Raw genomic sequence first — 57671 nt, 5'->3', positions numbered from 1 at the left:
ACATTAGGCGTGCAATGCCCTTACCTCTAGCTTCGCTAGAAACCATGTATCCACAATTACATATATGGCTACTTGGCCCCATTGCATTTGGCTTGATGTAGTAAGAGCCCAGTACAACGTCATTTTCTACGAAAGCAAAAGCTTTCAGGGGAGATCCACACCATAAAGCGAAGGCTTGTTCTAGCGTCATATTTGGGTCAAAGGCATAAGTTTCTTGTGCCTGAATTACCGCTGAAAATGTTGGCCAAAACGACTCAAAATCGGCTTTTGTGATTTCCCTAATCATCAATTTCCTCCTAGAACATAACGCCCGCTTAAGTGGTGAGCAACGCAATACCGATGTTTCCGCATACCACCTAAATCACTAAAGTTGCCACAAACCACAAATGCCACGCGTTGCGAATCCGTCTTAAAGCGTTTGTTAGGCTTCCAGCTCACGATATAGCACTAAGCAATTGTATTCTTTGCCGAATTCTATTTCTTGTTCGAAAGCTCGAATTTGCGTAAAACCTTGTCTGTACCAGAACCTAAAAGCAGAAATGTTTTCTGCATAAACATTTAAACCTACGTTTTGTAGATTTGCGTACTCACAGGCTACGGCAATAACACTACTAACTATTTCTGAACCCAAGCCTTTACCTTTAAAACTCGGTAAAATTGTTAACATAGGAAGCCAAAGTGTGCCAGTTGACGGAGCATGAAACTCCATCTGTATATAACCAACCACTTGACCTTTCTTTGTGCTAATTTTTCTTAGGTAAAATGCACCTTGCTCGTCAGATAATTTTGACTTGTTGCTTTCAGCTATTAATTTTTCATACTCGGTGATAGACCATTCCCTAAACGTTGGGTCCATTGCTTTTACATTTAAGTTACTGTCAAAGATTGACTTGGCTAGCTCCGCCTCATCACTTGAAAACTCAGTGAAAACCAAATTTTTGGATTCCCATTGTGGTATCAACACTAACAAATTCCTCCTTGAAGCCTAACGCCCTGTTAAGGTGTGAGCAACGCAATGCCGAACCTACCGCATACCACCTTAAACACTAAACTTACCGCATAGTAAAAATGCCACGCGTTGCGAATCACTCTTAAACAGTTTGTTAGCTTGTTTTTACAGGTATCATTTGAGTTTCAACGCGTTTTATTTTAATTTGAAATTGTGCCTGCTTGCCCTGCAAATTTGAAGCATGGTAATCTTCTGGGAACTTCAACGAAACCTGTACGTCTTCGCCACTATGTCGCTGAAGCAAACCTTCTTCAAAACCTGGAATCATTCGACCTTGTCCAAGTATCAGTGGGAAGTTTTCAGCTTTCCCACCCTCGAATTCCTGACCATCAATTGTACCAACAAAGTCAATTGTGACTTTATCCCCTTTTGAAACTGGCTTATCTGTCTTTACCCATTGAGCTTGATGCCGATTTAAATCATATTTAAACCCTTCTTGTATGAGTCGCTCTTTCTCCATATTTAACAATTGTTCACGTTGATCTAGAGCTTTCTCACGCTCAACGATAGTCTCTAATGTTACAACTTTTTCGAGTTCAGTTCGTTTAGCCCTCTCAAGCTCAAGTACTTTTGATTCAGTTGCGTGTTTCTCTGTTAAAAAACGAGCTTCATCTTCGGCTGCTTGAGTACGACGAACTTGCTCTTTAGTTCTTTTTTCCTCAAGTTCTATTTCTCTTTCCTTTTCTCGGAAAAGCAGCTCTAGGCGTTTATCTTCAATTTCTATTTTTTTATCATACTGAAACATTTGCTCATCGTTTCTATGAGCAGACAACATTGGTTCTATATATTTAAGTTTTATCTTCATTAAAGCTAAGTTAATTAAGGGCAACAAATAAATATATGCAAATACTAACAGTAGTGGAAAGAATAAGTCTGTTTGCCAGTCAAACTTTAAGCCACTGATATATTGTAGCTTTTTATTTGGTCGATCATCACTTAAGAGTATGTAAACCACCGTATAGTTGTTTACTACAACCCACGATAAAACAAAATTCGCTAAAAATGCATTTTTTATACGTTCTGAAATTACATCCGTCATGCTGCTTTCATTAATTATAAACTCCTAAAAGCTAACGCCCAATTAAGGTGTGAGGCACGCAATACGATACTTCCACATACCACCTTAAACACTTAAACCAACGCATAGTAAAAATGCCACGCGTGCCGAATCACTCTTAAATTGTTTGTTAGTTGCCCATCTCAAAGCCTAGTGCTAACATTTGTACACACACCAACAAAGGAATAAATCATGGACACTAGAATTCAATTTCGTGTTGATGAAGAAACAAAACGCCTAGCTCAACAAATGGCTGAGAGCCAAGGTCGCACTCTGAGTGACGCATGCCGTGAACTTACTGAGCAACTCGCTGAACAACAAAGAAAAACATTGTCTCACGATACATGGCTAACTGAACAAGTAAATCTAGCATTTGAGAAGTTTGACTCAGGAAAGTCCGTTTTCGTTGAGCACCAAACTGCTAAATCTCGAATGGAAGAGCGCAAAGCCAGAATCCGTAATCGAGGTAAGCAATGATTTTATGGGAAGAAGAGTCACTTAATGATCGTGAAAAGATCTTCGAGTTTCTCTATGACTTCAACCCTGATGCGGCAGAAAAAACTGACAACCTCATTGAAGCAAAAGTAGAAAACTTGCTTGAACAACCTTTAATGGGTGTACAACGAGATGGTATCCGCGGACGATTACTCATTATTCCTGAGATTTCGATGATTATCTCTTACTGGGTCGAGGGCGATATCATCCGAGTTATGCGTGTACTCCACCAGAAACAAAAATTCCCTGCGGATTAATTGCTTCCTCTGGGGAACTAACGCCCTGTTAAGGTGTGAGCAACGCAATACCGAATCCCCTGCATACCACCTTAAACATTAAAACCAACGCATAGTGAAAATGCCACGCGTTGCGAATCACTCTTAAACAGATTGTTATAACTCTGGTTTTGCCTTTGAGTACAGCTTATGCACGACGTCCGAGTTAGAGAAATCGATACAATAGGCTAACTCTATCACGCTACCATTTTTTGATTTGTAAGCTGTAGTATTTCCGCTTTCCAATAACTCACTTAGATCAAAGAATACCTCCAAAGGCAAATCCGAGAACTCTCGATAACCTTGCATTGCTGTGACCGCATCTTTAGCCACATCAGAGCCCTTGTATTTGGTTGCGATACAAGATGAAAGAGCAAAATTTTTGAACAATCGTTCATCACTTTGAGTGCTTAGAGGGCTTGCGTTGAGTCCCAAACTAAAAACAGCAACCCAAATGGTACCGACTAATATTCTAGTTTTCATAGGTTAGCCCTCTTTGCTTCTGAGAAGTAATGATGAAATGACAAAAGAGTTATAACGCCGCGTTAAGGGGCAGCTACGCGCTGCCACCGAACTTCAATTTACCACTGAAAACACAGATACCAATATTTGAGCAAAAGTCGCCACGCGTTGACTGTCCCTCTTGAACGCTTTGTTATATGCGAATTCAATTGAACCCCATATTTATAATTGCTAAACCAACCACATAATACGGCATCCCAACTCCAAACCAGAGCCAGTAACAAGGTGACTTTATAGCATCTTTTAAACGGACTTTTTTCCCTCCTAAGATCGGGAGCTCAAAGTCCGGAAAATACTTTCTTGTTATCTCCGTACTAACATGGATTAACGCATAGCATACAGCTAAAAATGACAGTAAAAACAATATAAGGATTACAGGTATTTTGTAAATTATTGAGCCAGCTTGTATATCTGGCAATGCTAACTTAATCCCTCCGGCCAGAAAGACAAAGTACGCTAAAGCTTGAAATGAATCTTTTAACAAATCCTTATCTTTAAGAAATTCTCTCATAAGTCCCTCCTAGCATATAACGCCCTGTTAAGGTGTGAGCAACGCAATACCGATGCCGCCGCATACCATCTTAACCACTAAACGCAACGCATAGCAAAAATGCCACGCGTTGCGAATCACTCTTAAACAGTTTGTTATGTTTTTACTTTACACGCCGTACTTTTGCTGATGTGCCAGCTACATGCATAACATTACCACCGCCTGGGTTATAGATAAGAACTTCAGGTCGGTGAGCATATTTATACTGATATTTGTATTGAGATTGTTGCCAGACTTGTCCGTTTTGTAATTGATAAGATGTTTCACCTTCCCAGCCTTTGAAGTCTCCATTTATTCTACTTTTCATGACACCGTCAATTTGACGGATTGGAACAATTTCATCTTGACCATCAACCTGAAGATATAGCCTGCCATTACGTCGAAGAATATGTACTTGAGGACAGTAAGAGTAGTAATACCAGTACTTATATTCATCTTGAACCCAGCATGTTCCATCCATTAATTGGAACAAAACCTCATCATCAAAACCTTCAAATTCCCCATCAATTTGGGAAGAATGTACAATTTCATACCCTTGCATGATATCTCCTTAAAAACATAACGCCCGCTTAAGTGGTGAGCAACGCTACCACGATACTCAATTATTGCACCGTAAACGCAAAAGCCAATTCAAACCAAAACTGCCGAGCGTTGCGAATCCGTCTTAAAGCGTTTGTTATGCGATTTTTCAAAGGTTGCTATTAAGTCTTTGATTAAGCTCCCACAAGGCTATTCTGTTTGAGTCATATTTCAAAAGTTCACTAGCCTCTTGAAAACCACACCAACGAAATTTTGTATGCTCATTTGATAGCTGAGGCTCAGTAGACACCCGAGCCGAAAAAGAATATTCAGGCACAACAAACTGATGATTAGTCCAATTTTCATGGCCAGCATAGTACACTTTTGGGAGCATACACATTGAGTCCAATCGCTGCCAATCACAGCCAATTAAACTAGTTTCTTCTTTAAGTTCACGCTTTGCTGCCTCGAGAATGGATTCACTATCTTCACCACCACCTGAAATAGCTTGCCATACACCATTATCACTTCGTTTTCCGATTAAGTAACGAGGTTGTTCATTGAGTATTTGATACGGAAATACTAATACTTGAAATGGTGCTCTCATTGGTTTTTCCTCAAATCGCATAACGCCCTGTTAAGGTGTGAGCAACGCAATACCGAAGCTCCCGCATACCACCTTAAACACTAAACGCAACGCATAGTAAAAATGCCACGCGTTGCGAATCACTCTTAAACAGTTTGTTAAATTTTTTCTGCTGTAATCTCAGGGAATAAAGTTTCTTGCTCAGGAGAACCAATTCCATGATAGGAAAGATTTATACCATCTCCGGAATCCTTGGCTATCAATTTAACATTAAATAAATAACCGCTTTCTTCACGCTTTACCGCAGCAATTTGACCCCCGACTAAACTCAACTTTTGTTTTGCTGTTGGACGAAAGCATACATTATAGCCACCTTTTTTAGCCACTGATGGATAGCACCAAGCGTCCTGTACATCAGGTGGCAAATCAAAGTAATCTTTGGTGATAGATTCAGAAATACGATATAAGTATTCAGTACCATACCCAACATCACGTACAAATTCATGTTTTAAGAAGTCTTGAATCATTCTTAATTTTAGAATTTCATCTTTAGATAACCCTTCAATATTCGGTGGAAAACCAATGCCTGTTACTTTGATAGGTGTTAGAGCTTCGTAGACGATCAAGGAAAAGTTCTGGTCATCAACCACCTTCAGCTCTTCTATAGCGATATCTGGAGCCATGGGAGCAGTATACAATAATGATTCCCGCTCTCTGTTCAACCGCCCAGCTTTCACAACTTGACTTGGCGGCTCCCAACAATCAGATACTGTAGACATAGATTTCAATGGTAACCTTGTATCTCCTTCAGCTATATTTCTTACGCGATAAAACCTAGTACCAGATGGGTACGAAGCACTAACTGGCGTCAAGTATGAACAACTACCACTTGGTGTCTCAAAAGAAATTACCTTTGCTATTTCGTTTTGAACTTCTTGATAATCGAGCTTTTTAAAGTCTAACTCGCGAAAAGCACAAATTTTGTCATGCAAATCAGATATATCCACATACTTTAAGAATTCTTTAATTTGAATCACACTTACCTTAAGAAAAATTTAACGCCGCATTAAGGGGTGAACAACGCATTCTACCCAAACTAAACCATTGTGCCGTAAACACTAAAGCTAATTCAAACCAAAACTGCCAAGCGTTGTGAATCCCTCTTGAATGCTTTGTTAGTTGCCCATCTCAAAGCCTAGTGCTAACATTTGTACACACACCAACAAAGGAATATATCATGGACACTAGAATTCAATTTCGTGTTGATGAAGAAACAAAACGCCTAGCTCAACAAATGGCTGAGAGCCAAGGTCGAACTCTAAGTGATGCTTGCCGTGAACTTACTGAGCAACTCGCTGAACAACAAAGAAAAACATTATCTCACGATGCATGGCTAACTGAACAAGTAAACCTAGCATTTGAGAAGTTTGACTCAGGAAAATCTGTTTTCGTTGAGCACCAAACTGCTAAGTCTCGAATGGAAGAGCGCAAAGCCAGAATTCGTAATCGAGGTAAGCAATGATTTTATGGGAAGAAGAGTCACTTAATGATCGTGAAAAGATCTTCGAGTTTCTCTATGACTTCAACCCTGATGCGGCAGAAAAAACTGACAACCTCATTGAAGCAAAAGTAGAAAACTTGCTTGAACAACCTTTAATGGGTGTACAACGAGATGGCATCCGCGGACGATTGCTCATTATTCCTGAGATTTCGATGATTGTATCTTACTGGGTTGAGGGCGATATCATCCGAGTTATGCGTGTACTACACCAGAAACAAAAATTCCCTACGGATTGATTGCTTCCTCTGGGGAACTAACGCCGCGTTAAGTGGTGAACAACGCGACCACCTAACCTAAACCATTGTGCCGTAAACACTTAAGCTGAATCAAACTGAAAATGCCAAGCGTTGTGAATCCGTCTTGAACGCTTTGTTATGTGACTAGCACCTTTGATAGGCAGACTGAGCGTTTTACACCTATGTATTTACCATACGCGGTCGATTCTGAGTAAGAGTTACGTTCATAGAAACTGACTGCTCTTGAGTTAACTCTACGTGTCGACAGAACTGCTTTTCGATACCCTTTTTTGACTGCGTAGCGTTCGAGTTGTTCCAGTAAATAAGACCCTGCACCTGATTTGTTGGAATACATTCGCTTTAGTTCACAAACTTCACTTTCATGGTATCGAAACACCCCGCATGCGACTGCGACATTATTTTGAGATACCACTATGCACCCATCTTTCGATGAATCAAAAGTATCAGATGCAAACGAACTTTCACCAGAGTCACTCGTAATTTGAGTAAGCGATGAGTTCAATTCTGTGACTAACGACTGAAAGTCACTGTTACTTGGTTCTACTTTCTTATGTTCGAATTTCATACCTGTCACATAACGCCCTGTTAAGGTGTGAGCAACGCAATACCAATGCTCCCGCATACCACCTTAACCACTAAAACTAACGCATAGTAAAAATGCCACGCGTTGCGAATCACTCTTAAACAGTTTGTTATGTGTTGGCTAAATTGACAGAAAGACTATTCTCACTATGATCAATTTTTAGCTTAACATTCTTCCCGCTTGCCACGCTTAAGAAGACATTGAGAACATTAACCAATTGAATGTAATACAGTTCTTTCTTACTGTCATAGTCAGAAACAAAATAGAACCCCACACAGAAGCTCTCATCAGGCACAAATGGCGAAAAGTGAACGCTATGAACAAATTGGTGGCACATTTTCTTTAGGCTAAACAGCTTAGCAAAGCCCTTGCTGTGATTGTAATTACGAATCCATTTTTCTGATTTAGCTTCTTCGCAAGAAGGATAAGCTGTTAATGTCCAATTCAGGCTGGATACGCGTTGATCCAAATGCCCGCTTTCCTGTAACTTCCGAATAGCGTAAAACCCAACAAATATCGATTTTTCAACCTCATATTCTAGCCGTTCACTCCACTCTCCAGAGCGATAAAGTCCCTCTAGAAAATGTGCTGAGGCGTTAAGTTCATCCAGCCAATATTGCTTTAGACGTGCATCAATCATTATTACCTCGTAAACACATAACGCCGCATTAAGGGGTGAACAACGCCACCACCCTACCTAAACCATTGTGCCGTAACCACTAAAGCTAATTCAAACCAAAACTGCCAAGCGTTGTGAATCCCTCTTGAATGCTTTGTTAGTTGCCAAACCTAAAGCTTTAATTTGAAGTTAATTACCGCTTTGCCAACGCTAGCTTTATGTACTTTGAAAAACTCAAATCAGGCTCAGTTTCAAAGCGCCTGTTACTGAAACCACTTAGAACAAACAACACCGTAGAAAACGGATTAACCACACCAACAAGCGCTTTTTAGCACACAATGTATCAGAACTTACTTTCAGCAAGTAAATCGATTTCTGAAACAGAAAAGTTAACAGCCAAAGAAACCAAAGCGCGATTTTTGCAAACCCAAATGACTCAAAACCGAATTGCTAAACCTAGTCAAAAACACATGGACATTAGCCCTAAACATTCTGTTTTGGATACGTTTTTCCTCGTTGGCAACTAACGCCCTGTTAAGGTGTGAGCAACGCAATACCAATGCCGCCGCATATCACCTTAATCACTTAAACCAACGCATAGTAAAAATGCCACGCGTTGCGAATCACTCTTAAACAGTTTGTTAGGCTTTGCCGCGCCATCGCTTTTTCCAATTCTCAAAATCTATCGTATCAGTGCTTGAAGATAATGTGCAGACTGTTTCTTCGATCATATTCTCCAGATCTTGAATAACACCACCGCCTGCCATCACGTGAACAATGGAGCCTCCAGTACCAGCCCCATCAGGTTCTAGGTTTGATCTGTGAAACGAGAACCGACTTTGTGTGTAATCAGAAATGTAAGCGCGTGGCTCTTTACCGTCAAAGTGTAACGGTGGGAAAAATTCAGCAAGAGAAACCCAGTAATCTTGCAACGAATGGATTAGATCGTAACTACCTTGCCGCATGTTTGCTGTAATTCCACTGTCCCATAACTCTTGTGAGCTTTGCTCTACAGCTTTCTTTAGGTTGGGAAGATTATTGATAAAGTGACATTGATGAGGCTGATCAAGATAGCGCCTAGCATAGGATGTAGTTTGCGGAACCATATCAACTTGTTTGTTGCTCACTTTGCGTCTTGCTACCTCTAACATGGGTAAAAGAAAGCTCAGAAACACAAGAATAGGTTCATAGTTTGCGTCAGGTTGCTTTATCCAGAAAGCGCCAATAATTAGAGCAACGATTAGCAATACTATTTCACTAGCCGTAATAAATACCTTTATCAAAGTTACCTCCATTTTCTAGAAAGAAGCCTAACGCCCTGTTAAGGTGTGAGCAACGCAATACTGAAGCTCCCGCATACCACCTTAAACACCTAAACCAATGCATAGTAAAAATGCCACGCGTTGCGAATCACTCTTAAACAGATTGTTATGTAACTGCTACTTGTATCGATACTGTGCGCTTTTTGCCCGAGATTGAAAAAACTTTATTATTTTGTAAATAACATTAACAACACAATGTTCGTTGCTTTCTTCATAAATCCACAACCTAAATGATTTCTGCTGTTCATCAGACTCACCAACAATGACCTTTAGCATATCAGCGCCCTCTTGGATACTTAGTACACGCCTCTTTCCTGCAACCTTATTGAAAACATGACAAATATACTTGTTGCGAAAGTCCAGCATTTTGGTTTGGTCCACTTTTTTGACAATGTTTTTCATTGCAGCCTTTACGTCGTCATCCATTTCATTAATTTCCCTACCATAAAAGCTATAAGCTTCTTTAAGCTTGCAAAGGTTAAGAATAATAGTGAAATACGTTAGCCTACGTAGAGAACGCCAATTTTCATCATTCAAGGATGAAATGTTTTTCTCAGCTAATTTTTCATAGTTCTTATAGTTATCTACAGAAGTTTTTAAGTCTGTCATTAGATCATTGAAAACCCAAACTGCGTCATAATTTCTGTCTTCGTCTACCACTTCGATGCTTTCCTTTGTTACATAACGCCGCATTAAGGTGTGAGCAACGCTACCACGAAACTCAACCATACCACCGTAAACACTAAACCCAACGATAGAATGAAAAATGCCAAGCGTTGAGAATCACTCTTAAATGCTTTGTTATGTGAAATTACCACTTATTGAGCTGATCGACCCTTTTACGCCAAACCTCTTTGTTAGATTCATCAAACGCTCCGTTATCAATAGCCCAATCGTAAAAACCATCGGGGGCATTTTTCACACCATGGATATTCGAATAAGTAATGACCGTTTCGTTATCCCATTTTATTCCTGATAAATCAGCACCAGTTAAATCTACCGCAAATATAGAGGCTTGTGAAAAGTCTGAACCAAGTAGTTTAGTGTTTGAAAAGTTCGATCTATCTAGCTTAACTCCTTTAAAGTTAGAATAAGTAATTATTGCATCTGATGCATTAGCATCTACCAAAACAGCTTTGCAGAAATCTATTTGATTAACTTGGATTGAGCTTAATAAAGCAGAATCCAAATTTACGCCAAATTTATACATCGCTGCATCATTACTTACACTTCCTGACTCCAAAAAGTTTTCATAGCTAATCTCTGCCATGATAGATTGCTGATATATATACTCAACCATGCTTTCTGATCTTAACCTAGGTGAGTACATTGGGAGTTGATCACTATTTGTTGTATACAATATATTAACTAACTCTGTTTTTCGCTTTAGCCCTTGAGACCAAAATGCTTCTTTAGCTTGCCTTTGAGTTTCTAGTAGCTCTTGCTTTATAAGATTATTTTGTTCAAATAATGCGTTCGTTTGTAATCCAGCAAAATACAATGTTCCAAACGCTACAATTCCGCCAAAGGCGGTTGTTCTAGCTGTACCAAAAATCAATTTATAAAAAAGAGCCTTACGAGATGCTATTTTTCTAGGGTCAGAAGATCCATAGCTATTCGTTTGATATATGTTCATCAACACGTTAAATAGTCGATGTTCTGTTCAATTAGCTTAGATTCTAACTCTACTTTATCTTTCATGTTCAATAACTTACCCATTTCACATAACGCCGCGTTAAGGGGCAGCAACGCGCTACCACCGAACTTTAAATTACCACCGTAAACACAAATGCCAAGACTTGAGCCAAAATCGCCACGCGTTGACTGTCCCTCTTGAACGCCTTGTTAGCCGTTTAGACGCCAACGATTGAAAAATGATGGCTTGCAATATTAAAGCCTTCACGCAAGTAGAACTTATGTGCAGGGAAACGCTGGACACCAGAATCTAGATGGATTTGCTCACAACCCATTTCTAACGCATACGATTTAAGCCAATTGATGAGAAAACTCCCCACCCCTCGCGAGCGAAATTGAGAATTCGTCACCAAGTCTTCGATGTAAATATGCTTGCCCCACGCTAGCTTTTCACCAACACTGAAGCCAGCAACAGCAAGCACACCTTCTGATGATTTAACGTAAACGACTTCAAAGCCATTTAATTGCTGCTTCTCGACTTGGGCAGACAAAGAGTCTAAATCGTAGTTTGGGCGAAGTTGCAATAACACTTCCATTACTAAAGCATAATCAGAGTTTTTCTCTAAGAATTGGACTTCCATGTTTTCTCCATTTTGACGGCTAACGCCGCATTAAGGTGTGAGCAACGCTGCCACCTTACCTAAACCATGCACCTTAAACACGAAACCCAACGCAGAGACGAAAATGACAAGCGTTGGGAATCACTCTTAAGAATTCCCAGACACTAATCACTAGGACTCACCACTTCTCAAAAAGCAACCTAACCATCTGATTTAAAATAACATAACACTCTTTCACAGTCACCTTTTCTCACTACATCTCACAGCTCTAGCACCCCCTTGCGTACCCCAAAATCGATTGATAAGTTGAAGGGGAACAAACAAATAAACAGGAGGATAGCAGCATGGCTATCAATAAATTAACAAATACACAAATCAAGAATGCAGCGAAAAGTGACAAAGAATATTCACTATCAGATGGTGGAAATCTCTACCTAAGAATACGTAAAAACGGCTCTAAAAACTGGTTATTTATCTACACAGACTTTAGCACTAAAAAGCGTAAAAAAATGGGGCTTGGCTCATACCCTAATATGACGCTGGACGAAGTACGCAAGGTCGCTAAAGAGCTTCGTAAGCAAATGACGAACGGTATTGACCCAAAACTGTTTCGTGAAAAGCAGAAGTTAGACCATTTGGTTGAAAGCCAACAGACCTTTAAAGCGGTCGCAGAAAAGATGCTTCTGAAAGAAGAAATTCAAGAGACAACTAACCGAGAAAAGCTGATTGTCGAAGAACGTGAGAGAGCTAGAATTAACGGCACGGTATTCGGGCAAGATGAAATCGACCGCATCACCAACAAAGTACGCTCGTCACATCGCAAGCGTCTTTTCTTAAAACGTAACCTATATCCTAAACTAGGCAACCTCCCTATGGCCTATATCACCGCCGCTGGAGTCATTTCGGTCATCGAACCTATGCAAGCTAAAGGACAATTAGAAAATGTTAAGCGTGCATGCTGCATTGCCAATCAAGTGATGAAATTCGCGGTAAACTCAAACATCATTAAATCTAATTGCTTAGCCTATATTAAAGACAACTTTGCCAAATCGAAAGTCACTCACATGCTCAAAGTACCGCCAAACGAACTTGGTGAAGTGATGGCTATCATGTCAAACAACCAAATGAAACCCGTCACCCGTTGCGCGTTCGAAATGCAAATGCACACGATGACTCGCGCAGATGAACTCGCTGCCATGCGCTGGTGTGATATCAACATTAAGAATAAACTTTGGACAATCCCAGCTTTCTACACTAAAAGCAAACGTGAGCATTTGGTGCCGCTGAATGACTACACGTTAGGGATATTAGAGTTCATTCGACCAATATCAGGAGAGCACGTCCACGTATTTCCATCTGACAAGCCGAATACCAAATTCCCGCACATAAGTCCTTACGCCGTGAATTCATCACTCAACCTCACTAGTTTAAAAGGAAGGCTCGTCAGTCATGGGTTTAGGGGCATTGCTAGCACGTATCTCAATGAACACAAACAGTTCCGTGAAGATGCAATTGAAATGTGTCTTGCTCATTTAGATAAGAACACCACTCGAGCTTCATACAACAGTGCGTTGTATCTCGATGAACGATACGAAATTCTTCAATTCTGGAGCGATTATATTGTGGAATCGACAGGCAACTACTATTCGATTGCAGGACAATGTCAAGCGGAGAATAAACAGAGCGCATAACCAGCGCTTCAGTATGCATTACCACTGAGCCTGAATGGCTTGACACCACTTAACTCACCGTCACTTATGACACCCTCAACCAGTTTAGGGTGCAGCTTTCTGCATCCTAAATTCAGCCAAGAAGGAATCACGCCTATGCCAAATTCGAACTTACATCAAACTCACTTAAGCCAATTTGAGGTAAAACCCATCAGCGAACATCCTCTCTTTAGTGAAATGCAAGCACTGCGCCGCTTACGTCGAAAAGGACGCCTTGCCCTGCCCCGTCAAAACGGAAACATCGGAGTAAAACAACACCGTCAGCTTCGCGCCCATCATATTTCCACCAATCAGCATGGCATTTATCAAGTCAAAATCACACCGCCGATTTCATTAAAAATATCAGGCCATATTAAGCCCCACTATTTTGTAGCACTGAAAACAGACGAACCGAAACATGCAATAAGCAGAGCGAAAGCAGTGCGCTTACAAGCTAAGTTCTTTTTCCAAAACAACCCCCATGCCCTTCCCGACTCTCTGTCATTGAGTCAGCAATTATTAGTGCAAATACACTTAGTGGCTACGCATTTTCCTGTGGTTCGTGCTTACAAACACAAACCGACAAAAGGCGACTTCCCAACCTTGCCCCCTCTAGACTTGAGCTACTCAGAAGAGGAACTTCGTTTTCCATACTTCAACTGGTTAAGTGAATTGATGGCAGAGCGTGAGCATTCAGGAATGTCTCAATTCAGACTCAATCAGATTGCAGACTACCTTCATCATTTTTTACGCTTCGTTGACGACAACCACTCCAGCAGCAATGAAAGATTATACATACAGACACAAGACATTCGTCAATATCGTGAGTCACTCCGCCAATCTAACGTATGCCACAAAGAGCAAAAACAGCGTATTGATGCAGTACACTTTTACTTTCGCTGGCTGACCTATCGAGGCTATTGCACTACCCCAAGACTGACACGTCCCCTTTTCTCTTAATTAGGAGTTTAACCATGATGATGACTAACCCTATACGCCTCAGCGTCATTTCTGCACTCGATGAAGGCCTAGCTTACTCCCATTCAGACTACTTTGCGCCGCTTCTGATGCAAGGTATCAGTGCGGTAGACATCGGTCTCATTGAACTAGTCACCACGATATTACGCACTGAACCATATCTCAATGAAACTGACCTGCTCGATCGTGGAGTGAATCCAAGGCAAATTAAACGTGTGTTGGGTGGTTTTGACAACTTCAAGCAACTGTTGAAGATTGATGATTATTGTTTTAGTGATTTACTACGAGATAACAATTGGGATATTAGCCACGGCATTACGCTCTCGTACTTCCAATACCAGAAATTTTATCAAGATATACGCAGAGACTACATTCAAGGCCATATTGCTGACATGCATCCAAACTTATCGGTATTACTCAATGATGATTACTCAATTCACTCCGTTCCTATCACCCGAAGCCATTATGCCACTGTTCCCGCTACAGACGCCGAAGCAGCAGCGGTGAGTTTTGCTTTACTGTTCAGAGATTACGAATTCATTGAGTATGACGAACCGAAATCGCTCCTGACTTTACAAGCGCATCGCCGAGATAAAGCTGCCGTCATAGAGGTACGTTGCCTCGCTTCGAAATTTTGTCAAAACACGGCAGCAGGGATTTGTGTCGTGGATGACGCTCAAGCCATGACTAAGCTCAGAAATCAGAAGAAGATTCTTGATTTTAAAACCTTGATTGAGAGAAACACGCGTAACACCAGAATACCAACTTAGACACCTTGAACATCTCAAACATGGCATTAGAACTAGAGATACAGCTTTCTTTTAAGAAAGCTGTTTTACTCTCTTTTGGACATTTGTGAGTTGAACGAAGCCGCCCCGCGGCAGAAATGAATAAGCACCAACAATCATACTCTTTAGTAACACCATCATGTCGGTGGTGTGTTACTGGAGAGAAAACACTATGACCCCGTCTGAAAAGGAGCGCTTTGACGCCTTATATCAACAACACCTTACCCAACTCAAGCTTCAAGGTAAGCGAGCAAAAACCATCTCTGCATACTCTCTGGCTGTGCGACGTATCACCGAGAACTTTGATCGGTATCCTGATACCCTGACCATTGAAGGCCTGCAACGATATTTCAGTCAACTGATTGGGCAGGTCTCCTGGAGCACGATTAAACTTGACCGCTGTGGGCTTCAATTCTTATACAAACATACGCTCAACAAACAGTGGGAATGGATCGGCATTTCAAGCCTCCGAAAGTCAAACGTCTTCCGAATATCATTTCTCCTGAGCAAGTCGCTCAGATTATTAACACCACCCGTGAACCCCGTTACCGAGTGTTATTCTTACTTTATACACGATGGGGCTTCGGATTAATGAGGCTCTCAATCTCACATCGCTGATATCGACAATCATAATATGCAAGTCCATATTCGCTATGGAAAAGGCGGCAAAGATCGATTGGTCCCACTCCCTCACAGAACGCTTCATACTTTACGCCGATACTGGTGTTCCCACCGACATCCCCAACTGTTATTCCTAAGCAAAGGTAAGTGTTGCGATGTCGCTTTTAATGATCAAGGAGCACAAAAAGCGCTTAAACAGGTTGTATAGGATGTGGTATTCATAAGCGAATTACACCTCACTCACTTCGACATTGCTTTGCAACCCACCTCTTAGAGCAAGGGCTTGACCTGCGTTCACTGCAAATACTTCTCGGTCAGCGAGTTGAAATACAACGGCTCGTTATACTCAACTCACACAACTCAAGTTACATGATGCTAATCAAGCCCTCAATCAACTGGCTGACCGCCTGCATCTCGACTGGAAGTTGACCGTGTGAGCACTTTTATCGACCTGTTACGCCAACATCGTCACGAGCTTGAACAAGACTATGGGCATCACTTTAACAGCGATATCAAACGATCCATCTCTGCCATGCTACGGTGTAAAACAGAGAAACAAGGACTTTCGCAGTGGTATTGCTCCCACTGCCACCATGACGACCGTCTCACTCTCTCGTGTGGAAATCGTCACAGTCCTCAATGTCAGCATCGTACAACATCCGACTGGCTTGAAAGACAGAAAAGTAAGCCGCTTCCAGTTCATTACTACATGGTAACCTTCACATTACCTTATGAACTGAGAAGCTTAGCTCGATCTGCTCCCCGAGCGCTTTATCAAGCCATGTTCCGTGTGGCTTCATCTACGTTAAAAGACTTTGCTCACAGGCAAAACCAAGGTGAGTTGGGATTTACCATCGTCCTTCATACACACAGCCGAAAGCGAGAGCTACATCCTCACTTAGTACGGCAGAACTCTATGGGCGGTGTTCGTGAGCTTATGAGTAATGTTTTGAGTGAATACCTCTTCTTTCGTCCTAATAACCAATCGAGTTGAGTTTATTCTGAAAGTCCAGCACTTGTTGCAAATCTTGCTGAGTTTGATTTTCTTCTGCTGTAATTTTTGCGATTTCATCATCAAGTGCGCGAATCTGAGCATTGAGGATTTCGGTAATCACCCGCTCAGAAGTATTGCCATACTCACGTTTAACCACTGAACAGATCTCATCAACTGCCTGATATAAACTAACAGCCGCTTGACGCTCTTGAGCGTTTTGCTGATCTTGCGCCTTGCCTTCGCTATACACATCCCATAACGCGGTAAGTAGCTGAACAGCGATTGCACCTTTTCCTGCCCATTTACCCAACGTTTTCTCCCATCGTCCTTTTAAACCCGGGATCTTTAACTTACGACCTTGAAGTAGTAAGCCCTTGATATTGTCAGCGGAGCCCATATTTCCAAGCCCTTTAACCACCTTGTCTAGATACTCAGAATTATTTGAGCTCAAACTTTGTTGTAAGCGGTGAGAAACCTCAACGTTTAGTAGACCCTTAACTTCACCCAAACTATCGTTGATCCACGCTTCTAGCTTGTCTCCAATTGGGTCAATTAAACGCTGCAACTGGCTATCAAGTTGCGCTTGATCTTGTGTACTCTGTATACAGCCACTGATATCAGACTTCATCAACATCAGTTCATGACTGATCATATTTCTTGCTTCTATTACTAACGAGCGTTGGCGACTTACAAGCATTTGCTTATCTTCTCGGCAACGCATCAATATCTCGTTATGTTCTGAGGTGTCTGTCGTGGACAGTTGGTTTACCGCTGGCTGGTACCAAAGTTCATTAACTGCACTCTGAATTGCTGACAGTTGATTGTCTTGGTTGTCTGTTGATTTTAACCAGTCATTAAACACCTCAATGAACTCACTGTAACCAGAGCGTTCAAGCAACTGAGGGTGATTATCTTTTAAACGTCCCGTCAATGCCGTTTTCGCATTCATTGGTAACACTTTAATATGCTGAATGCTTTCATTACTCACGCCATATTCAGAAGCTTTATGACAAAGAATCTGAAGGATCTTCTGATAAGCTGTTGCTTTATCTGAATCGTTCGTAAGCTGATGGTTAAGTACAATGAAAATTTTCTTATTCAGCTTAATCATTTCAAATAATCGATGATAAAGATCCTTTGAATCTTGGTCCCCTTCTCGGATGACAAACAACATCACTTGAGTACGTTTAATCTGCTCAATTGTAGTCTGTTCATGCTCAATGGGAGCGTTGACTCCTGGAGTATCTAACAGTCGATACCCGTTCCAATCATAGTAATCAACCGTGTCGGTGGTCGGAATGTCATTTACGGTTGCTTTCTCTTGACCAATAAGCGCATTGATCAATGTACTTTTGCCTGCGTTATACGCACCATAAAGCATGACTTGCAGAGTGTTATCATCTAGCTTTTCTTTTAACTCGGCATAAACACGTTCAATCTGATTATTCGGATGATAGGCGCCAACTAAACACTTTGATTCATCAAGGTTCTGAGTAATTTCAATAAATGGATTTCTCATAATTTATACCTTCAATGCTTGAGTTTTTGAAGCACAGTTTTCAATCGCAATTACTATGGAATCAGCGTATTGCTGTAAGGGCATGAAAGATGTTTGCACATCACTAAAGACGTGTTCTACCAATGGTGGCAATTGCTGACGTACTGCTGCTGATGTGGTTAGGATGACTTGATCTGGCGAGACCCCAACCGCTTCTTTGTGAGTGGAGATTTCGACAAAGATTCGTTCACCGAGTTTATTGCCGCCAAAAGAGCCAATCGCACCACCAATCAAAGCACCAATAGGTCCACCCACCGCAAACCCAGCAGCTGCCCCGCCTAATCCACCAGCACTCGAAGCGATACTCGACGCTCGCCTACCCGTGACCTGTTTAACGTCAATAGTGATATCATCAAAATCACCTAAACTGCCACTCGACAGGTCGCCTGAAACACGCTGAATATTGTTAACGTAGCCAGATAGCTCCTGCGTCAACGTATTGCTGATTTGCTCTTCAATTAATTGGTTTAGCTCACGACTTATCGCTTCTTTATCGCGGTTGTTCATGTGCTTATCGACGATTAAGGGTACTTCACACAGTACGTTATCAAGAATCTGGCTCGACATCACATTTTGCTTTTGGCGTAAGTTATACGTTGTTTTTGTTAGTAGTTGCTGCAACTCTCGCACTTGCGGTAAAACATTTTCATTCAATGAATGCAGTACTTCACCATCCAAGAAGTTAATCATTTGGCGCTTAGCTTTAACCACCTTATATTGGTTAGCTTCGTTCACTATTACTACCAGGCGTTCAAACAGCGTTTGCAAGCCAGCCTCTTGTAATGCGTTCTCAGAGGTCGCTGTAAGTGTTTTGTACGCATGAACCGATACGGATACCGCTTCTTTCAAATCATCAACACCGCCTAATGCCGTGACTCGGCTATGCACATCTTCTTGCTGCAATTGGCGAACTTGGGCTGATTTATTTTCCACTTTTTGGATAAGGTCTTGCGCCTCATCACACCAATCCTCTACCAATACGTCACTTTTCGTGATGACGGGTTGTAATGGTTTTTTCTTTTCAAGCTCAAGCTTGAGATCTTGCAATTCTTGTACTTGCCCTGGAGAACTTGATGGCGTAAGCCATAAAATAGCGTCTGCGCTGTCGGTATAGAGACGAGTGAGATCACCGTTTTCATCCACTATCGAGTGAAGCCCCGGTGAATCTAATAGCACCAAGTTTGAGCCCAGCTCTACACCTTGGATCTGAGCGGTAGTCTCGGTGACACCTTCGGCAAACGCACCCTCAAAATATTTAACTTTGCCGTCTTTAAAGCAAAAACGCTTAATCTGTTCAGGAGCAAATAGATTCGTTAAGTAATTACAAAACGAGCTTTTACCTGCATTCACTTTGCCAAATACAAGTAAAATAACACGATCAGCAAACTGCTCGCTGAGCGCTCGCATTGGTGACGCCTCTTCTAATTTTGCATCCCAACTTAGCACCCCTTGATAGATGGAAGCCTTTAGTTGTGTCGCCAATTTAAACAATGGATGCTGCTCATTGATCCGCTTGCTACTAAACTGAGCTGCTTGGGTAAGCTCTACAACCAAAGCGGATTTTATTGCAACTAAATCCTGCTCTTTATCCGATATGTATTTGAAGTCTGACTTAAATTTTTCTAACGCAGTAAGAAATGGGTTGCTATTGGTCATTTTTCCATTCTCTTACAAATTGATTAAATCGTTTTCAAGCTGCTTCATTTCTTCTAGCTGCTTACTAATTTGTTCGATTTGTCGTGCCTGTTTAGTCGATTTTTTGCTTTCTTGAAATGCTTGAATTGCCGTAACTTCAAGATTGCTATTTTTTGATGCCGCGACTAATGAATCTGCTGAAATCGACAAGCTATATTTATTAATAAAACGATTGGCGTGCGCTCGATTTTGTTCTGTAATTTTCCGCTCTTTTGCTTCTCGTTCGGCTTGTGCTATTTTTGCTTTTCGTTCAGATTCTGCTCTTTCTCTCTCTCGCTCTAATTCTCGTGAGCCCGAGCTAGCACTCGAACTTGAATCATCATCAGATAATGCGGCACCGACAACACCAACGACACCTACCACTGCAGCGCCAATTAACCAAGGAATAGCCATAATTAACTCCTACTATTTACATTACTGTTCTTGGTTAAACCAAGGCTGCTGATAATTGTTTTACGTCACGCTTTAACATACTAAGTTCACTGCTCTGCTGAGAGCGTAGCCCTTTTAACTCTGCATTCAATGCCTCTTTTTGCGCAGAAAAATCCAGCAATAGTTTAGACTTCAAGCGTTTCATTTCTTTCTTGCGTAATTCATCAATCTCAGACACTAAAGTAGCAGTCAGATCAAAGAGCGCATGGATACCACTCTTTTCGCAGAAAACCGCTTTGTCCTCTTGAAGACCTCTGTTATAACGATGCGCTGACACAGAAATGATTTGTAAATCACGTAAATCAAGACTCCCTAGTAATTGTTGGCGAATTTTCTCCTCAACAATAGCTACTTCATCGGCAGACTTTTGATCGATTTGCGTTAAGACTAAAAACATCTTCTTACTGTAATTCTTGTCCTGACGTGCTAATTGTTGGAAAATTTGCATCTCATATTTATCTAGCTCACCCGCTTGAGCTTGGTGAACTAAAAACAAGTAGTCAGCCATTTCAAACGCACCTTTAATGGCAGCTTTGTCATCTTGTTTATGCACATCGGCATCAAGCCCAGGGGTGTCAATCCAAATAACATGATCTTGTTCAAGCTCTTTGTTCTCAATGGTTTCGCGTTTATCTGCTGCCTTGAAAATCGCTTCGCCTACCATAGCATTTAATAATGTACTTTTACCGTGATTATATTTCCCAAACACTGCTATACGTGGTTTAGTCGCATTACTTTTCAAGTACAGCAAACGGTTTACATTCTGCTCATCCGTTGGTAAAAACTGCAATAGTTTATGTTTGTCCATCTTTTAATTTAACTCTGTAATGACTTGGAAGCTCGGCTTCCAATTGCATGTAATTGCAAACTTCAGCATTTTTAAGATAGTAATCTGTTAATGAAAACTGGTTTTCAAAAAGCTGCTGATACCCTTCATCAATTCGGCACACTAAAGGTCGCTCTTGATATATTGTGCAGCCAACATCAGCATTGAAGTACAAGCAAATACCATCACCGTTGTGAAAGATTTTCAACTCAGGTACATGTTGAATTTGTTGGCAACACAAGCCGCAACGGGTGCACGGGTAACTCATAGGTGGATCAATGCTTCACCTTGGGTGAATAGAGATAAGATATTCTTAGACCACTCACGATAAACAATCGCCAAGTTTGGATTAAGTCCAAAGTGCGTAATCATATCATTCAATAGTTGCTGCTCTTGCTTGGCAACTTCTCCATCCGCATAAATAAGCGCCATTAACTCAAGTAACGCAATTTTCTGATGGCTATCACACTCAAAAGTATTGAGCACTGATGCTAGATCAAACCTTACTGCATCATACTCAATATCGTCCATTTGCATTTCCATGCAGTACTTTGCAATCAAGACTTCTTCTTCCATTGAAAAGTCATTGTCAGAATGCGCAACATGATGAGCAAGAGCAAGAAATGCTTCCTTTTCATCTATTGATAAACGGTTCAAAAACATAATCGTTCCTTTAATAGCTTCGAACACTGCTTGTTCTAATATGGATTCGATTGTTATACAACACCTGACACAATAGCTAAACCTAACACTTTAGCATTAGATTTGAATTTTCCATATCCTTGAAATTCATCACATTTCGCACTGAACCACAGAATAAAAACAGACCAATATGGCACTAGATGTATTCTTCTGGCGTGGCTATTTGATAATTATTCAGTAAGAGGTAATGAGTTAATAAGCTTACGAGGTGGGAAATGAAAGACGCATGACTAGGAAAGTTTTAAAGGTTGAATGTGTGGCGTATCAGTCGACAGACTCTAACTCTAGCGAAGTACGATTTTATGTAACATGCTTTAGTCAAATCGAAATGACTTGTGCAGTTTATCTCTAATTACCTCCTCAATGACCGCATAAACTCTCACCAAAGCCACATAAGACTAGCATTCATCAGATGATTTTTAGGCAAATCCAGCTGCGAACGCGAAATCTTGGTCGAAACTGATAATGGGGCAGAAGTTTGTCGCGGTGACTGGGGGAAGCAACTGAGAAGGATTTCTTCTTAGTTGCCAGTGCGGAATGGGGAAAAATAAGCTGGTCGCACATTCATCGATTTGCTAACCCGATGATGATTGTGAGAGAACAACCTAATTATAAAGCTGGCTTTGTTTTACAGCGTTTTACCAATCATCTGGCTCACGAAGCTTTGCTTCTTGTCGGCTTACAGCTTTATCTTGAATATGTAGCTCTAGGTCGAGAGATGACAGAAGGCGCATCAGACTTTCGATGCTAGAAGAGGCCGGATCGCGTTCAAGCTTTGATACTGTTGTCTGTTTTAACCCAACAATGTCGCCGGCTTTAGTCTGGTTGCGTCCTTGAGTTCTGCGTACATCACGTAGGTATATTCCCAGTTGCATAGGACTTGTTATGAGCATATCTGCCTCCAATGTAAAAGTTATCCTCTATAGGGGATATTATCACTTTATCCCCTATAGGGGTTAGAGGTAATTGTAGTAGCGTTTGTTTTGATGGAGAGATTAATTGAGATGCGTCAAATATTCCTAGGTCCAAAGCGTCATTGGATTTGCTGTCAATTTGTGCTTTTAAACTCTTTCGTCGATGCTTGGACAGCGATGCCAAAAACCGCTCTACGATGCACTTGTTGCTCTCAAACCTCTGCCAAACAACATCACATAGTGTACCGATGGCTTAAAACGTCGCTTCAAATGGCAATAATCCCGCTAACTGATGCGCATAGTTTTCCCAAAACTGACACTGCTCTCTCGTCATAAATTCATGGTGTGGCGCTACCTTAGACTGAATAACTCTCCCATCGCAAATTCGCATCCGACCACAGGCACAACTGAAATGCTCGTCATAAAAACGAACGTCAAACGTTAACCCTGGGTTTTGGTCTGACAAAGCAAAAACTATCTCCTTAGGATACGTATTTAGGGTGGTGAATATGATTGGTTCTAAATGCGGAGTCCCTTCTTCGCATGCATCCTGAAACCGAAGCAAATTAATATAGTCCCCCATATCTGCAGGAAAATCATCTTTCCATGGATTAAAGCATCGATAAGGCACACCGCATTCAAATACACCGCAGGCCCCCCAATGACGCATCATCCACGGCTCTTTTATAAAGTAATCCGTGGCGTTTTGTATCGCCGCTGGCATCGGGACAATGTTGTTGAAGTCAATTTGACCAAAGTGGTCAACAATATTATGGTACAGTGCTTTGCACCTTTCTGAATCGCCACTTATGGTCAATTCGCTGGTAATTCGATAAGTCATATATTAATCCCTATTTTTATTATTGTTTTTTAATCAGGTATAGATAAGACGCCTATCACTAGAAAGACGGAGAAACGCCTTTACTGTCTTGAAATGAATAGGCGTTCAATTTCTGAATTAAGCTCTGCGCTTTAGCGCAGAGCTCGATGGCCTCTTACTGAAAGTTCATATATTGCAGGAGCGGATTCGCTTGTTTGAGCGTCTGACGCTGAGCAAGCAGCTCAGCGACCACACGTTTTTTGTCTTCTCCTATTGCACAGGCAATAAGAAACGCATCGACTTCATGCGACATGAAGCCCACAGCCTTTGGACCCAGTTGTACTGCGGGCGGAAATGTGCCATCATTAATTCGGCGATGTAAGGTAGCTTGAGATAAACCAACGCGTTTTAATACGTCAGCCTTTTTTTCTATTTTCAGTTGATTAATTGGGTGTATAAGCGCCATGAGACGCCTCCGTTTATTTTTATTATTATGGCTCAAGGAGCCGTTAAAAATATAATATTCGAGTTTTAAAGTGAAAATCAATCATTTTTTCGTATTTATTTAACCAGAAGTAAATATACATGCCTTATATATTTCACGGAAGGCAGAATATATAAACTTCATATATTAAACATCATATCGATATAGCCTGCTATAGCAATCAAGAATAGATAAGTATTAACACAACCTCTCTATTAATTCATTTCATTCAATAATCACACCTCTCGTTTATTTTTACGCCCCATAAAACTCAGCTTAATCTATGTAATATCCGCCCCGACAACGACTTACTCAGTTCCAGTGAGACAGCCTGAAAGCGACTGAAAGCACCAGAGACACAATGATAGTGCAGCGCAAATGCTTTGTCGCAAACGGCATTTGCAATGTCGTAACGCGCACTTTCCCTGTCGCACTCGACAAATTCCGTGTCATATTACGCAGTAAACACAGGATTATTAAAATCGTCATATAATTTCCATTTCACTTATTTAAAATAAACACTTCCAATCTCATTAATTATATCGTTATAATAAAAACACTCAGAACAAAAATAGTAACAAGCTGATATCGCTCGTCCTTATTTGTTCCAAATAAAAACGCACGAAAACTTGCCTCACATGGTGAGGTTGCGCTAACAGCCTTCGGCGTTATCGCTTGAAAACACAAAACACTCTAAATAATTAAAATAATAAATAGAGAATTTAAAAAATGGATATTAATATAAACACAGTCGCAGCAACTGTCATTCGCTGCACATCTAGAAAACATAAACAAATACTATCGGAATTCATTGAAAGTCACAGCTACTCAGCAGATGAGTTGACTACACTACTCGCAGGACTGTTACCCTCGCCGATTGAATCTGGGGTAGCCATCGCTTCACACCAAACCTTTATTTCAGAGCTTTCTCACGCTTTATATCTCCACCAACATCCCAATGACGCCGATAAAAATGAGCTGATGAATGCACGCAAGTTAATTCGTATCGTTCAGGCGAATTTTAAAAAACAACGAAAAAGTGACAAAGAGCTGTATTGCAAAGCAGTGAAAACCAATCTCACTGAAAGCGAATACCAGCAGTTACTTGAGGTCATGCACAGCTATAATTATAAATCAGTGAGTCGGTTCCTGAGAGAGGTCATAACTCAAAAACTCACAGTCAAACCTCAACGCAGTGATGAAATCACAGAGTACTTTAAGCAAACAAAGCGCATCGCCACAGTGATGGAGTCACTCATTGACGAAGGTAACCCTGCGTACGACCACGAAATAGCCCGTCAACTAGGTGATGCTCTGTATGAACTAAAACAGAATTTACAACTCACCCGAAATCTCGCTATCGACGCTCATAATTCTCAAACCGCCGAGCTGTTGGCCATGCAATTTTTGGACAGCCGTACGTTGCGTGAGCTTTACCGCAACAAGCTAGAAGTGGAGAACGCCAGTAATGATATTTGAGGAATTACAATGTAAGAATGATAAACAAACGGTGCATGATGCCACGCAGTTAGTTCAATATAGTGCCAAGCAAAGTGATGATGTAACACTGCTGGTTGAATATTCTTCAAGTCGCTCAAAGGGTGACAAGCTCGGGGGAACATCGCAGTTTATCTGCGCCAACGAAATCGCTTCGGTTCCCCTGAATGCAAAGAACCAAGATGCCCGAGACATTGATTGGAGCCGTGCTATTGCTGAACTGCAAAGCGCTTATCTTGCTAATACTAATACGAAACAGCCCTTTCGCCACTTTGTTGTCTCCCTGGCGGAAGGGGAACAGTTACCCCTAGTCCAATGGCGAAAGACAATTAAAAAGCTCATGACGCACCTAGGGTATGGAAATGCTCGTTATATCGCATTCAAACACTGCGATACCGACAATGAACACGTCCATATTGTAGCGTCTACGACTGATTTACTGACAGGTAAAATCATTTCGAACTGGCAATCACACCTCAAAGCCCAAGAAATTATGAGGGAGCAAGAAGTTACGCTAGGGCTACAAACAGTGCAAAGCTCAGAGGAACTCCACTCAAGTTACGACACTGATGTACAAGGCGAAAAAGAGAAAACGGTGATTCGTATGATGAGAAGAAAAGTGGATGCGGCGATTCGTACTCTCCCTTCTGCTTGCTCGTTGGCTCAGTTTGAAGTGGCACTTCTCAACCAAGGCATTGAAATCGAACTCATTCCCGACAGCGCAAACACTCAATTTAAAGGTATCGCCTACCGATTTCATCAATATCGCCTTGCTGGCTCATCTCTACGCAGTGGTAACAAATACACCTTAGGCAAACTCATTAAAAATGGTGTGATGGATGCCAAGGCTCTATTTATCGACAACTACAATAAGCACGATGAAAACATGGAACAAGCTACGGTTCATTTTAACAAAATTCGTAGTCTGGCAATTAAGCACGCTGAAAAACTAAAAGCGGACATCGAAGCATACGAGCATCAGCAATACCGTTACCTCCTCTTTTCATTTGCTCGAAGCCACGAAGCGGCAATGGAAGCTGAAGTGGAATACTGGTTTGAGTATGCCAAAATACGCTCAACCCGAGACAGAGCGGTGGTGAGGGCTATATATGAGTGTGAAAAAGCGATTTACCACGCATCTGGAACGATGAGTAAAATGTTCTACCATTTGATCATAACCCTATTAGAATACTCATTAATTAACCGTTGTAAGCTAACAATAGCTCCAAACACAATAAACCATCAAACCCCTATATACTGCCAAAGTGCTTAAAAGAGCTTTATCCAAGTTCACCTGGTTGAAACAATGGAAATACCGCACTTATTATCAAAATTTGGAGGCGAGGTCCACTATTGTGAAGACAAATCAAAAAGGACTATAATTGCATTTAAATCAATGAATTAAGCATAAGACAAGCTTTCAAGTTATTAGGAATTTCGATTCTTCAAGTAACGTTTGAATGATGGCCAAACCATATCAATAACTGTCGCCAAGGTAATCATGCCAGATAACGACCAAAACACTGAGTTCATCTGCTCGTCTGTTAACGCCATAATCATCGCAATGGCGTACGAATTCATCAGATTCGTTAACTTCCTCATCAATATTCGATGACACCACCAGCGATTGCTTCAATGACTCTAATTTGTTCAATGATAGTTTTGGCTGTAGTAGCTCAAATTTTGACGATCGATTTTCGTAATCTGAATACCGTAAACAAATTTACAACAACGCCAACCGTGTATCAGTAACAGTAACTAATTCTCTAAAAAACCGGATACATTTATCCAACTCTTCGCGTTTGACGATATGAGCTTCGGTTCTGTCGATTTGAGCGCGATGAACAGCCTCACCTCGTTTTTTTAGCCACTTATTAAGCTGTGTTCGAGACTCATCCGCGGTTATGTAGTTAGCCCAGATCCAGGCTTCAGTAACATCAATACCAAAAAACTCTTCGAATAGCGCTTTCGTTTTCTTGGAGCCTGGATTGTTGAAGTACTTGAGGTGCTCCTCAAGCCGATTTTCTACTATTCGCCCAAGTTGAGACCCCTTAACGACTCCATACTTCGCATCAACAAGCTCTTTTGCTATGTCTTCTACATAGGTTTCCCAAGCTGTAAGAGTCATAATCAAAGTGGCTCTCTTGAGCACCTCTGGAGGTTGAGAATTGGAGTTGCATCCGTTTAACTGATCGTAACACTCTAATAATTGCTCTGCGTCTGAGATCGCGTACTCAAAATTGGCTTTCGCTTCTGACATCCCTTGTCCTAGTTATCATGACTATATGCATAAAGTGGAATTTACCATATTTAGGATTAAATCAATGATAACTAGGTTCAATAAAGTTGAGTTACTTCAATAAGCTAGTGACTTTTGGCTGCTAATCGCGCTGAAAGAAGATTGGCACCACCAACGAGCGGCTAACGCTTTAAATCAACCCACTCCGAACAGTAATGAATAGGGTCACAAATTTTGCTCATTGATGTGTAGTGAGAATTACCGATTTGTATACCGTGTACCTGTAGCCCCTGCTTCTCTCTTCGGTTGCTAATTTTCCTATTTAATCCCGAGGGAACTGGAAATTCACCATCGCTCACTAGCAAGACATCAGTTTTGTTGAGCAACCCTCGGAGTGGTAAATTTCAATCTACACTAAACTCATGCTTTGTTTGAAGTTAACTAGCTCCTGAATACTGCTAGTATGTGGATTATATATCCACTCCAAATCAAACTGCGTCTTAGACCGTTGGTACATAAAACAATCACCGATGACTAGTGAATTAAATTTGTTCCCTTTTTCTCTCTTCTCTTCAATGCTCTTCATAACGTTTTTTGGTAGTTCACCCATGATGAAATCAGAGATAACCAAAACATCTGCGTTTTCATAAAACTCCCTCTTCATTAGCTCAGTCGCATGACGGAGTGCTGGAGCAACATCTGTTCCTCCATGAAAAGAGGAACTCAAGAACTTAATCAAAGATTCCAGCCCTTTTTTACCCGTCAAATCAAAAGTCACAATAGATGTTGAGAAGTTAATTAGATAACAATTTCGGTCCTGCTTTCTAGCGACAGTAGACAAGTACAAGGCCATAGCTTTGGCTATGTGTTCAGGTGCACCGTACATTGAACCACTCGTATCTATGCATAAAATCATAGGCCCTAAATTCGAATCCTCTTCAACAGATTCATCTACGGGGATACTCTCCTCCTGATCTATTTCTGTAATGCCCTGCATTTCAAAACTCAATAGGCGTGATTCCAGATATTTAAGGTCAAAAAGAACTGATGTTTCAGGATCCGAAAGAAGTGCCAATTCAGAGGGTAGCGCATGCTCAATATCCTTCCCTTGAACCACACCTACAATCTCTTCCTTTGAATTGATATCAACAACTGGTTGTTTGAATGCTACCGACTTCAATACTGTTTCAATTTTAGTTGATGACTCAATTTGTCTTACTTTCCCTAAAAGCTCAGATACCTTTTTGGCACCTTTGTCGTTTTTGAGGTAGTCCGCCCATCTCTTTAGTGCTTCTATACTTCCACTTTTTAATTCAGCATCAGATAAATCAAGGTACATTCCTGGCTCAAGACCTAAACTCTCCAAGCTGTACATCAACTCTTCCAGCAAATTGAGCCATTCACTAATCTGTTTATAAAATTCTTCACGCATTCTGGACAGAGTTTCGAAGTACCACTCTGATACAGATTTATCCAGCTTCTTCTGCCAATCTAACAGCAGGAGACTTCTAGCTGTATCATTAGGCTTTTTCTCTAACAACTCTTTGTGCCAAAAGGAAGAATCAACGTGATATTTAGCCTTCTGACAAAATGAGATATAGTTTTTTAGTAATCCATTAACATCGTGATTATTCATCCATATTTTCAGATTCGCTTGATCATCGGAAAAAGGGTTGTCCACTTCTAATGACCGTTCAACACCTACTTTCCAAGCACTAACTTTGGCTTCTACCTTAGATGACAGCGCATCTAAATTACCCAACAATACACTTCTTTCACTTGTGAGTTCTTTCAGCAGATTATCTGATTGCTTATGGATAAGTTCTACTGGCATAGAGCCTCCAGACGTTCACAGTCTTTAATTCGTATTTTGAGTTTATCTATTTGAGAAAGAACACCTTTCAAGGCGACATCTGTATCTGCGCTTGTAGTAAACGGACTATGCAGCTCCACTTTATATACACGCAGTTTATCTTCTGTCTCTTTAAGAATTTTTTTTAGCTGTCCTCTAAGATTACCAACTGAACCTGAAAGAGATTTAATCAGCCTCTCATTTACATCACTTCTTTTATCTCCTTTGTGGAAAAGAATAGAAGGGGTGAATTCAAAGTCGTTATATCGATTTCCATAATGTCTATTGCTATATGATAGTGTACAAGATCCCTGCTCATCGAATTCACATGTAACTTCTTTTATGTCATTTCCCGATATGTCGACAGGATGAAAAGAAATATTACTTTTGAATTTATTAAAAGGAATATGAACCGTTTTCTGCTTAATTTCCGGATTACCATAAGAATATGAATTATGCTCTCTGAATTTTGCTACTACTTTAAAATATTCCTCATTACCTAATGAAATTACGTCATATACATCGTCCTTATAGAAAAGTTCCTTAGTGATCTCTTTCTCTAAGCTATCTTTACTATTATCAAGAGCAGCCAAATTGATATCACCAGCAATTCCACATGACTCGATAGCGTCCATCACGATCTCTTCGGTACAAACCCTGTTTTCTGGAGAAGTCCATAAACAATGCTTTAGAAGTATTGTATCGGTCAGGTTTGTATAATTACGCTCGTTGAAAAACGCAGATGCTTTCAACAAAATTGCAGCTTTCTGCCAACGTCGATCCGAAACATACAGACCTAACTCTTCATTTTTTTCACTGATCTCATTACGTATATATTTGATAACAAGCAAAGTGTCTTTACTCAGCTCAACGTTATGTATCGCTTCATTCCACTGACTAAGCTCTGAAAGAGATACTCTAAGCTCCTCATCAACATTAGGCTCACTAGTCGAAGGCTTCGCGTTAAGCAACAAATTAAAATTATCTTCAAGTACAATTGGCGGAACCATTAAACGAGTAATAAATCGGTCATAAAGAGCATCTAGCCCTTGGTTTTCTTGAGGCACTTCATTCGAGGCACCAATAACCGAACGAATAGGTGCCTTGATAACTTCACTGCCATTCTTGAAAACATGTTCATTAATTAAGGTGAGCAGAGTGTTTAAAATCGCTGGGCTGGATTTCCAAATTTCATCAAGAAATGCAAACTCTGCGTCAGGAAGATAACCTTCCGTCTTACGGACATACTTATCCTGTTTGAGTTCTTGAATTGACACAGGCCCAAATACTTCTTCAGGTGTTGTAAACCGATTCATCAAATGTTCATAATACTTTGGTGACTCAAATGCACATGCTAACCTTCTGGAAATTAGGCTTTTGGCAGTTCCCGGAGGACCGAATAGGAAAGTATTCTGTCCACTAAGCGTGCTCAATAATGATACAGAAAGAATATGCTCTCTCTCATGTAACCCTTCACCGATCTGCTCCAATAGTTGAGTTATACGTTTTTTTACTTCTGGCTGAGCGGCTACTCTTATATTTTTGCTGTCTTTGCTTGTTTGATATTCTTTACTTTTCACATTCATACTACTAACCAACTCTTTCCTTGTTAAATTTAAAATCTGAACGATCTATTAAGCACTTAAGTTTATTGCTACAGCCGTTGTTACGAGCCTGTTCCCCGCATTTTTTGCTGCGATTGAAAAACCTATGATTGCCAAGGCAAATACCCACAAAGACTGATAACTTACCTCTGAAAAATACTCGCCCAAGAATTGCTTCGCGACCAGCAGCGCAAAGGCACTGACAAAAGATACAGCAGCTGCATCCCTGTATAATAAGTAAGCTCTGTGAGTTGAAGCCACTTCGTCCTGCTTATTGGATGGACGATAAAACTCTTTGTACCAATAACTGTTCTGCTCGCTATTATTTTGCTTCAAAAGTTCAAACTCGGACACGCGAGCCTTTAGGAGTGCAGTGTCAATACGTCGGTCTCTCTCTGATAACTGAATAAAGCGATGCCCTGGTAACACATTGTTCCATCGCCAAAATACCAAGACGTTCTTGAGGTCAGGAGGCATGAGGTGGCTAAGCCACCCCGAAACCGCACCTATTGCTAACATCGCACCACTCGTGTCTTTTAGCATCTCGACATAACTGATATCAAAAGCACTTTGATTTACGAGTGATACCACTGCAAACTGAAGTACCATCAATACTGAGAGCGGGACAATGTTATTGGCTTTCATCGAGATCCCCATCATTATGCCACCTCTTCTTCATAATCGAAGTGATATGGCTCAGGGTTCATACTATTCCACCCATCACGCCCAGGCGCATTATAATGATGACGAATTCCAGAACCTCTCGTCGCTAGTGCGTTAACACCTCGGTGAGTGAAAGCATTCATCACAGCTTTCCGTGGGTGCTTAGGTTCACCATTTTTAGCCGTAGAAGCAATTGCCGTGATGTTTCGTGAAACACCTTGGCTAATAGGCTCCCCGACTAAACGATTTAGAACGGTCGTCCCAATATTGCGCTTACTTCCATGATGGGGGATCTGCATAAATCGAAGGTCTGCTCCACTTGTACACTGATCTATTTGATCTGCCGCGTGTTCCAGAGCCTGAATGCCTGCGTCCCCAGTAAAAACAGAGCGTCTTCCTTCGACGACTAATTGGGTGATCACACTCGAGTTGTTTTTTGCCGATGTTACCCCTTCATCATCAATCTGGTCTTCACCCCAAGTGGCAAAGAAACGACGAATAGATGCAGCCGTTTTTTCAAAAAAGCTTTCTAAAGCATTTGTTGCAGTGGCTTTTTCAGGCATGCCATCAAAGTCAGGAATGAGGGATTCGTAGTATTCGACAGAAGGGCCGAGAACCTTAATACCACCGCCCGTGTCCGTTAAACCAGTAAAAGGTTCACGTACACTTACCCCTTTCGATTCAGCCAAACTAACCAGTGACCATGCTTTTTCGAGGTTTTGCTTAAAACGTTCCCCTAAGCTGCTGTCCGTTACGCGTCCATCTTTGAATTTATCAGCAAGCCCTTGGTTGTGTAGCCAAGGCTGATGAATCCAAAGCTCTTGTACTTCGAGTTCATTAAGGACCATTTCCAAACCGTTAATGTGGTCTTGATCAGCATGAGTATTAATGACCAAGTCCACTTTAGAAGTGCCAAAACAAGTGGTGATGTGATCAATAATCTTTGAACTTGTGCTTTGAAAGCCACCATCAATCACAACCACCGTTTGCTCGTCACGTGGACCGTGTAGATTCCCGTAGCGAAGTGCGATCGCATCACCACTCTTAGACTCTTCACCAACACCTAAAAAATCAATTTCGTAACCCATAACTTTTTCCTTTTTCTATGAAAGTTAAGAGTTACTGATCAACTAGCATGCCAAGATTTAAATCATTGTTTTTATTGCATATAACCTTTAACCCATAAAAATATAAAGTAAATAATATTACCATTAGTTATTTATTTTACTATTGCTTATTGGTGCATAAAAAACCGCCACCCTATGGATGGCGGTTTCAAGTCGCTAGCTATATTGCCAAATCGAAGCACTTATTTGCGAGTTGCCATTGCCATGAAGTTTCAAACTAAAGCAAGCTTGTCGTTATTAACGTTGGCCAATCTGCACTGTTATTAACGCTTGCCTTTTTTTGCACTTCGAGCATTCTTTTAACTTGATCGAGACAATCTCTTTCAAAGTCGAATCGGTGCAAGCCATGCATTAACTCCAGCCACCAGTACCCAAAGCCTTGGTCTAAAGTTATCTGAACTGTGTTACCTGACTCAAAGCTAATGGTTAATACCCTTCTATGTTGAATTGTCTTTTTGCCCTCAACGATATTTATCTTAGTTGTTCTACCAGTAGCATTCTCTAACCAAGCCTGAAAAATCTGTCTAAAGTCTGCTTTGTAGTCCCAATCGTGACTGATAAATGCTGGCGGTCTTCCGTTCTTTTCATCAAAACAGGTATCTACCAACACCTCACAATCATGATGTCCACAAACCAAGCCCTTTATTGCTTCAGATACCAGCATTACGGCTGACGGGCTTTGCAAGTAACGGTCTGAATAATGAACATTTTTTATAACATCACTCGATAGCAGTTCCTTCACACGGCTATCACTATCACACACCAGTTGCTTAAATCGCCCACCTAATTGAGTCAGCGTTCCATTCAGCTCTTTGAGAGCTTCTATCTGGATAGCCCCAACTTGAGACAAGTTCTCTGGTTCTACTTCGATAGTGTATGGAATTACCGAAAGTTCCGGTTCAACAGTTGAGATGACAGAGATATCGTCAGACATTAGCCATTCAATACCAGGTATTCGCGCACTATCCTCTAGGTTAGCTAAAGAAAAACAGCCGACATCAGTTTGCGCTTGAAATACCATCAGACCAGTATCGTCCTTGGTAAGGTATAGTGACGCGCCTATATTGTTGATGTTCTCCAAGAATAATTTTATGTCGTCTGGATAATCGACGTCTGGAACAACAAATGACACATCAATATTATTACTCAACATTTCGTAAACTCGAGATTTGAGCAAGTTTACTGACGTATCCCAACGTTCTATATTGCTTGATAAAACAAACTTCACTTCGCTAACCTGGCCAGCAACCACGGATGTAAGCTGCTCCTTAATGCTCAAAGGGCAATATTCAGCTTCAGTTAGCAATCGTTGATACTTCGATGGTAAATTTAAATGGTGTGTAAAATTATCGCCCAACCATTTGAGCGCAATCTGTCTGTTTAATTTGTCGGTGTCGTGTCTTGAATCCGACTCTAGTAAACAATCCGGACAAAATGCATCACAAGCCTTGGGGCATTCAAGCTCTCGTAACATTTGACGCAATACTTGAGTAATGTGATGTGATGTGGATGTAGCAAAACCAGCTCCACCACTTACACTATCAAACAACTGTAAAACCATCGCATGCTGACTTTCACCAACAACCGCTGGGCGTACACTGTATTCAACTTCATTGACTGAGATGCCTAAAGTCTTTACCAGTGCTTTTCGTAACGCTACAACAAGTGATGTTGCAATGACCCTACCTTCATCACTATCAGGGATATATTCTCCAGTGTCAGGGTGCTTTAAAACTAACTCGAACACATCAGTTTGTGAATGAACTCCAAGATGAATGCTTTCTAGTACTCTTCCTGAGCCATCACAATCCCCGTGCCGATCATTTTCATCTTTGGCAAACTTACTTGGCCGCGGTGGCTTATGTGTACGTTCAAGGTTTAGCGCTTTTGGTAGCTCTCCCGTTGATGTCATAGATTCAGCCCGCCCACAAGCCATGCACAGTGCAAATCCAGTCCCACTCATTCCCGAGCTATAATGAAACACTTTACCTTGATGATCAGTAATCATATAACCTAATTCAGAGACAGGTAAAGGTACAGGGCCCCCCTTAGCACTTACCCAAGCAGGTTGCACTGGAACATAGGTTTGATGCGCAATGTTGTTAGTCGGCTCAATATAATAATCAGTCACAAAACCAGTGGGTTGGATAACTTTTTTCCTGTACTCATTATCTATAGGGATAACTTTTCCACACATTACATTACTGCACGTTAATGACTCGAGGTTAACTTGTTTATTCAGATTAGACTCATACCCTGTCTGACCACAGTGAGGACAACGCCATGCAAGATCAAATTTCTGGACATCTCTTGAGCCTTCAACATGAACATTTTGCCAATTCAAAGAAATTCCAGCAGAACGATGAACTCTACCGTCAATGACGATTTCCGAACCTGGTGCATATTCCCGAATAGCTACAGACAAGTTTCGAGAAGGGAGGCCACGGTTAATTGACACATTGTCTTCACGCTCAAGCTTATTCTTGTTCTTTTTGAATTTTTTCTCACGAATATAATCAGCTACGTTGTCCGTATCTATACTTACAACATCGGTAGGGAAGCCATAACCGGGTAGAAATGCTTTTGTTGCCAAGTCCCTTAGCAGATACTCTCTACATAAGCGAGACTTCTCGTTGTCGAGCTTATGAGCATATGGGCCATTTGGAGCCGTATCATTAAGCTCTGTCTGAATATATTTATATTCCCCAACCCACTTTTCACTGAGTTCTAGAATTTTTTTAGCAGTCTGCTTTACTAAAATGTCAGGCGACACTCCCGACAGAGCAGTCCCCTTAACTAACTTTTTGACACCATCAAGATATGAATTTTCAAGACTCATAACCCAAAGAGCAAAACGTTCCGCAACTGACTTAACCCCAATGTCAGGTAGATAAAACCATTCAAGATTCAGGTTAATCTTCTCTTTATCTGTTGGGCCTATAACATCGACCAGATAGCGTCCTAATAAGTAGGAGTTCACATGACGCTGCACAAGTTTCTTAGAACTAAATTCAACATGCGGTGCAGGGATGGATGTGGTGAATGCCCATTTAGGGTTATTAAAGACTAATGTGTCATGAGGATTATTCTTGCATATCGTATAGCTGAGAGCTCTAGACTCTTTTGAACGGCCAGCACGCCCCGCTCGTTGAAGAAAGTTAGCCGGATGCGGTGGCACATTATTCATTACAACAGCAGTAATACCACCAATATCAACCCCCATTTCCATAGTTGTTGAGCAGTTGAGAACGTTCTTCCTACCACTCTTGAACTTCTCTTCGTAGTCTGCCAAGCGCTCTGCCGATTGCTGCGCCGAATGTTCAGCAGTTGCGTAATAAAAACCACCTTCCACGGTTCTATCGTTGATATCCGTCCATACATTCTGCTCTCTAAGTGAACGAATTTCCTGCGATTCCTCAATATCAGCACGTATTGATTGGAGCGACTCGTCATACCCTCGATCGCTACCTTCAAACTTCCAAATTGGTGGAAGGTTAACGCGAGTACACTGATAGTCTGAATAGTTACCATTCGCTGGAATGTATGGTGTTAAGCCTCTAAAGGTTGTATCCAACACCTTATTTGTAACTGGGCAAATAAACCCTTCAGTTAACAAAGCAAAACTAACTTCTCTCAAATCAAGGCTATATTGTTTGTCTGAAGTTGAATCTCTAAGAATTTGCAATTTGGTTAACGTCTTCCAAGCATCCTGCAACCACCCGTTAATTAACTGCTCTCCTTCCGTTTTTTCTATATCGATACCCGTTGCTACACGCAACAGCGTGATCAATCTTTGTTGAATTTTTCTACCTTTATTTATCTGAGGCCACTTCTTAATGCGGCTCTCTTCTTCTTCTTTTGAATCTGGAGCTATGAGGGTTTTCGGTGCAAAGTGCATCCCGATCCAACGTCCCCACTCCCTATCTATGTTCACGTATGTATTTTCACGAACAAAGAAGTCAAGGCAGACTTTTAGGTAGTCTTTCCAGTCAGACAGAGTCAAACCACCTTTCTCTTTCCATTGCTCCGGAGCTTTACTTAGTTTTTCAACTTCTGGATAAACAAACCTTATCAATCCTTGTGTTTCAAGGTTGTTTTTAAACTTCGGTCTCCTAGCAAGTTCTCTTGTCAATAACATGTTAGCGAGCTTTAAAGAGCCAGTGGTTACGTCAAACACCTCAGGAGACAGTCTCTTATTCTCTGTCAAAATTGAGTTCTGTAAATCCTTATCCATGCTAATTCTATCGGCTAATTCCTTCCAAGAAATCGCTTTTGGAGAATACCTTGACGCTCCTTTCTCGAGTGCTGAAAGGTATTGAATTAGCGCTTCAGCAACTTGTGGTTTCCTCTTCCCTGCAATAAGGATAAATTCTTCGATATCCTCAACCGTTGAATCCTCGATATATGGACGAACGATATCTAACAACTCATCATCGATCGCAAGTTCCTCTTCAACGTGCTTCCTTAACTCCTTGAAAACTAAACCGCGTAGTCGAGAACGTTCCGCTTCCTGCTGCATTTGAACTGACATTTTCGCAGTGCCCTGGCGGCTGTCAGTAAAAGTAATAAGGCGACGACCTCGCCCTGGAGCATCTAATGGTCCGTAGCCAGTGTCTTTATCTTTTTCGATATCGGGGCAATACTCCAAAACGGTTGGTACAGCGGTTGTTGTATAAAATGGAGCTCCTAATAAGCCTCGTCGTAATGCTTTAGCATGTTGTCCTCTACCTGAGAATCCACATTTGCTACACTGCTCTCCGTCATCGAGATATTTAGCTAACCGTATACTGCCCGACTTAACACTCGCTTCTTTGCCATCGTGGTCATAAATAGTTTCAAAAAACATATTTTCTTGGTTTTCAGTAGCTGAGAGAACCAGCATACTATCGCTAGCTTTAAGCGCGCTATATTGGTCTGTTCTTTCCTCATCTATGTGTTTTTCTCCCTCTTCTAAGAGAGAAAACTCATCACTTACCTTACCTGTCCATTGAGTAAGTACCCCGCTCTTATCTACACCTAACAAGTGCGGTTCATTACACTCGCTACAAAATGACAGCTCTAGTACCGGCGCACCACAGTCACATTTCTGTCTTTGCTCACTAAGCACCTGACCAAACTGCCAATCTCGATTGAGATGGGTGCCTGACTTTTCAGAGCAATTGGGGTCAATACAAGCCCAAAGTCCGTTTAAAGTTCGTTGAAAGTAATGAGCTCTCAATTTAAGGAAGGGTTGTGCATTTCTATCGTATGACTCTTTCGTTCCAGTGCATATATCTAACCAACGATACAATTCATTATCGGTCAAATTGATTGGACTTAAACTACTGGCTAACTCAGAAAAGAGTAGCGGACTAGAGTCGTTGGTCGTAAACGCAGATCTTATCCTTTTCGCAATTTCAGATTCACATAACGCTCGATAGCGACTTGCCGAAACATAAGGGTCTTGGACATCTTTTTTGTTTTCAGGCAACTCTCCGTCAGGGTCAATGCTCTCTAGGACTGAGATATCTTTGTTATTAAATGGGTAATCAGGAAGTTTCGGTACTGCTCGCTTACCACCAATAACATCAACTTGAGCCTCACTTACACCAGCAAGCTCAGCTAAATACGTTCTAAGTTGTGATTCAGCCTCTGATCCAGCGATTGTTGCCGATGTAGCCACAAAACGTACATTTTCCGGTTCTACTTCAAACGCCTGCATTACCCTGCGAAGTTGCAACGCAAGTTCAGCAGCTTGAGAACCCACGTAAGTATGCGCTTCATCTAAAACAATCCACCTTAATTTTCCTTTCGATTGTTCGATAATAGGAGCATCAGCTTGTCTCACCAACATATACTCAAGCATTGTTCCATTCGTGACCAAAATTGGAGCTGGGTTATCGCGCATTAGATTACGTGACAACACTTCTTGCGGCTGCTTGATCTGTATTTGACTCTGGCTAGCGCTTGGGTCATTGGGAGTATTGCCATTAAACAAGCAAAAGCGGATATCACCTTCAAAATGTTGCGTCCAAGCGTTTAGACGCTCTTTCTGTGAATTGATTAATGCATTTAAAGGGTAAAGGAATAGCGCTCTTACGCCTTTTAGTGCTTTCCCCTCGGTTTTTACTTCCCGCACCAAGTCTTCAAGGACAGGAACCATAAAACACTCGGTTTTCCCCGAACCTGTACCACTGGTAATAATTCTAGATTTAGGCTCTGGGTTGAGTAAGTCTCGCCATGCCGCAAGCTGGTGCTTGAATGGAGACCACTTAGCTTTAAATGCATACCTTCCGTTAATATCATCGTCTAATGCTGTTACTAGCTCCTTTGAAAGCAGTCCTTCTGAGACCAGATCGCTCATTTGAACTTTACTTTCTTCCCAGGCAAAGGTTTGCTCAAAAACAGGGCCATGAACAAAGGGCTCAACTGTTTCAAATCGTTCGCTTAGGTGGTTACGCAATGAGGGGTTGCTGATACCGAGAACACTCAATGTTGACTCTTTCGCACGATTGTTTGCTTGTTGTTTTAATGTTGAAAAATAGCCTTTCATTTTCTCTCACCAGCCATAATACAAAGTAATAATTTATACATAGGAACAAACCACTGACGGTCAAACTCAATGAGCTGGCGAAGAAAAAACTCATTCGCAGGCTCATCGCTAATACCAATTTCGGAAAGCGTTGTTTTTTGTAAAACCAGAGCTGATGCATACAATGGAAAGTACAACACCGCCTTTTGAAAACCTTTACCATCGGGGATAGAAAATGTCACAAGGTCTTGGTAATGGTCGAGACACCACTCTTCTATATCGTTTGAAAACATCGTCGGCCAGCGTCGGTCACTAGTGTGTAAGCTTCTAACTTCCGATACTGAATGAGCCGAGAAGTACTGTAGTACGCCTCTGAGATTCTCTTGAGGGATAATTGCTTTATCAAGAACCAAATGTCTGCAATCAGATTCGAAAACAGGGCATATTTGCGATATATCGTCTAGCTTCTGGTTAATTAGCTTCGTGACAATCCTTTCTGGGTAACCGTCATCACGAATTCCTTGAATGAAATTTTGAGAAACGCGCTTCCAAGCAATGATCGGTATTAGCTCCCACATTACGTTGAACTCAGACTGCAACCTACTCATCATAGGAATAGGGTTGTCAAACCGAAATGCCAGTGCTGCCAATACGTCCTGCCTTTTTACTACTGACTTCCAGATTTCAAACGTTGCTAGCGGCAAATAGCCAAATCTTGTTTCAAGGTCAGTAAGAAATGTCCAGCCACTATGCTCAAAATCCACAACCATTTGCCCCAACACTTCATCTATAGCATTAGGATTGACATGACAAACTGTTGTGGCTTTCTGTAAGCTTCGGACATCGTTTCGGTTCTCAGTATTTTTACTTCCGGGAACAAATCTAGCTCGAAATGCTACTTCAGAATCAGGTGATGGTACGATTAGAGATGGATTTTCAGGAGACGAAGAAAGCTCAAAAATACCAGTAGCTACACCTTGAGACTCTCTTTGGGTCAATGGTTTGGGGTGAACCGCTGGATTCGTAAGATCAATTAGCACTGGCTTAATCTTACCAAAATCCTTAATCGCACCTTCAAACTTGATGCATGAGTTTTCAAATTGAGTCATAGAAGAATAGCGTCCAATCTGAAATTGCACAGTCTTACATGCCCCGCTTATCTCAAGTCTGACTAGATCATCCAGGTTCCCATTTGTAGCCAATAGTTCTCGTACATTATGTCTAAATTCATACAAACTGATTTCTAGTGGCTGATCCTGAACCTTATATTCCCATAAGTAGTAAGCCTGTCGAGAACTGTTCGGAGAGCTAAGTTCAATCTTATAGCTGCACTGTTTTTTACCCAGCCTAGGAAACAACATAAGCCGACTACCCAGCAAGTCCGCCACTGTCAGTAACTGGGGCAGTTTATTGCTATCCTTGTCGTAAGCTAAAACACCCGTTGAAGGAAAAGGCACGCTTACCACAACCGGAGCAGCCATTAAATTGGTCGTTATTTCTAACAAAAGCTCACGAGGAGGCATACCTAAAGCTGATATGATCTCTAGGCATTTACCATACTCTGTTGAACGAGCGACTACATCAACTGCAGCATTCAATACCTTAACGGTAAATCGGTTCATGCAATGGAGTTCAATATTCCCTCTGTCTGCGTTTTCGGAAGAGCTTAACCTGATCTCAAATGACTTGGGCAAAATCGCTAATCTCTTTTGAAAAAGCGTGTGACCTTTAGTGGACTTTACTTTTATACTTTGTAAACCAAAAATGCTTGCCTTATGTCCCCCACCCACGGGCTCACCTGCCACTACAACCTGAGAGCAAATGTCCTGCGTAGTAATTTTGGGTAACCCCAGATAAACTGGCTGGCCTTTTTCGGTACTAAACGGAAGTATTTTTCCATCTATTCTGACATCATCATACTGAGTGTTGTTCGCTGAGGTCTTTATCAGGTAACGATCTATTTCAAGCCCATTATCCACAGAGACTTTCAACGTACCGCTAAATGTGCCTACGGTATAACCATAGTCTGTCTTAATATTTGCATCTTTAGCTTCTGATTCATCTAGTACCGCATTTGGTGGACATAACACGGTCAACGACTCCGCTCGAGTACTAATGCTACCTGTACCAACAAACATCATTTTTTCATCGATGCAACATAGTACTACCGGTACCTCACCAATCATTATTTCCGAATTAGATATTTCTTCTCTATGAAGTAACTTACCTGCCTGAAGTACAATTAGGTACAGCGTTTGTTTTGGGTCAACTCGATTGAAACGACAAGACGTGGACCTTAAAACGACGCTACACTTGCCAGTATCACTATGAATATGACCAACGCCGATTTCCGCAATTGGCGTACAACCTTCATAAATAAATAGCTCTACACGACTAGTAACCGTATCTTCACGCCTAAAAGGCATATCTACTATTTTGGCGAGCTTGATCTGGGTGACAAACTGGAATTCTGATGTATTAGCGAGCCATTGCTGGCATGTAATCCTCTTATCTGCTTGTTTTTTATTTCGATGTTGTTGTGATGCAGATGAAAGCAAACCAGACAAAAATTCGTTACCAGCATTGCCGTCCAATGGGATAGGAAACAGTTCACGCCAACCGCCAGCGTTATCATCCAGATATGCAGCTGGATTGTTCTGTTCATCCAAATCGTAGTCTTCAGTTAGACGCAATAACAACTCAGTCATTCGAGTAATTAAGTTAACTGTGGTCTCTTGTTTAAATGCCTCGGGTAAAGAGTCCATACACTCGGTCACTAATTCTACTGGCGAATATCCAAAGTCTTTTGCATCTTCATAAGACTTTAATATGCGTTTGAATATTGCCTGAAAGCGGCTACCCTCACTGGCAAGGAGCCCATAAGGAAGACCGCCCTCTTTAAACAAAGAACCAAGATAGCTGTTTCTCTCGTCTTGATATTGGCTAATAGGACGTCCCCAGTACGCTTTTAACCCGCGCTCAACGACATTCTGTCTACTGTTAGCATCGAGTTCATAGCCTAATGACTCCCAAATCCCAAACCAAGTCCAGCCCCCCATGTAAAAGCGACGATACCATTCTGAACAAAAAATTGAGAAAGCAGCGCACCAATTTTTGCTTGATTGAGGTTTACCTATCCGTCTTAGAATACCGCGCAACTCGATATATTCCGATTCTGTAACGTGATATTGGTAAAGTGGTTGCCCACTTGGTAATGACAACTCGTTTCTATGCAAAAGCCTCGTCAACCAATCATCGATAGTGATAGGCAATATCGAATTACTTGTTGCATCGATACGCCCCTCCACTGGAGGAATATTCAAATCCATTTTTTACCCAGCCTTTGTATTGAAATGGAAGTTCTATGTTTTTATTGTGTATTCACATGATATCAATAAAAACAACGCTCTCTAACGTTCCAAATCACACATTTGTATGTCACTTGTCACATAACAATCAACAACTTCAAATGTGTGCGTTATCGATAGATAGCTTTTGAGTAGAAAACTAAGACAAGTTACATGCCAAAACTTATCCCGTTGTATTTATTGAAATTAGTACAAGGTTACCGAGAAAAGCCGCAAGAAAGATTACTAATGGTAACTGATATTACATTGAGAGAGTAAAATGGAGTGTGTGAAGACATCGCTAGCGCCTAAAGGGAACAACATTACTCATGTCAACAGAAGGTGGGGTTGTTTCCGTGATTTGCTGGACGTATTCAAGCAATCGCTCGATTGGGATGAAGCGCTGCTTCTTGTTGTTCACTTTGATGCTTTTGGTTTGAGAGTTGATATAGTTAGAAATCTCAAATGCCAGCGGCTGGCTTAAGCGATCGAGATTTCTATCCTCTAAGGTTTGCGTGACCCATTGGGCAGCGTCGGCTATATGGCCGTTAACACTCAGGTCGGTGTTTTTTATCCAGTAAGGTGTGAACTCAATGTCATTGAGCTTGGATAGCAGTGTGGCGATGTCGTAATGGCTGAATAAACCGCTCGCTTCCAAGGCTTCAACAAAGGCAAACTGCCATTCTATTTTTAACCGTTCAGCGAGTTCGTCGGGCGTGAAAATCATTCGATTAAGCGGAATAAAATAGGTGAAGCGACTGCTGGCTTCACAAACGATCAGGGTTTTCTCTACTGACCTATAACGGTTTTCAATCAGGTGCACCTGCCAGCTCATGGTAGCGGCATCCGAGTTGAGTTTATTAACCCCGGCTTGTTTACCCGCTTCTACTGGCATACGCTTAAAATCGGCTTTGAGCCATTTGTTTAGCGCATTGGTAGCGCTGAGTTGGAGCTGCATACAAACCTAACCTTTGATCAAAAAAGAGGCATCCGAAGACACCTCTGAAATTTATAGTTGGCCTGAGAAGGCTTTCTGGGAAATTGAGTCGAAACTTCTATTACCTAACGTCTCAAATTCCTCACGGTTATATCTCGAACTTTCTATCTTTTTAGCAATTTCTACGTACTTGTTTTGCATAGCTAGTGGAAATACAGGCACTGGCATAGCCTTTACGATTCCCATATTTAACCCTGCCATGATGGCGCCTTTTGTATTTTTTTCTAAATAGCGCCTTGCTATAGGATGGTATAAAAAGTACGAATGTAAAAACTCAGGCAAGCATTTGCTTTTATCTAGAGTGATGCAACATAAATGTTTGGTGTTTATAGCCACTGGGATATCCTCTGGAACCACCGCACACCTACCACAAGTCCCCATAATTGTAATAAGGACATCGCCTGGTAATACAGTATACCGACTAAGTTCTGAATACTTATCTTGAGAGATAAAACGTTCTTTCCCCCATTCAAAACGATTCTTTACTGCGTTATCGATACCTAAAACCGACACACCAGACTCAGTGAATTCACTATGTAATAATTGGCTACCAAAAGGACCTGTACGCATGCTCCCTTTTCGATCTTCAGCTAACTTTTCAACGGTAGATTCACCTACACCGCTAACATCACCAAACATATCCAAGAACACGCTGCGTAAAAACTCGTCGGCAAGTTCAATGGCTTGTTTGCGTTTCTGGCGAATAGCATCGGCCTTATCCAAAATGGCAGCGATGCGTTTTTGTTCGTCTAGTGGTGGTAGTGGGATTTCTAGTTGTTTTAAAAATGGAGTTCCAACGCGCTTTTGACCAGCAGCACCAGCCATGGCATTTGTTCCTAAAAACCTGAAAGCATCGTTCCAGAGTAAGTAGAACAAGTATGTAGGATCCAACTTCTCTAAATCGGCTCGCACTACATGAAACTCTGTAGACCCAAAACCTACTTGGTTTTTAATTTGGTAAGGTCTTAGACTCTTACCATTTTCAAAACAAGGCGTGATCTTAGCTAAAAGTACATCACCACGTTCGAAATAGGTGAAGCCCTTTTTGGTATTTTTAAGAACTTTGGGCTCTTCCCCCAAAAGTAACCCCTCTTCAGAAGCCGATGCCATCGCAACAAATGAAACAATCTGGTCTTCATCAATATCTTTAGGACACCGAGGGTTTACTTCCGCTACCTCAGTCAGTTTAACTAAAGGCCAACTCATAACATCGACTCCAGATCATTTAAGTCAGCCAAAATCTCATTTTCTAACGCTTTAAGTTTACTTAGAATCACTTTTGGTTCTTCGTAGCTTTCTTGCTCGTACACCACTTCTTTATAGCGGTTGATCGACAAGTCGTATTTGTTCGCTTTGATGTCATCTTTCGCAACCAAGAAGGCCTTTTGAGTTTTGTCTGACCATTGTTCAGTAGACTGACCTTCGGCTACCGCCGCTTGGTAAGCTTTGTACTGCTTAACCAAATCCGGCAGGTCGTTGTCTTTAATTGGAGTACGTTTATCATCGAGCGATTTACCATCGGCCTGAACATCGTAGAACCAAACGTTATTGGTGCTGCCACCTTTGGTGAAAATCAGAATCGCCGTAGAAACGCCCGCATAAGGCTTAAATACACCGCTTGGTAGTGAGATCACCGCCTCTAGCTGGTTATCTTCCACTAGGTGTTTGCGCAGGGTTTGGTGCGCTTTGGAGCTACCAAATAACACGCCATCAGGCACGATGGTAGCACTGCGGCCACCCACTTTCAGCATACGTTGAATCAATGCAACAAACAGCAGCTCGGTCTTTTTGGTTTTGACGACTTTTAGAATCGCGGGGTCAACATCTTCTTCATCTAAGCTGCCCTTAAACGGTGGGTTGGCGAGGATGATATCAAACCCGTTTTTCGCTTCATCAGGAAAACGCTCAATAAAACTTTGGCTTAGAGTATCTTGGTAGTGAATGTCTGGCTGTTTTACACCGTGCATCACCAAGTTCATTGCCGCAACACGTAGCATGGTAGAGTCAAAATCAAAGCCGTGGAACATGTCGTAATCGATATGAGCACGGTTTTCTAGCAAGTCTCCTGCATATAAGTGATTAAACACAGGGTTGCCATGCACATCTAAAACAGGCTTACCTTCAGTGTCAAACGCTTGCTCTTTCTCTAAGCCTTCAGGTGATGAATACTTTTCTAGCAGGTATTCGTAGGTCGATGATAAGAAACCACCCGTACCACAAGCAGGGTCGCACACTCGGTGAGTTTCTTCCACATCCAGCATTTCAATCATAGCGCGAATAATGTGGCGCGGCGTACGGAACTGACCGTTGATACCTGCGGTGGTTAGTTTTGACAGCAGGTATTCGTACAAGTCACCTTTTACGTCTTTGTTTTCTAGTGGCAGTTCGCTCACCAACTCAACCGCTTTAACCAATAGCGATTGCTTTTGGATCATTAGCTGCGCATCTTTCATAAACTCAGCAAAAAGGGTGTCGTCACTGGTGAGCTCTTTGAAGAATGGAAACAACTCATCTTTTACCAATGGGTACAACTGCTCTGCACCAAGGTGACGGAAGTTCTCCCAACGGATGTGCTGCTTGTCCTTCTCTTTATCTTCACTGACAGGAAAACGACGATTAAAAGGTTTGCCTGTACGAGCACTGCGCTTTTCATCGTTACGCTCATTCATATCTAGCATACGGGCATACATTAAATAGGTAATTTGCTCAACTACGGTTAACGGGTTGGTGATCCCGCCCGTCCAAAACTCTTCCCATAGTTTGTCAATTTGGCTCTTTAATGCGCCTGATGTGATCATTTTATATTCTCTTTAATTCCACGCTAGCTGCTCGCGTAAAATACAGCGAGCCAGCGATATTTCTAATTGGTTGTAGTGTACTTAGCTGAGTGCGAGAGCCAAAGGGTTAATTCACCACTTTCTCGACACTTGATTGTTTCTCACCCAAATGCACGCTAAAGCGGCGCACGAACTGTTCCACCACGTCCGCTTGCGCTTGGATTGGGAACACTCCATCTAAACCGGCATCATCGATTTGATTGAATGGTGCGTCGTACAACTGCTCAATATCGACACTGCCATATCGGCAAAGGTGATTTTTTAGCATGCCGATAAATCGTTGTTGTCTTGAGTTAAGGTGCGTATGTACTTGCTGCACAAAGGCCGTGAACTCTTTCTCAATAGCTTTAGCGTCCATTCCAACGATGGTACGTAAGATTTGATCGAGCCCTGCTGTCGATTCGGGGAAGAACTCTTTCAAGATTTCCAGATCGACACTTGGGTTTTGGGTATGTACAAGCGCATTGAGCGTATCTAAATCCGCTTCTGTTACCGATTGCCCCGCACGTATTTTCTGCAACACTTCGTTAGATTCAAACAGGGGTGAAAGCGTTTTTTCGACTTCCTGCTTATAGATCTGGTAGTCCACCGTCACAATATCGGTTTTCACTTCTTCAGTGCGATATTCAGCGGCTTCTTCTTTTACGTCCAATACTGGTGTTGGCTTAGGTGGCGGTGTCGCGCCTTTATCACGCAAATGAATAACCGTTCGAAGCTCGCTTCGGCATGTTTCTAAAACATTATGGTCAGCATCGTTCCAAAAGTTTGGCTGCTGCACCTGCTTGATAGAATTGGCCTTGCTGCGCACTTCGTTAAGGTGCATAGAAAGTGTGGTGACCTTTTCCATAATAGGCATCGCAGCAATATCTACCTTGGAAGGCTGCTTGAGTTTGATGAGCTCTAACTCTAAGAATTGGAGATCAAGACGCAAAGCTTCACTCTCGCCAGTAATCGGCTTCCATTGCATTAAAGGTGCCATAGTGGATCGCAGTAACTCTTTGGTGTCTGGTGCCATTTGATGCAGAGTTTTCTCATCACTTAACTGCGCTTTGATTTGCCAGCTTTCACGCACCTCGATGGTTTTGTCGTTAAGCGAATCAATATCGGCTTTAATCTGCGGGATCACCGAATCGAAGATATCCATTTCTGCTCGTTTGAGCGCCTCATCAGCCAAATTTAGCCGCGCTTCAAATACCTTTTGCGCGAGAGACTTACCTTTTGCACCTTCGTCTTCTTCTGGGTTCATTTTGAAGTATTCAAAGTTGTTCCAGTGGTCAAAAATTAAGAAATGCTTTTTATCTAAACCGGGACCGTATAGGTTTTCACACAAACGGGTGCCACGACCGACCATTTGCCAAAACTTCACTTTCGATTTGATTGGTTTAGCAAACACGAGGTTGATACATTCTGGTACATCAATCCCTGTATCGAGCATGTCTACAGAAACCGCAATGGTGATCTCTTCTTTGTTGCCTTCAGCACTTTTGAAATTGTCGATCAATTCATCCGCACGTTCGTATTTGGAGTGGATGACTCGGCAAAAGTTACCGCCAAGATCGGGGTACATTTCTCCAAACAAGTCCGCGATGAGTTCTGCGTGTTTTATGCTGCGGGCAAAGATGATCGATTTACCCGGTAATTGGTTATCGGCATCTTTAAGACCGCGCTCCATCAGGTTACGGATGATCTGGCGGTTGGTATCTTTATTAAAGATCGCTTTATCGACCAGCTTTGAATCAAAATCGAGATCATTCGGGTCGATACCTTGATCCTCAAGCTCTGCTATCTGCTCATCAGTTAGCTCATTGCCTTTAATGCCATCACGTAAGAACTTGGTGGTATGGGAAACGACTTTGAAAGGAACAAGGTTACCCTCTTCTATCGCTTGCTCTAGCGGATAGTTCGCTGTTGGCATTTTGTAGTCACAACCAAACAACTGGCTGGTTGAACGGGAGATCATCTCAACTGGCGTTGCCGTCAAACCCACTTGCAGCGCATCAAAATACTTAAACAGCTCGCCATACTTGTTGTAGATGGAACGGTGCGATTCGTCGGCGATAATAAGGTCGAAGTGACCAACATCGAACTCTTCGAAGGTTTGCATCATACCTGGATAAGTCGCGATCACGATACGCGCTTTACTCGCGAGATCTTTTTTACTTTTTCCTTTAACGAATAGCGGCTCTTTGGTGAATTCATTAAATGCGTTTGCCGCTTGTTTGCGTAGCTCTTTACGGTCACATAAGAACAGCACTCGCTTTGCCCAACCAGCGTCAAGTAAACGCTTGGTCAGCGCAATAGAAACACGAGTCTTACCCGTACCTGTTGCTTGTACTATCAGAGCTTTGCGGTGTTTGTCGCTAAATCGTTCACACACACGAGTGATCGACTCCATTTGATAGAGTCGACCTGCGACTTCTGTATCAATCGGTGTGCTGTTGAGATCTTTCTTCAGCGCACGCTGCTGGATAAGGTATTGCAGGCTGTCTTTAGAGTAGTAACCAAACAGTTTGCGTGGTACGTAGCCCTGAGCATCATCCCATAGCCAGATGTCGTAGCCATTGGTATAGAAAATTACTGGACGTTGGCCGGTCTGTTTTTCTAACGCATCGGCGTAAATTTTGGCCTGCTCCTGCCCTGCTCTCGCATCCACTCGGGTTTTCTTAGCTTCAATAACTGCCAGTGGTTTGCCGTTGTCATCCCAAAGTACGTAATCACAACGACCTTTGCCTGATTGGGTCGGCTGACCATCCACTTCGTACTCTTTTGATACTTGTTCGGTACTCACCTCTGCGAGTGCAACGTCCCAGCCTTCACTTCTCAGCTCCGAATCGATTAGACGTTTACGAGTTTCCGCTTCGTTAAAGTCAAAGCTGTTTTTCAACTTGAGGGTATTGCGCTTTAGCTTGTCAGCTTTAGTTTGGTCAACTTCCAACTTGAGCTTACTGGCAGCCTGCTGGGCCAACAACTGAGCTGCTTTAGCCTCTTCAAGTTCTTTTAACGCCTGCGTAAGCTGCTCACTGTTCTGGGCGAGTTTTTGCTGTAGCTGTTTGTTTTTACGTTTGAATTCAGCTTTAGACTCACCTTCTAAAGGTGCATTATCGGGTTGTGTATAGAGAGGGCATTCTTCTTGTGAGCCATCTCCATAGGCAATGAAAAGCCAACAACCGATCAGATAGGATTCTTTGAGTAACCAGAGCGCGTCATGCTGATTGACATATCCGTCATGGGCGGCTTTGTTTCCGCCTTTGCGCACGGCATGAAACTTATCGAGAATATCTTTATGAACAATGGCGGTAAACGAAGCACTCGTCAGCTTGTCGTGAACCGACGCATTCGGTAAAACAGGTAAACGTAGCTCTCGGTAAAGATAGCCAACGATTTTTTCGACATAGCAACGGAGCTTAACCATCGAGCTTTGAGGATCAGTCACTGCATAAGCTTCAGCAAACGCGCCCAATTCAGCCAGTTCTGGCCAGTCTTTTCTTAGATGTTCAAAGTTCACTGACGTTTTCACTCTTATTGTACTCCTGACCTCAATGAGCAATGGGTATGCCAACCCTGTTTTAGCCTACTTGCTATTCTTCAATACCTAATTTTGTCATCCAACCGCTTAACGTTTGATGACTATTAAGCCCTAGCGCTTCTGCCGCTTTAGATTTATTTCCACGACAATACTCCAAAGCTGAGTTAACCGCATCTTTCTTAATATTATCAATGTATTGCTGTATATCTCCGGGAACCGAAAATGCGCTCGCTCCAGATTGGTTCGTACCAGCACTTAATACCGAAGCTTGGAGATCTTGAGATGAAATAGTATTCGATTCAGACCATAAAACCGCTCTATTTAATGTATTCCAAAGCTCCCTTATATTTCCAGGCCATGGGTAGGACTGTGCAAATTTTATTGCATCCTCGGAAATTTTCTTACTTTCGAACAGAGGGTGTTTTTCAGCCTGTTGATTGATATCGCTCATTAGTGTTGAGATGAGCTCTGGAATGTCTCCTGCTCTTGCTCTAAGCGGTGGCATTTCAATAACTCCGACGGCGAGTCGGTAGAACAAGTCTTCACGAAAGGCTCCTTGCGATGTCATCTGAAACAAATCTTGGTGCGTGGCCGCAATAATGCGAACATCAACAACCTTAGATTTAACGTCACCGACTCTCGTAATTTCTTTTTGTTGCAACACTCTAAGTAATTTAACTTGGACATTGAGTGGCAGCTCGCCCACTTCATCAAGGAATAAGGTGCCGCCATTTGCCTGTTCAAATAGCCCTGAATGATCTTTATCCGCTCCAGTAAACGCCCCTTTGACGTGACCAAAGAGAATTGAGTCAACCAAGTTCTCTGGTAAAGCACCGCAGTTAACCGCCCTGAATGGCTTTTCAAAGCGAGGACTTGCATTATGAATTGCTGTTGCCATGACTTCTTTGCCTGATCCACTTTCACCAAGCACAAGTGCAGGTAAATCAGATAATGCGAGTCTGTGAGCTTTTTTCACTAGACGCTGCATGATTTTCGATTTTGCTGTTATAGCTTCAAAAGCGGGGTTTAATTTAGGACTGTCTGAAGTAAGTGACTGTATGGCTACGGTAGACGCTTTGGTGTATTCAGTTGCGAAATCGACAGGTATATCAACTTCAATTAACTCACCTTTGGGTGATGTTTGAAGTAACTGGCATTTCCCAATGCTCTTACCGAGCAAGACAGAAACAACAGCCATTGCTGGCGTTCCAGAAGTGAGGTTAAGATAAACTTGTTCAGAGTTAGAGGAAGCTTCACTCAGTTGTTTTTGCATCACCCGGGTTATAGATGAATAGTCTATTGGTGATGCCAATCGAACGCGTTGGATAGTCACTGAGGTCTTGGAGCGCCCTGCATAAGCTAGCTTTCTCTCCAACCACTCTTGATAGTCGTGCCATTCATCTTCCCATGTACTGGCAAGGATAATAATGCTATCTAGAGTTTTTCCGCTAAGAGCGATCGTTGCAATTGAAGCAGGCTTATCCTGCTTCATTTGATCAAGATCTGTCCTGCCAAGCCAACTGAGAAGGGTTACCATTTTTACGCCCGTAACTATTTTTACTTATGGCAATAGAGTTTACATCAATAGGTTGTTAGTTGATATTCAACTAAACACAATCGAGCAGTATGTCACAATGAATAAAATAGACGAACTGCGTGACATGAATCACATTTACGCACTTTATTCTGCTGTCACCCCAATTGTTACCCCCTCGGAATCTAGTTAGTGAAAATATCTTAACAATCATATATTTACACCTACATTTAAAGTCCCTCTTAAATGCTTTGTTAGCAGACTATTCAGTCTTGCGCACGTTCATACATATCTAGCAAGTCAAATGGAGCAAGGTTTTTACCTAATTCCGTTAGAGTTAATTGTTTTTCATTGGGTAAATTTTGAAACTTTAATTCAAAGCGTAAATCGACTTTAGTAAAAAGTAACTTTTTGATCTCATTTACTCTTAACTTTGTTAATGGATATTCTTCTTTTTCAGAATTTTCAACCAATAAGAATAACTTCATCAAAGTACCTAACTCATGAAGTGAACACTGATACAAAGAGTTTTTATATAAGTACCCAATACTTATCGATAGATCCGTCTCAACTTGCTTAACCTTTTGGATTAAGTCATCACTTACAGATTGCATTTTTGATGATGCAATACATTGACTATTCTTACTTTCATACTCGATTAATGATTTGTTTACCGCATTGAGCATAAGCTCATCGGTAGCAGATGCTAAACGAGGTAATAGAAGAAAAAGTACTAGGATTATAATTTTTTTCATTCAGACACCTTACATCCGTAATGCACAGCTTTCCAAAACTGGCGTTCTTTATGACTAATCTTACCTCGTATCATTTGTAAACCTGCAATTGTACTGATTTGGTTTTTAGCATGGCGTTCTAATGCCCCAAAAGATCTAAAAAAGTACTCCCAGTTCGTTTGATATATACTCCAAGAAGTGGTGGCGACATCGTTAGACACTAGTTGAAATCCCAATGTTTTCTCTATAGGTCCGGCAGACGCTGGAGCTTTTACGGTTAAGCCACCAAAAATCACAGCCAAATGTCCCAAAGCTATAGCAACCCAACCATCATCAATCTTGGCATTCATTTCGTTTATAGCATTTAGCGCTTCTTGGCTTTCCTCATCAAATGTCAATCCAATTAATACTGGACACGGTTTGTTTTGCATTTCAAATACTCCTAGTAAAATCTAACTATAATTTTTTGGAGCGAGTTTTTTAAAAAAAATCAGAATATTTGCGTATCAGTTTTACTTATACTGAAAATGATAGATCTCATTGTTACTTGTTTTGGCTGCTAACGCCGCGTTAAGGGGTGAGCAACGCAGACCACCCAACCTAAACCATTGTGCCGTAATCACTCAAGCTGAATCAAACCCAAAATGCCGAGCGTTGGGAATCCCTCTTGAACGCTTTGTTATGTGAATTTTTCACGCGCCCAAAAGAGGTAAATGTTTACGCTGCTGATAGGTTAAAGCTAACTCTAAACAGGACTTGATTGCTGTTTCTGGTAACGCTTTCGATAAGGACAGAACTATTGCTCTGTTTCCCTGAAACACCAGTTCTTCACCATACAATTCTCGAAATGTATCGACTAACTTAGTTTGGCAATTAAAGAACAGGTAATAATTGTTAGGAGATTTCAGCTTCCAGTCCATTCTTAGCGGGCTGCCTGTTTTTACACTATAGCTAGGTTCACCCCACTTTAGAGTTTCATCGACTTCACCCAGCTCCAAATCAGATGCGATTTGAAAGACTAGATTTCGTAGTTCCTCTAGCCTAATACGAGCATTTTCCGGATATTCATCGAAGCGTTCTTTGACTACCTTGTTCACTGGAACCTCCTATTCACATAACGCCTTGTTAAGGTGTGAGGCGCGCAATACCGAAGCTTCCGCATACCACCTTAACCACTAAAACCAACGCATAGTAAAAATGCCACGCGTGCCGAATCACTCTTGAACAATTTGTTATGTACGTGCTAAAGGTACACCACTGACTCCACATTGTTGCCCTCAGGGTCAATCAAAAACGCAGCGTAGTAGTTTGGAGCATAGTTTTTTCGTAAACCAGGCTTACCGTTGCATTTACCACCTAAAGATAACCCCGCTTGATGAAACGCAGAAACTTGTAATTTGTTTGATGCAGAAAAAGCAATATGGCACTTAGAATTACTGACGCCTTTTTCAATTAGAAACCTTACATTTGGCTCGCTCGAAAGCCCAAAGCCAGCAGCATTTTCATCTGACCACTTGAGTTCAATACCCAATGGCTCTAGCACATTCTTGTAAAACACACGACATTCTTCGAATGCAACTACCTTAATTTCAAAATGATCTATCACTCTCGATCCTTTAGAGTTGGTTACAATTTTCCTTAAAGTACATAACGCTGCGTTAAGTAGTGAGCAACGCTACCACCTAACCTAGACCATTGCACCGTAAACACCAAAAATCGACTTGAACAAAAAATGCCGAGCGTTGCGAATCTGCCTTAAACGCTTTGTTAAGCTTCATCTTCAGAGAACCACATAACTACTTTTTGTTCCATAAAGGCTTTAAGGATAGACAGTGATTCTAGTGCATCAGACTTGGCCAAAAGCTCAGCTGACTCAAAGCGCCCATCGATCATCTTTTTTATAAGGGAGCCTGATTTGATGCCAGCTTTAGCATGCACATACGGGTTTCTAATTTTCCTTAGTACTTCCAGTGAAACGTAAAGTTCTTCACTTATAATGCTCTCGCGCAATGAGTTATCGATAATCTTTTTAAATGACGATTCTGCAATCGTATTTTGACCTCGCATTATGAATTCGCCAGATAGAGAGTGCTCGATAAACGCTTGAGCAAGGAGCACAACAGCCATGTAGTTTCCATTGACATAGCTATTAGCTACTTCATGCAACGCAAGTTGTGATTGCATACCACCGGTTAACAACTTATCACCTTGTGGTCCAAACAATTCATTTAACTCAACAAAACGTTCAATTCTATCGGCTTTATTATGTTCTTCGTCAGCAAGAAAACTCTCGATTCCTTGCTTTTTTAGTTCTTCGTAATCCATAGTTTCTCATTGAAGCTTAACGCCTTGTTAAGGTGTGAGGCACGCAATACCTAAGCTTCCGCATACCACCTTAATCACCAAACCTAACGCATGGTAAAAATGCCACGCGTGCCGAATCACTCTTGAACAATTTGTTATGCTCGTACTCAAAGAAATTGGAGAATTAAGCAAGTGACAAACGCTGGAAGCCCTGCAATAAAGAAAACCAAACCTGCCTGGAAGTTCATTCTATGCTGCTCTCGTTGGTCTTCTTCGAAATCATGACCTTCTACCATTTTGTAAACTTTATCTGTTCTAGAATCATCCATATGCGCTGTTTTACTATATACGCCACCTTCCCACATAAGCTTTGCTAAAACCCAGTTCACGATAACAACGAAGAACAGAAAGTCGACTGGCTGAGTAGTAGCAAAGAAGGGGACAAACTGAGCTAAGAAAATAACAATCAATGCTGCAACAAGATTGATTAGCACCACTTTCTTCAGTAAATTGAGCAAAATTCCCTCCTAGAGCATAACGCCCAATTAAGGTGTGAAGCACGCTACCACAACACTCAAATTGGACGCCGTAAACACTAAACTAAACCCAAACCAAAAATGCCAAGCGTGCTGAATCACTCTTAAATTGTTTGTTAGTTTTCAGTGAAATGGACGATTTTTGTATTTATCCCTAAAAATTCATAAGCAGCCGACGCTTTGTAAACTAAACCATTATCCCGACAAAAGAATAACTCGCAAAATGAAGCTAACCCTGCATGGGTCATGTCACTAAATGAAGCATTAAACCTAGCAGTTTTTTGCATCTTGGAGTCTCGATGAAACCCAATGAAATTCAGTTGATGATATATGGCATTTACTTTTTCTACTGTTGATTTCTCGCTACCAAAGTTAGCCTCATATTTTCGGAATTTTAGACCAAAAAAATCCTCCAATGATTCCGATTCAAGGCTGTGTTTTTCAAATTCACTTTGCAGTAACTGCCAGATTTGGTTTATTACGTTCGGACCCTTAATGTTGTTTAGCGTTTTGGGACCTACACCAAAATGACTTTCAAAGTCTCTCACTGCAGCAACACCAGCATTGTCCATTTGTTCACTGATTGTCGAATATTGTGCTTTGAGTACCTCAGGCAAACTCTCGACTAATTGCAGTTGCTCGGTTGTTATTAATGGGTTTTGCTTGAGTTCTTCCAACGATGATTGAAGCAACTCTGCTAACTCATCGGTTCCTTTTTCAAAAATATGACTGTATGACTCGTCTTTTCTCCCACCATAGAACTTTTGAAGCATGGCTGTTAAGCCATATCCATATTCAGGCTGCTGTTCGCGGTTAAGCAAGTAGTGCTCATAAAGCTTAAAAACATCAACTTGCTGAAGTTCAGCTTCTCCTGTAACACGATTATTTTTGGTTACTGGTACTAGATACTTAGCGCCGATATCACTTAGTACAGCAAGAAATGAATCTTCGTAGCCTTTAGATTTGTATATCTCATTTAATGACTCATAAGAAAACACTGGAGTAATACAATGCTCAGAAAGCAATTTTTTCACATTATGCGGATCTCCCTTAGTCATCAAATCTAAGATGTTGTGATCTAAATATGCTTTCAATTTTACCTCCGAACTATAGTGAAAACTAACGCCGCGTTAAGTAGTGAGCAACACTACCACTGAACCTAAACCTTGCCCCCGTAGACACGAAAGCTGATTAAAACCAAAAATGCCACGCGTTGCGAATCTGCCTTAAACGCTTTGTTAGTTGCACAATGCGCACTGAATTTTTTGTTTATTTTCAGTGACATATTCTATGTCATCTAAATAGGCTTGAAGATGACCTTGCTCTATATTTTCAGCAAAGGATTCATTGCCATTTTCGGCTTCACTACGCATGAAGGATACTAAAGCCTGCAATCGCTGAACCATAGCATCAGCTAATTGCTCTCTTTCTAAATAAGTTGCACCGTAACTATCACAGAACAACTTGGCTCTAGCCACCTGCTCTGAGATTGTGCCTAGCTTATCATTGCTGTCAGTTTTGAAAGGAGACCAACAATAAACCGAATATGCTAAATCCCATATTCTTGGTGCTGGGTGCGCCGTGTCGAAGTCAAACACACCAACAACTGTATTTTCGAATAGAGCAACATTGTATGGGGTAAAGTCACCATGACAGATAACCTCGAATGGTTCTCTCGGCTCTAACATCCATCGGTGTGCATTAACATCAATTTGCTCCAAGATTGAAACCGTTGAGTCATGTATTTTACGTAATAATTTACCCGCTGACATGAGTGCATCGTTTGTTGCGATTGCGCCAACTAGCGGATAATTGTAGGTCTTACCTGCGACAAAACTTAAGATTTCTTGGTTTTGCTTAACACCTAGAAACTTTGGGATTTCATCTACCTTTGCTCGCTCAAGATGCTTCAAAATAAGATGAATTGTAGAACTCCATGACTTAAGAGGTCGATAGACGACTTCACCATCTCGATATATTGCAGACTCTCTTCCGCCTGATAATTCTTCCACGATACCTCCCTGTGCAACTAACGCCTTGTTAAGGGGTGAGCAACGCAATACCGAAGTTGCCGCATACCACCCTAATCACTAACACCAACGCATAGTAAAAATGCCACGCGTTGCGAATCCCTCTTGAACAATTTGTTATGTGACTTGGATTCAAGTACGAAGTGCGACACCCCTGAAATTTAAAACAGTGAGATGTGCTATTCATAAATTTTACTCCCGC

Annotated in this window: 54 protein-coding genes and 2 pseudogenes (1 of these 56 running past the window's edge); 11 read left to right on the top strand and 45 right to left on the bottom strand. The window is 41.5% G+C overall.

Translation table 11 applies throughout. The features are described 5' to 3' along the window. The 3 genes from R7O12_RS16185 to R7O12_RS16175 all read right to left on the bottom strand — a co-directional run. Positions 1-286: the 5' portion of a GNAT family N-acetyltransferase gene (locus tag R7O12_RS16185; RefSeq protein ID WP_054577451.1), read on the bottom strand. Its footprint begins 200 nt before the window's first position; only the first 286 of its 486 coding nucleotides appear in the window; the start codon lies at positions 284-286; the stop codon falls past the left edge of the window. Between the two features lie 135 nt (positions 287-421). Continuing rightward, complete coding sequence (locus R7O12_RS16180; protein ID WP_318126125.1) at positions 422-964, bottom strand: GNAT family N-acetyltransferase; 543 nt, start codon at positions 962-964, stop codon at positions 422-424. A gap of 139 nt (positions 965-1103) precedes the next feature. Beyond that, a complete protein-coding gene (locus tag R7O12_RS16175) occupies positions 1104-2048 on the bottom strand; it encodes an FKBP-type peptidyl-prolyl cis-trans isomerase (RefSeq protein ID WP_318126124.1) in 945 nt (314 codons plus the stop codon). Positions 2049-2258: 210 nt separating this feature from the next. Between R7O12_RS16175 and R7O12_RS16170 the strand changes: the two genes are divergently transcribed. Together R7O12_RS16170 and R7O12_RS16165 are read left to right on the top strand one after the other, a co-directional pair. Then, a complete protein-coding gene (locus R7O12_RS16170) occupies positions 2259-2543 on the top strand; it encodes a type II toxin-antitoxin system RelB/DinJ family antitoxin (protein ID WP_045491794.1) in 285 nt (94 codons plus the stop codon). Continuing rightward, positions 2540-2818 carry a type II toxin-antitoxin system mRNA interferase toxin, RelE/StbE family gene (locus R7O12_RS16165; RefSeq protein WP_062889197.1) on the top strand — a complete coding sequence of 93 codons (279 nt, stop codon included), beginning with the start codon at positions 2540-2542 and terminating at the stop codon, positions 2816-2818. The genes R7O12_RS16170 and R7O12_RS16165 overlap by 4 nt, the downstream gene beginning before the upstream one ends. Positions 2819-2953: 135 nt before the next feature. On the opposite strand, the gene R7O12_RS16160 is transcribed toward R7O12_RS16165, so the two are convergent. The 5 genes from R7O12_RS16160 to R7O12_RS16140 form a co-directional block, all read right to left on the bottom strand. After that, a complete protein-coding gene (locus R7O12_RS16160; RefSeq protein WP_017635409.1) occupies positions 2954-3319 on the bottom strand; it encodes a T6SS amidase immunity protein Tai4 family protein in 366 nt (121 codons plus the stop codon). Between the two features lie 184 nt (positions 3320-3503). Beyond that, on the bottom strand, positions 3504-3869 hold the full coding sequence (locus R7O12_RS16155; protein ID WP_318106155.1) for a hypothetical protein: 366 nt from the start codon (positions 3867-3869) through the stop codon (positions 3504-3506). Between the two features lie 142 nt (positions 3870-4011). Further along, the gene (locus R7O12_RS16150; protein WP_005386962.1) at positions 4012-4449 is read right to left on the bottom strand and encodes a hypothetical protein; all 438 of its coding nucleotides are present in this window, start codon (positions 4447-4449) and stop codon (positions 4012-4014) included. Positions 4450-4596: 147 nt separating this feature from the next. Then, a complete protein-coding gene (locus R7O12_RS16145; protein ID WP_025789460.1) occupies positions 4597-5034 on the bottom strand; it encodes an NUDIX hydrolase in 438 nt (145 codons plus the stop codon). Between the two features lie 137 nt (positions 5035-5171). After that, the gene (locus tag R7O12_RS16140; protein ID WP_318106146.1) at positions 5172-6050 is read right to left on the bottom strand and encodes a hypothetical protein; all 879 of its coding nucleotides are present in this window, start codon (positions 6048-6050) and stop codon (positions 5172-5174) included. A gap of 200 nt (positions 6051-6250) precedes the next feature. Here R7O12_RS16140 and R7O12_RS16135 point away from each other — a divergent pair, with 200 nt between their 5' ends. Both R7O12_RS16135 and R7O12_RS16130 read left to right on the top strand, forming a co-directional pair. Next, positions 6251-6535 (top strand): type II toxin-antitoxin system RelB/DinJ family antitoxin, encoded by a 285-nt coding sequence (locus R7O12_RS16135; protein ID WP_005398409.1) that lies wholly within the window; start codon positions 6251-6253, stop codon positions 6533-6535. Beyond that, positions 6532-6810, top strand: a complete 279-nt coding sequence (locus tag R7O12_RS16130; protein ID WP_005398411.1) for a type II toxin-antitoxin system mRNA interferase toxin, RelE/StbE family — start codon at positions 6532-6534, stop codon at positions 6808-6810. Before R7O12_RS16135 ends, R7O12_RS16130 begins: the two co-directional genes overlap by 4 nt. Before the next feature lie 136 nt (positions 6811-6946). Here the strand turns inward: R7O12_RS16130 and R7O12_RS16125 are convergent, their stop codons facing one another. The 6 genes from R7O12_RS16125 to R7O12_RS16100 all read right to left on the bottom strand — a co-directional run bounded on the left by R7O12_RS16125 (position 6947) and on the right by R7O12_RS16100 (position 11631). Beyond that, positions 6947-7396 carry a GNAT family N-acetyltransferase gene (locus tag R7O12_RS16125; protein WP_318106142.1) on the bottom strand — a complete coding sequence of 150 codons (450 nt, stop codon included), beginning with the start codon at positions 7394-7396 and terminating at the stop codon, positions 6947-6949. 127 nt (positions 7397-7523) lie between these two features. Next, entirely contained in the window at positions 7524-8054 is a 531-nt protein-coding gene (locus tag R7O12_RS16120; protein WP_318106139.1) for a hypothetical protein, read from the bottom strand. A gap of 620 nt (positions 8055-8674) precedes the next feature. Beyond that, a complete protein-coding gene (locus R7O12_RS16115) occupies positions 8675-9316 on the bottom strand; it encodes a hypothetical protein (RefSeq protein WP_053317233.1) in 642 nt (213 codons plus the stop codon). 156 nt (positions 9317-9472) lie between these two features. Further along, complete coding sequence (locus R7O12_RS16110; RefSeq protein WP_318106136.1) at positions 9473-10084, bottom strand: hypothetical protein; 612 nt, start codon at positions 10082-10084, stop codon at positions 9473-9475. A gap of 82 nt (positions 10085-10166) precedes the next feature. Then, positions 10167-10991, bottom strand: a complete 825-nt coding sequence (locus R7O12_RS16105) for a pentapeptide repeat-containing protein (RefSeq protein WP_318126123.1) — start codon at positions 10989-10991, stop codon at positions 10167-10169. Between the two features lie 217 nt (positions 10992-11208). Further along, entirely contained in the window at positions 11209-11631 is a 423-nt protein-coding gene (locus tag R7O12_RS16100; RefSeq protein ID WP_318106131.1) for a GNAT family N-acetyltransferase, read from the bottom strand. 323 nt (positions 11632-11954) lie between these two features. Here R7O12_RS16100 and R7O12_RS16095 point away from each other — a divergent pair, with 323 nt between their 5' ends. The 5 genes and pseudogenes from R7O12_RS16095 to R7O12_RS16075 form a co-directional block, all read left to right on the top strand. After that, positions 11955-13301 (top strand): tyrosine-type recombinase/integrase, encoded by a 1347-nt coding sequence (locus tag R7O12_RS16095; protein ID WP_046028457.1) that lies wholly within the window; start codon positions 11955-11957, stop codon positions 13299-13301. Between the two features lie 135 nt (positions 13302-13436). Beyond that, positions 13437-14279 (top strand): hypothetical protein, encoded by an 843-nt coding sequence (locus tag R7O12_RS16090; protein ID WP_046028458.1) that lies wholly within the window; start codon positions 13437-13439, stop codon positions 14277-14279. Between the two features lie 14 nt (positions 14280-14293). Continuing rightward, positions 14294-15067: a hypothetical protein gene (locus R7O12_RS16085; protein WP_318126121.1), complete on the top strand. Its 774-nt coding sequence runs from the start codon at positions 14294-14296 to the stop codon at positions 15065-15067. Between the two features lie 190 nt (positions 15068-15257). Continuing rightward, positions 15258-16143, top strand: a pseudogene (locus R7O12_RS16080) (tyrosine-type recombinase/integrase). Then, positions 16140-16607: pseudogene (locus R7O12_RS16075) on the top strand (transposase zinc-binding domain-containing protein); the annotation flags it as partial. The pseudogenes R7O12_RS16080 and R7O12_RS16075, both read left to right, overlap by 4 nt. Positions 16608-16680: 73 nt before the next feature. On the opposite strand, the gene R7O12_RS16070 reads toward R7O12_RS16075, so the two are convergent. The 10 genes from R7O12_RS16070 to R7O12_RS16025 form a co-directional block, all read right to left on the bottom strand. Further along, the gene (locus R7O12_RS16070; protein WP_046028461.1) at positions 16681-18219 is read right to left on the bottom strand and encodes a GTPase; all 1539 of its coding nucleotides are present in this window, start codon (positions 18217-18219) and stop codon (positions 16681-16683) included. Between the two features lie 3 nt (positions 18220-18222). Then, positions 18223-19914: a dynamin family protein gene (locus tag R7O12_RS16065; RefSeq protein WP_046028463.1), complete on the bottom strand. Its 1692-nt coding sequence runs from the start codon at positions 19912-19914 to the stop codon at positions 18223-18225. Positions 19915-19926: 12 nt separating this feature from the next. After that, entirely contained in the window at positions 19927-20346 is a 420-nt protein-coding gene (locus tag R7O12_RS16060) for a hypothetical protein (RefSeq protein ID WP_046028465.1), read from the bottom strand. Positions 20347-20380: 34 nt separating this feature from the next. Further along, the gene (locus R7O12_RS16055) at positions 20381-21193 is read right to left on the bottom strand and encodes a GTPase (RefSeq protein WP_046028467.1); all 813 of its coding nucleotides are present in this window, start codon (positions 21191-21193) and stop codon (positions 20381-20383) included. Beyond that, complete coding sequence (locus R7O12_RS16050) at positions 21180-21479, bottom strand: YkgJ family cysteine cluster protein (RefSeq protein ID WP_029851778.1); 300 nt, start codon at positions 21477-21479, stop codon at positions 21180-21182. The genes R7O12_RS16055 and R7O12_RS16050 overlap by 14 nt, the downstream gene beginning before the upstream one ends. Continuing rightward, positions 21476-21874 carry a hypothetical protein gene (locus R7O12_RS16045; RefSeq protein ID WP_029851779.1) on the bottom strand — a complete coding sequence of 133 codons (399 nt, stop codon included), beginning with the start codon at positions 21872-21874 and terminating at the stop codon, positions 21476-21478. Before R7O12_RS16045 ends, R7O12_RS16050 begins: the two co-directional genes overlap by 4 nt. A 677-nt stretch (positions 21875-22551) precedes the next feature. After that, entirely contained in the window at positions 22552-22806 is a 255-nt protein-coding gene (locus tag R7O12_RS16040) for a helix-turn-helix domain-containing protein (protein WP_045545245.1), read from the bottom strand. Between the two features lie 274 nt (positions 22807-23080). Further along, positions 23081-23668, bottom strand: a complete 588-nt coding sequence (locus R7O12_RS16035) for a hypothetical protein (protein WP_318126120.1) — start codon at positions 23666-23668, stop codon at positions 23081-23083. Between the two features lie 154 nt (positions 23669-23822). Continuing rightward, positions 23823-24113, bottom strand: coding sequence for a helix-turn-helix transcriptional regulator (locus R7O12_RS16030; protein ID WP_045545244.1), 291 nt, complete (start codon positions 24111-24113; stop codon positions 23823-23825). Between the two features lie 330 nt (positions 24114-24443). After that, on the bottom strand, positions 24444-24620 hold the full coding sequence (locus R7O12_RS16025; protein ID WP_213963311.1) for a hypothetical protein: 177 nt from the start codon (positions 24618-24620) through the stop codon (positions 24444-24446). A 240-nt stretch (positions 24621-24860) separates the two neighbouring features. Here R7O12_RS16025 and R7O12_RS16020 point away from each other — a divergent pair, with 240 nt between their 5' ends. Both R7O12_RS16020 and R7O12_RS16015 read left to right on the top strand, forming a co-directional pair. Beyond that, positions 24861-25610 (top strand): chromosome segregation ATPase, encoded by a 750-nt coding sequence (locus R7O12_RS16020; RefSeq protein WP_140079448.1) that lies wholly within the window; start codon positions 24861-24863, stop codon positions 25608-25610. Then, a complete protein-coding gene (locus R7O12_RS16015) occupies positions 25600-26901 on the top strand; it encodes a relaxase/mobilization nuclease domain-containing protein (protein ID WP_318126117.1) in 1302 nt (433 codons plus the stop codon). The genes R7O12_RS16020 and R7O12_RS16015 overlap by 11 nt, the downstream gene beginning before the upstream one ends. A 155-nt stretch (positions 26902-27056) precedes the next feature. Here the strand turns inward: R7O12_RS16015 and R7O12_RS16010 are convergent, their stop codons facing one another. The 21 genes from R7O12_RS16010 to R7O12_RS15910 all read right to left on the bottom strand — a co-directional run bounded on the left by R7O12_RS16010 (position 27057) and on the right by R7O12_RS15910 (position 57451). Next, the gene (locus tag R7O12_RS16010) at positions 27057-27230 is read right to left on the bottom strand and encodes a hypothetical protein (protein WP_276439367.1); all 174 of its coding nucleotides are present in this window, start codon (positions 27228-27230) and stop codon (positions 27057-27059) included. A 121-nt stretch (positions 27231-27351) separates the two neighbouring features. Next, positions 27352-27888, bottom strand: a complete 537-nt coding sequence (locus R7O12_RS16005) for a HEPN domain-containing protein (RefSeq protein ID WP_069501037.1) — start codon at positions 27886-27888, stop codon at positions 27352-27354. 388 nt (positions 27889-28276) lie between these two features. Further along, on the bottom strand, positions 28277-29701 hold the full coding sequence (locus R7O12_RS16000; protein ID WP_069501038.1) for a VWA domain-containing protein: 1425 nt from the start codon (positions 29699-29701) through the stop codon (positions 28277-28279). After that, complete coding sequence (locus R7O12_RS15995; RefSeq protein ID WP_180701475.1) at positions 29692-31305, bottom strand: AAA family ATPase; 1614 nt, start codon at positions 31303-31305, stop codon at positions 29692-29694. Before R7O12_RS15995 ends, R7O12_RS16000 begins: the two co-directional genes overlap by 10 nt. A gap of 48 nt (positions 31306-31353) precedes the next feature. After that, on the bottom strand, positions 31354-31968 hold the full coding sequence (locus tag R7O12_RS15990) for a hypothetical protein (RefSeq protein ID WP_239073761.1): 615 nt from the start codon (positions 31966-31968) through the stop codon (positions 31354-31356). A 14-nt stretch (positions 31969-31982) separates the two neighbouring features. Further along, positions 31983-33074 carry a ComEC/Rec2 family competence protein gene (locus R7O12_RS15985; protein WP_069501041.1) on the bottom strand — a complete coding sequence of 364 codons (1092 nt, stop codon included), beginning with the start codon at positions 33072-33074 and terminating at the stop codon, positions 31983-31985. Positions 33075-33330: 256 nt separating this feature from the next. Further along, positions 33331-39645 carry a DEAD/DEAH box helicase gene (locus R7O12_RS15980; RefSeq protein WP_318126115.1) on the bottom strand — a complete coding sequence of 2105 codons (6315 nt, stop codon included), beginning with the start codon at positions 39643-39645 and terminating at the stop codon, positions 33331-33333. Further along, the gene (locus R7O12_RS15975; protein ID WP_069501043.1) at positions 39642-42953 is read right to left on the bottom strand and encodes an STY4851/ECs_5259 family protein; all 3312 of its coding nucleotides are present in this window, start codon (positions 42951-42953) and stop codon (positions 39642-39644) included. Before R7O12_RS15975 ends, R7O12_RS15980 begins: the two co-directional genes overlap by 4 nt. 319 nt (positions 42954-43272) lie before the next feature. Further along, positions 43273-43929 (bottom strand): amino acid adenylation, encoded by a 657-nt coding sequence (locus tag R7O12_RS15970; protein WP_318126114.1) that lies wholly within the window; start codon positions 43927-43929, stop codon positions 43273-43275. 51 nt (positions 43930-43980) lie between these two features. Beyond that, on the bottom strand, positions 43981-45174 hold the full coding sequence (locus R7O12_RS15965) for a restriction endonuclease subunit S (RefSeq protein WP_318126112.1): 1194 nt from the start codon (positions 45172-45174) through the stop codon (positions 43981-43983). Next, entirely contained in the window at positions 45171-46766 is a 1596-nt protein-coding gene (locus R7O12_RS15960) for a class I SAM-dependent DNA methyltransferase (RefSeq protein ID WP_318126111.1), read from the bottom strand. Before R7O12_RS15960 ends, R7O12_RS15965 begins: the two co-directional genes overlap by 4 nt. 106 nt (positions 46767-46872) lie before the next feature. Next, the gene (locus tag R7O12_RS15955) at positions 46873-50322 is read right to left on the bottom strand and encodes a DEAD/DEAH box helicase family protein (protein ID WP_318126109.1); all 3450 of its coding nucleotides are present in this window, start codon (positions 50320-50322) and stop codon (positions 46873-46875) included. 61 nt (positions 50323-50383) lie between these two features. Beyond that, complete coding sequence (locus tag R7O12_RS15950) at positions 50384-51868, bottom strand: sigma-54 interaction domain-containing protein (protein ID WP_318126106.1); 1485 nt, start codon at positions 51866-51868, stop codon at positions 50384-50386. A 263-nt stretch (positions 51869-52131) separates the two neighbouring features. Continuing rightward, on the bottom strand, positions 52132-52620 hold the full coding sequence (locus R7O12_RS15945) for a hypothetical protein (RefSeq protein WP_104975429.1): 489 nt from the start codon (positions 52618-52620) through the stop codon (positions 52132-52134). Next, on the bottom strand, positions 52617-53030 hold the full coding sequence (locus tag R7O12_RS15940; protein WP_050549549.1) for a hypothetical protein: 414 nt from the start codon (positions 53028-53030) through the stop codon (positions 52617-52619). The genes R7O12_RS15945 and R7O12_RS15940 overlap by 4 nt, the downstream gene beginning before the upstream one ends. Positions 53031-53291: 261 nt before the next feature. Continuing rightward, positions 53292-53696 carry a DUF1801 domain-containing protein gene (locus R7O12_RS15935; protein WP_023623385.1) on the bottom strand — a complete coding sequence of 135 codons (405 nt, stop codon included), beginning with the start codon at positions 53694-53696 and terminating at the stop codon, positions 53292-53294. A gap of 146 nt (positions 53697-53842) precedes the next feature. Beyond that, positions 53843-54205 carry a VOC family protein gene (locus R7O12_RS15930; protein WP_193838022.1) on the bottom strand — a complete coding sequence of 121 codons (363 nt, stop codon included), beginning with the start codon at positions 54203-54205 and terminating at the stop codon, positions 53843-53845. A gap of 161 nt (positions 54206-54366) precedes the next feature. Beyond that, the gene (locus tag R7O12_RS15925; protein ID WP_025768997.1) at positions 54367-54924 is read right to left on the bottom strand and encodes a hypothetical protein; all 558 of its coding nucleotides are present in this window, start codon (positions 54922-54924) and stop codon (positions 54367-54369) included. 146 nt (positions 54925-55070) lie between these two features. Beyond that, entirely contained in the window at positions 55071-55421 is a 351-nt protein-coding gene (locus R7O12_RS15920) for a hypothetical protein (RefSeq protein ID WP_318106108.1), read from the bottom strand. Between the two features lie 134 nt (positions 55422-55555). Further along, on the bottom strand, positions 55556-56533 hold the full coding sequence (locus R7O12_RS15915; protein ID WP_318106105.1) for a hypothetical protein: 978 nt from the start codon (positions 56531-56533) through the stop codon (positions 55556-55558). A 144-nt stretch (positions 56534-56677) separates the two neighbouring features. Further along, positions 56678-57451 (bottom strand): phosphotransferase, encoded by a 774-nt coding sequence (locus R7O12_RS15910; protein ID WP_213880770.1) that lies wholly within the window; start codon positions 57449-57451, stop codon positions 56678-56680. Positions 57452-57671: the final 220 nt, after the last annotated feature.

This window comes from Vibrio sp. Vb1574, assembly GCF_033338675.1.
The sequence above is the reverse complement of the archived record's forward strand: the minus strand, read 5'-3'. Positions and strand labels throughout refer to the sequence as shown.

Coding starts and splice junctions, on each gene's coding strand:
- R7O12_RS15990 (WP_239073761.1), bottom strand. CDS start 31,968: ATGAAAGCCAATAACATTGTCCCGCTCTCAGTATTGATGGTACTTCAG.
- R7O12_RS16060 (WP_046028465.1), bottom strand. CDS start 20,346: ATGGCTATTCCTTGGTTAATTGGCGCTGCAGTGGTAGGTGTCGTTGGT.
- R7O12_RS16070 (WP_046028461.1), bottom strand. CDS start 18,219: ATGAGAAATCCATTTATTGAAATTACTCAGAACCTTGATGAATCAAAG.
- R7O12_RS15960 (WP_318126111.1), bottom strand. CDS start 46,766: ATGATCACATCAGGCGCATTAAAGAGCCAAATTGACAAACTATGGGAA.
- R7O12_RS16105 (WP_318126123.1), bottom strand. CDS start 10,991: ATGAACATATATCAAACGAATAGCTATGGATCTTCTGACCCTAGAAAA.
- R7O12_RS16165 (WP_062889197.1), top strand. CDS start 2,540: ATGATTTTATGGGAAGAAGAGTCACTTAATGATCGTGAAAAGATCTTC.
- R7O12_RS16160 (WP_017635409.1), bottom strand. CDS start 3,319: ATGAAAACTAGAATATTAGTCGGTACCATTTGGGTTGCTGTTTTTAGT.
- R7O12_RS16035 (WP_318126120.1), bottom strand. CDS start 23,668: ATGACTTATCGAATTACCAGCGAATTGACCATAAGTGGCGATTCAGAA.
- R7O12_RS16030 (WP_045545244.1), bottom strand. CDS start 24,113: ATGGCGCTTATACACCCAATTAATCAACTGAAAATAGAAAAAAAGGCT.
- R7O12_RS16045 (WP_029851779.1), bottom strand. CDS start 21,874: ATGTTTTTGAACCGTTTATCAATAGATGAAAAGGAAGCATTTCTTGCT.
- R7O12_RS15925 (WP_025768997.1), bottom strand. CDS start 54,924: ATGGATTACGAAGAACTAAAAAAGCAAGGAATCGAGAGTTTTCTTGCT.
- R7O12_RS16055 (WP_046028467.1), bottom strand. CDS start 21,193: ATGGACAAACATAAACTATTGCAGTTTTTACCAACGGATGAGCAGAAT.
- R7O12_RS16020 (WP_140079448.1), top strand. CDS start 24,861: ATGGATATTAATATAAACACAGTCGCAGCAACTGTCATTCGCTGCACA.
- R7O12_RS16135 (WP_005398409.1), top strand. CDS start 6,251: ATGGACACTAGAATTCAATTTCGTGTTGATGAAGAAACAAAACGCCTA.
- R7O12_RS16175 (WP_318126124.1), bottom strand. CDS start 2,048: ATGACGGATGTAATTTCAGAACGTATAAAAAATGCATTTTTAGCGAAT.
- R7O12_RS16130 (WP_005398411.1), top strand. CDS start 6,532: ATGATTTTATGGGAAGAAGAGTCACTTAATGATCGTGAAAAGATCTTC.
- R7O12_RS15995 (WP_180701475.1), bottom strand. CDS start 31,305: ATGAATGTGAAAAGTAAAGAATATCAAACAAGCAAAGACAGCAAAAAT.
- R7O12_RS16145 (WP_025789460.1), bottom strand. CDS start 5,034: ATGAGAGCACCATTTCAAGTATTAGTATTTCCGTATCAAATACTCAAT.
- R7O12_RS16040 (WP_045545245.1), bottom strand. CDS start 22,806: ATGCTCATAACAAGTCCTATGCAACTGGGAATATACCTACGTGATGTA.
- R7O12_RS15965 (WP_318126112.1), bottom strand. CDS start 45,174: ATGAGTTGGCCTTTAGTTAAACTGACTGAGGTAGCGGAAGTAAACCCT.
- R7O12_RS16090 (WP_046028458.1), top strand. CDS start 13,437: ATGCCAAATTCGAACTTACATCAAACTCACTTAAGCCAATTTGAGGTA.
- R7O12_RS15980 (WP_318126115.1), bottom strand. CDS start 39,645: ATGAAAGGCTATTTTTCAACATTAAAACAACAAGCAAACAATCGTGCG.
- R7O12_RS16095 (WP_046028457.1), top strand. CDS start 11,955: ATGGCTATCAATAAATTAACAAATACACAAATCAAGAATGCAGCGAAA.
- R7O12_RS16085 (WP_318126121.1), top strand. CDS start 14,294: ATGATGATGACTAACCCTATACGCCTCAGCGTCATTTCTGCACTCGAT.
- R7O12_RS16120 (WP_318106139.1), bottom strand. CDS start 8,054: ATGATTGATGCACGTCTAAAGCAATATTGGCTGGATGAACTTAACGCC.
- R7O12_RS15970 (WP_318126114.1), bottom strand. CDS start 43,929: ATGCAGCTCCAACTCAGCGCTACCAATGCGCTAAACAAATGGCTCAAA.
- R7O12_RS15985 (WP_069501041.1), bottom strand. CDS start 33,074: ATGGGTTACGAAATTGATTTTTTAGGTGTTGGTGAAGAGTCTAAGAGT.
- R7O12_RS15950 (WP_318126106.1), bottom strand. CDS start 51,868: ATGGTAACCCTTCTCAGTTGGCTTGGCAGGACAGATCTTGATCAAATG.
- R7O12_RS16005 (WP_069501037.1), bottom strand. CDS start 27,888: ATGTCAGAAGCGAAAGCCAATTTTGAGTACGCGATCTCAGACGCAGAG.
- R7O12_RS16015 (WP_318126117.1), top strand. CDS start 25,600: ATGATATTTGAGGAATTACAATGTAAGAATGATAAACAAACGGTGCAT.
- R7O12_RS16065 (WP_046028463.1), bottom strand. CDS start 19,914: ATGACCAATAGCAACCCATTTCTTACTGCGTTAGAAAAATTTAAGTCA.
- R7O12_RS16170 (WP_045491794.1), top strand. CDS start 2,259: ATGGACACTAGAATTCAATTTCGTGTTGATGAAGAAACAAAACGCCTA.
- R7O12_RS15940 (WP_050549549.1), bottom strand. CDS start 53,030: ATGCAAAACAAACCGTGTCCAGTATTAATTGGATTGACATTTGATGAG.
- R7O12_RS15945 (WP_104975429.1), bottom strand. CDS start 52,620: ATGAAAAAAATTATAATCCTAGTACTTTTTCTTCTATTACCTCGTTTA.
- R7O12_RS16150 (WP_005386962.1), bottom strand. CDS start 4,449: ATGCAAGGGTATGAAATTGTACATTCTTCCCAAATTGATGGGGAATTT.
- R7O12_RS16125 (WP_318106142.1), bottom strand. CDS start 7,396: ATGAAATTCGAACATAAGAAAGTAGAACCAAGTAACAGTGACTTTCAG.
- R7O12_RS16025 (WP_213963311.1), bottom strand. CDS start 24,620: ATGACGATTTTAATAATCCTGTGTTTACTGCGTAATATGACACGGAAT.
- R7O12_RS16000 (WP_069501038.1), bottom strand. CDS start 29,701: ATGCCAGTAGAACTTATCCATAAGCAATCAGATAATCTGCTGAAAGAA.
- R7O12_RS16100 (WP_318106131.1), bottom strand. CDS start 11,631: ATGGAAGTCCAATTCTTAGAGAAAAACTCTGATTATGCTTTAGTAATG.
- R7O12_RS16110 (WP_318106136.1), bottom strand. CDS start 10,084: ATGGTTGAGTTTCGTGGTAGCGTTGCTCACACCTTAATGCGGCGTTAT.
- R7O12_RS15975 (WP_069501043.1), bottom strand. CDS start 42,953: ATGGATTTGAATATTCCTCCAGTGGAGGGGCGTATCGATGCAACAAGT.
- R7O12_RS16010 (WP_276439367.1), bottom strand. CDS start 27,230: ATGAGGAAGTTAACGAATCTGATGAATTCGTACGCCATTGCGATGATT.
- R7O12_RS16050 (WP_029851778.1), bottom strand. CDS start 21,479: ATGAGTTACCCGTGCACCCGTTGCGGCTTGTGTTGCCAACAAATTCAA.
- R7O12_RS16155 (WP_318106155.1), bottom strand. CDS start 3,869: ATGAGAGAATTTCTTAAAGATAAGGATTTGTTAAAAGATTCATTTCAA.